Source organism: Flavobacterium sp. LMO8, assembly GCF_009495755.1.
Classification (GTDB): domain Bacteria; phylum Bacteroidota; class Bacteroidia; order Flavobacteriales; family Flavobacteriaceae; genus Flavobacterium.
The window spans coordinates 115,344-173,014 of the sequence record NZ_WIBJ01000006.1; the positions used below are offsets into that span (position 1 = coordinate 115,344).

Annotated in this window: 54 protein-coding genes, 2 tRNA genes and 3 rRNA genes (2 of these 59 cut by a window edge); 37 read left to right on the forward strand and 22 right to left on the reverse strand. The window is 33.9% G+C overall.

Annotated elements, in window-relative coordinates; translation table 11 throughout:
* From GFJ94_RS00915 to GFJ94_RS00965, 11 genes are all read left to right on the forward strand, one after another.
* On the forward strand, positions 1-1,146 hold the 3' portion of the coding sequence (locus tag GFJ94_RS00915; RefSeq protein WP_153199495.1) for an anthranilate synthase component I family protein. Its footprint begins 255 nt before the window's first position; the window shows 1,146 of its 1,401 coding nt (coding positions 256-1,401); its start codon lies off the left edge, out of view; its stop codon occupies positions 1,144-1,146.
* A gap of 180 nt (positions 1,147-1,326) precedes the next feature.
* Entirely contained in the window at positions 1,327-1,890 is a 564-nt protein-coding gene (locus GFJ94_RS00920; protein WP_153199497.1) for an aminodeoxychorismate/anthranilate synthase component II, read from the forward strand.
* 93 nt (positions 1,891-1,983) lie between these two features.
* A complete protein-coding gene (gene trpD / locus GFJ94_RS00925; RefSeq protein ID WP_153199499.1) occupies positions 1,984-2,976 on the forward strand; it encodes an anthranilate phosphoribosyltransferase in 993 nt (330 codons plus the stop codon).
* A gap of 75 nt (positions 2,977-3,051) precedes the next feature.
* On the forward strand, positions 3,052-3,837 hold the full coding sequence (trpC, locus tag GFJ94_RS00930; protein ID WP_153199501.1) for an indole-3-glycerol phosphate synthase TrpC: 786 nt from the start codon (positions 3,052-3,054) through the stop codon (positions 3,835-3,837).
* Complete coding sequence (locus tag GFJ94_RS00935) at positions 3,834-4,475, forward strand: phosphoribosylanthranilate isomerase (RefSeq protein ID WP_153199504.1); 642 nt, start codon at positions 3,834-3,836, stop codon at positions 4,473-4,475. Before trpC ends, GFJ94_RS00935 begins: the two co-directional genes overlap by 4 nt.
* Positions 4,459-5,652, forward strand: coding sequence for a tryptophan synthase subunit beta (gene trpB / locus GFJ94_RS00940; RefSeq protein WP_153199506.1), 1,194 nt, complete (start codon positions 4,459-4,461; stop codon positions 5,650-5,652). Before GFJ94_RS00935 ends, trpB begins: the two co-directional genes overlap by 17 nt.
* A 167-nt stretch (positions 5,653-5,819) precedes the next feature.
* Positions 5,820-6,581: a tryptophan synthase subunit alpha gene (gene trpA / locus GFJ94_RS00945; RefSeq protein ID WP_153199508.1), complete on the forward strand. Its 762-nt coding sequence runs from the start codon at positions 5,820-5,822 to the stop codon at positions 6,579-6,581.
* 83 nt (positions 6,582-6,664) lie between these two features.
* Positions 6,665-7,222, forward strand: coding sequence for an NfeD family protein (locus GFJ94_RS00950; RefSeq protein ID WP_153199510.1), 558 nt, complete (start codon positions 6,665-6,667; stop codon positions 7,220-7,222).
* A 12-nt stretch (positions 7,223-7,234) separates the two neighbouring features.
* Positions 7,235-8,755, forward strand: coding sequence for a flotillin family protein (locus GFJ94_RS00955; RefSeq protein WP_153199512.1), 1,521 nt, complete (start codon positions 7,235-7,237; stop codon positions 8,753-8,755).
* A gap of 85 nt (positions 8,756-8,840) precedes the next feature.
* Positions 8,841-9,746: an ABC transporter ATP-binding protein gene (locus GFJ94_RS00960; protein WP_153199514.1), complete on the forward strand. Its 906-nt coding sequence runs from the start codon at positions 8,841-8,843 to the stop codon at positions 9,744-9,746.
* Complete coding sequence (locus tag GFJ94_RS00965; protein ID WP_153199515.1) at positions 9,747-11,966, forward strand: redoxin family protein; 2,220 nt, start codon at positions 9,747-9,749, stop codon at positions 11,964-11,966.
* Positions 11,967-12,034: 68 nt separating this feature from the next.
* Here GFJ94_RS00965 and yaaA read toward each other — a convergent pair whose 3' ends face one another.
* The 3 genes from yaaA to GFJ94_RS00980 all read right to left on the reverse strand — a co-directional run bounded on the left by yaaA (position 12,035) and on the right by GFJ94_RS00980 (position 14,610).
* Positions 12,035-12,793 (reverse strand): peroxide stress protein YaaA, encoded by a 759-nt coding sequence (yaaA, locus tag GFJ94_RS00970; protein WP_153199517.1) that lies wholly within the window; start codon positions 12,791-12,793, stop codon positions 12,035-12,037.
* 139 nt (positions 12,794-12,932) lie between these two features.
* Positions 12,933-13,970 carry an RluA family pseudouridine synthase gene (locus tag GFJ94_RS00975; protein ID WP_153199518.1) on the reverse strand — a complete coding sequence of 346 codons (1,038 nt, stop codon included), beginning with the start codon at positions 13,968-13,970 and terminating at the stop codon, positions 12,933-12,935.
* On the reverse strand, positions 13,957-14,610 hold the full coding sequence (locus GFJ94_RS00980) for a PASTA domain-containing protein (protein WP_153199520.1): 654 nt from the start codon (positions 14,608-14,610) through the stop codon (positions 13,957-13,959). The genes GFJ94_RS00975 and GFJ94_RS00980 overlap by 14 nt, the downstream gene beginning before the upstream one ends.
* Before the next feature lie 167 nt (positions 14,611-14,777).
* Between GFJ94_RS00980 and GFJ94_RS00985 the strand changes: the two genes are divergently transcribed.
* The 6 genes from GFJ94_RS00985 to GFJ94_RS01010 all read left to right on the forward strand — a co-directional run bounded on the left by GFJ94_RS00985 (position 14,778) and on the right by GFJ94_RS01010 (position 18,973).
* Complete coding sequence (locus GFJ94_RS00985; RefSeq protein ID WP_153199522.1) at positions 14,778-15,752, forward strand: D-alanine--D-alanine ligase; 975 nt, start codon at positions 14,778-14,780, stop codon at positions 15,750-15,752.
* A gap of 4 nt (positions 15,753-15,756) precedes the next feature.
* On the forward strand, positions 15,757-15,981 hold the full coding sequence (locus GFJ94_RS00990) for a DUF433 domain-containing protein (RefSeq protein WP_153199524.1): 225 nt from the start codon (positions 15,757-15,759) through the stop codon (positions 15,979-15,981).
* Positions 15,978-16,319 (forward strand): DUF5615 family PIN-like protein, encoded by a 342-nt coding sequence (locus GFJ94_RS00995; protein ID WP_162523762.1) that lies wholly within the window; start codon positions 15,978-15,980, stop codon positions 16,317-16,319. Before GFJ94_RS00990 ends, GFJ94_RS00995 begins: the two co-directional genes overlap by 4 nt.
* A 2-nt stretch (positions 16,320-16,321) precedes the next feature.
* The gene (gene coaD / locus GFJ94_RS01000; RefSeq protein WP_153199526.1) at positions 16,322-16,777 is read left to right on the forward strand and encodes a pantetheine-phosphate adenylyltransferase; all 456 of its coding nucleotides are present in this window, start codon (positions 16,322-16,324) and stop codon (positions 16,775-16,777) included.
* A gap of 64 nt (positions 16,778-16,841) precedes the next feature.
* Entirely contained in the window at positions 16,842-18,377 is a 1,536-nt protein-coding gene (locus tag GFJ94_RS01005) for a SulP family inorganic anion transporter (protein ID WP_153199528.1), read from the forward strand.
* 170 nt (positions 18,378-18,547) lie between these two features.
* Positions 18,548-18,973 (forward strand): hypothetical protein, encoded by a 426-nt coding sequence (locus GFJ94_RS01010; protein ID WP_153199530.1) that lies wholly within the window; start codon positions 18,548-18,550, stop codon positions 18,971-18,973.
* A 175-nt stretch (positions 18,974-19,148) separates the two neighbouring features.
* Here the strand turns inward: GFJ94_RS01010 and GFJ94_RS01015 are convergent, their stop codons facing one another.
* On the reverse strand, positions 19,149-19,787 hold the full coding sequence (locus GFJ94_RS01015) for a class I SAM-dependent methyltransferase (RefSeq protein ID WP_153199532.1): 639 nt from the start codon (positions 19,785-19,787) through the stop codon (positions 19,149-19,151).
* A 271-nt stretch (positions 19,788-20,058) separates the two neighbouring features.
* A complete protein-coding gene (locus GFJ94_RS01020) occupies positions 20,059-21,456 on the reverse strand; it encodes a DEAD/DEAH box helicase (protein ID WP_153199534.1) in 1,398 nt (465 codons plus the stop codon).
* A 95-nt stretch (positions 21,457-21,551) separates the two neighbouring features.
* Between GFJ94_RS01020 and GFJ94_RS01025 the strand changes: the two genes are divergently transcribed.
* Positions 21,552-23,276 carry a M14 family zinc carboxypeptidase gene (locus GFJ94_RS01025; protein WP_153199594.1) on the forward strand — a complete coding sequence of 575 codons (1,725 nt, stop codon included), beginning with the start codon at positions 21,552-21,554 and terminating at the stop codon, positions 23,274-23,276.
* 10 nt (positions 23,277-23,286) lie between these two features.
* Positions 23,287-23,952 (forward strand): hypothetical protein, encoded by a 666-nt coding sequence (locus tag GFJ94_RS01030; RefSeq protein ID WP_153199536.1) that lies wholly within the window; start codon positions 23,287-23,289, stop codon positions 23,950-23,952.
* A gap of 41 nt (positions 23,953-23,993) precedes the next feature.
* Here GFJ94_RS01030 and GFJ94_RS01035 read toward each other — a convergent pair whose 3' ends face one another.
* Positions 23,994-24,593, reverse strand: a complete 600-nt coding sequence (locus GFJ94_RS01035; RefSeq protein ID WP_153199538.1) for an NUDIX hydrolase — start codon at positions 24,591-24,593, stop codon at positions 23,994-23,996.
* Positions 24,594-24,600: 7 nt separating this feature from the next.
* Between GFJ94_RS01035 and pyrE the strand changes: the two genes are divergently transcribed.
* Both pyrE and GFJ94_RS01045 read left to right on the forward strand, forming a co-directional pair.
* Positions 24,601-25,248 (forward strand): orotate phosphoribosyltransferase, encoded by a 648-nt coding sequence (gene pyrE / locus GFJ94_RS01040; RefSeq protein ID WP_133606230.1) that lies wholly within the window; start codon positions 24,601-24,603, stop codon positions 25,246-25,248.
* A 69-nt stretch (positions 25,249-25,317) separates the two neighbouring features.
* The gene (locus GFJ94_RS01045) at positions 25,318-25,710 is read left to right on the forward strand and encodes an SRPBCC family protein (RefSeq protein ID WP_153199540.1); all 393 of its coding nucleotides are present in this window, start codon (positions 25,318-25,320) and stop codon (positions 25,708-25,710) included.
* A gap of 396 nt (positions 25,711-26,106) precedes the next feature.
* Here the strand turns inward: GFJ94_RS01045 and GFJ94_RS01050 are convergent, their stop codons facing one another.
* Positions 26,107-27,228, reverse strand: coding sequence for a cysteine desulfurase family protein (locus GFJ94_RS01050; protein WP_153199542.1), 1,122 nt, complete (start codon positions 27,226-27,228; stop codon positions 26,107-26,109).
* A gap of 212 nt (positions 27,229-27,440) precedes the next feature.
* On the opposite strand from GFJ94_RS01050, the gene GFJ94_RS01055 reads away from it, so the two are divergent.
* Positions 27,441-27,947 carry a hypothetical protein gene (locus GFJ94_RS01055; protein WP_153199544.1) on the forward strand — a complete coding sequence of 169 codons (507 nt, stop codon included), beginning with the start codon at positions 27,441-27,443 and terminating at the stop codon, positions 27,945-27,947.
* A gap of 96 nt (positions 27,948-28,043) precedes the next feature.
* On the opposite strand, the gene GFJ94_RS01060 is transcribed toward GFJ94_RS01055, so the two are convergent.
* Together GFJ94_RS01060 and GFJ94_RS01065 are read right to left on the reverse strand one after the other, a co-directional pair.
* Positions 28,044-28,604: a Smr/MutS family protein gene (locus GFJ94_RS01060; protein WP_153199546.1), complete on the reverse strand. Its 561-nt coding sequence runs from the start codon at positions 28,602-28,604 to the stop codon at positions 28,044-28,046.
* Entirely contained in the window at positions 28,588-28,785 is a 198-nt protein-coding gene (locus GFJ94_RS01065; RefSeq protein WP_153199548.1) for a hypothetical protein, read from the reverse strand. The genes GFJ94_RS01060 and GFJ94_RS01065 overlap by 17 nt, the downstream gene beginning before the upstream one ends.
* A gap of 110 nt (positions 28,786-28,895) precedes the next feature.
* On the opposite strand from GFJ94_RS01065, the gene GFJ94_RS01070 reads away from it, so the two are divergent.
* The 3 genes from GFJ94_RS01070 to GFJ94_RS01080 all read left to right on the forward strand — a co-directional run bounded on the left by GFJ94_RS01070 (position 28,896) and on the right by GFJ94_RS01080 (position 30,402).
* On the forward strand, positions 28,896-29,186 hold the full coding sequence (locus GFJ94_RS01070; protein WP_153199550.1) for a DUF2752 domain-containing protein: 291 nt from the start codon (positions 28,896-28,898) through the stop codon (positions 29,184-29,186).
* An 11-nt stretch (positions 29,187-29,197) separates the two neighbouring features.
* A complete protein-coding gene (locus GFJ94_RS01075; protein WP_153199552.1) occupies positions 29,198-29,521 on the forward strand; it encodes a CCC motif membrane protein in 324 nt (107 codons plus the stop codon).
* 200 nt (positions 29,522-29,721) lie between these two features.
* Positions 29,722-30,402, forward strand: a complete 681-nt coding sequence (locus GFJ94_RS01080; protein ID WP_153199554.1) for a hypothetical protein — start codon at positions 29,722-29,724, stop codon at positions 30,400-30,402.
* A 133-nt stretch (positions 30,403-30,535) separates the two neighbouring features.
* Here GFJ94_RS01080 and GFJ94_RS01085 read toward each other — a convergent pair whose 3' ends face one another.
* The 4 genes from GFJ94_RS01085 to GFJ94_RS01100 all read right to left on the reverse strand — a co-directional run bounded on the left by GFJ94_RS01085 (position 30,536) and on the right by GFJ94_RS01100 (position 36,192).
* Positions 30,536-32,002, reverse strand: coding sequence for an oligosaccharide flippase family protein (locus tag GFJ94_RS01085; protein WP_153199557.1), 1,467 nt, complete (start codon positions 32,000-32,002; stop codon positions 30,536-30,538).
* Between the two features lie 18 nt (positions 32,003-32,020).
* Entirely contained in the window at positions 32,021-33,316 is a 1,296-nt protein-coding gene (locus tag GFJ94_RS01090) for a glycosyltransferase family 4 protein (RefSeq protein ID WP_153199596.1), read from the reverse strand.
* A gap of 93 nt (positions 33,317-33,409) precedes the next feature.
* Entirely contained in the window at positions 33,410-35,854 is a 2,445-nt protein-coding gene (locus tag GFJ94_RS01095; protein ID WP_153199559.1) for a YfhO family protein, read from the reverse strand.
* 86 nt (positions 35,855-35,940) lie between these two features.
* On the reverse strand, positions 35,941-36,192 hold the full coding sequence (locus GFJ94_RS01100) for a DUF4834 family protein (RefSeq protein ID WP_238989419.1): 252 nt from the start codon (positions 36,190-36,192) through the stop codon (positions 35,941-35,943).
* A 113-nt stretch (positions 36,193-36,305) separates the two neighbouring features.
* Here GFJ94_RS01100 and GFJ94_RS01105 point away from each other — a divergent pair, with 113 nt between their 5' ends.
* Together GFJ94_RS01105 and GFJ94_RS01110 are read left to right on the forward strand one after the other, a co-directional pair.
* Positions 36,306-37,274, forward strand: coding sequence for a transporter (locus GFJ94_RS01105; protein ID WP_153199563.1), 969 nt, complete (start codon positions 36,306-36,308; stop codon positions 37,272-37,274).
* A gap of 1 nt (position 37,275) precedes the next feature.
* Positions 37,276-38,394: a GTP cyclohydrolase gene (locus tag GFJ94_RS01110; protein WP_153199565.1), complete on the forward strand. Its 1,119-nt coding sequence runs from the start codon at positions 37,276-37,278 to the stop codon at positions 38,392-38,394.
* Between the two features lie 87 nt (positions 38,395-38,481).
* Here the strand turns inward: GFJ94_RS01110 and GFJ94_RS01115 are convergent, their stop codons facing one another.
* Together GFJ94_RS01115 and GFJ94_RS01120 are read right to left on the reverse strand one after the other, a co-directional pair.
* Positions 38,482-39,432: a phosphoribosylaminoimidazolesuccinocarboxamide synthase gene (locus GFJ94_RS01115; protein WP_153199567.1), complete on the reverse strand. Its 951-nt coding sequence runs from the start codon at positions 39,430-39,432 to the stop codon at positions 38,482-38,484.
* Positions 39,433-39,644: 212 nt separating this feature from the next.
* Entirely contained in the window at positions 39,645-40,598 is a 954-nt protein-coding gene (locus GFJ94_RS01120) for a PhoH family protein (protein ID WP_153199569.1), read from the reverse strand.
* Positions 40,599-40,704: 106 nt separating this feature from the next.
* Here GFJ94_RS01120 and GFJ94_RS01125 point away from each other — a divergent pair, with 106 nt between their 5' ends.
* The 6 genes from GFJ94_RS01125 to mnmE all read left to right on the forward strand — a co-directional run bounded on the left by GFJ94_RS01125 (position 40,705) and on the right by mnmE (position 47,274).
* Positions 40,705-41,532 carry an S-adenosyl-l-methionine hydroxide adenosyltransferase family protein gene (locus GFJ94_RS01125; RefSeq protein ID WP_153199571.1) on the forward strand — a complete coding sequence of 276 codons (828 nt, stop codon included), beginning with the start codon at positions 40,705-40,707 and terminating at the stop codon, positions 41,530-41,532.
* A 9-nt stretch (positions 41,533-41,541) separates the two neighbouring features.
* Positions 41,542-41,838, forward strand: a complete 297-nt coding sequence (locus GFJ94_RS01130) for a putative quinol monooxygenase (RefSeq protein ID WP_153199573.1) — start codon at positions 41,542-41,544, stop codon at positions 41,836-41,838.
* Positions 41,839-41,907: 69 nt separating this feature from the next.
* The gene (gene gldF / locus GFJ94_RS01135) at positions 41,908-42,633 is read left to right on the forward strand and encodes a gliding motility-associated ABC transporter permease subunit GldF (protein WP_133610940.1); all 726 of its coding nucleotides are present in this window, start codon (positions 41,908-41,910) and stop codon (positions 42,631-42,633) included.
* Positions 42,633-44,315 (forward strand): gliding motility-associated ABC transporter substrate-binding protein GldG, encoded by a 1,683-nt coding sequence (gene gldG, locus GFJ94_RS01140; protein WP_370513775.1) that lies wholly within the window; start codon positions 42,633-42,635, stop codon positions 44,313-44,315. Before gldF ends, gldG begins: the two co-directional genes overlap by 1 nt.
* A gap of 87 nt (positions 44,316-44,402) precedes the next feature.
* Positions 44,403-45,521 carry a DNA polymerase III subunit beta gene (gene dnaN / locus GFJ94_RS01145; protein ID WP_153199576.1) on the forward strand — a complete coding sequence of 373 codons (1,119 nt, stop codon included), beginning with the start codon at positions 44,403-44,405 and terminating at the stop codon, positions 45,519-45,521.
* Between the two features lie 352 nt (positions 45,522-45,873).
* Positions 45,874-47,274 carry a tRNA uridine-5-carboxymethylaminomethyl(34) synthesis GTPase MnmE gene (gene mnmE, locus GFJ94_RS01150; protein WP_153199578.1) on the forward strand — a complete coding sequence of 467 codons (1,401 nt, stop codon included), beginning with the start codon at positions 45,874-45,876 and terminating at the stop codon, positions 47,272-47,274.
* Here the strand turns inward: mnmE and GFJ94_RS01155 are convergent, their stop codons facing one another.
* Together GFJ94_RS01155 and GFJ94_RS01160 are read right to left on the reverse strand one after the other, a co-directional pair.
* On the reverse strand, positions 47,275-47,493 hold the full coding sequence (locus GFJ94_RS01155) for a hypothetical protein (RefSeq protein WP_153199580.1): 219 nt from the start codon (positions 47,491-47,493) through the stop codon (positions 47,275-47,277).
* A gap of 4 nt (positions 47,494-47,497) precedes the next feature.
* Positions 47,498-48,067 (reverse strand): hypothetical protein, encoded by a 570-nt coding sequence (locus tag GFJ94_RS01160; protein WP_203228635.1) that lies wholly within the window; start codon positions 48,065-48,067, stop codon positions 47,498-47,500.
* Positions 48,068-48,226: 159 nt separating this feature from the next.
* On the opposite strand from GFJ94_RS01160, the gene GFJ94_RS01165 reads away from it, so the two are divergent.
* From GFJ94_RS01165 to GFJ94_RS01180, 4 genes are all read left to right on the forward strand, one after another.
* The gene (locus GFJ94_RS01165) at positions 48,227-49,477 is read left to right on the forward strand and encodes an FAD/NAD(P)-binding oxidoreductase (protein ID WP_153199582.1); all 1,251 of its coding nucleotides are present in this window, start codon (positions 48,227-48,229) and stop codon (positions 49,475-49,477) included.
* A gap of 56 nt (positions 49,478-49,533) precedes the next feature.
* Complete coding sequence (locus tag GFJ94_RS01170) at positions 49,534-50,166, forward strand: Crp/Fnr family transcriptional regulator (RefSeq protein WP_153199584.1); 633 nt, start codon at positions 49,534-49,536, stop codon at positions 50,164-50,166.
* Positions 50,167-50,949, forward strand: a complete 783-nt coding sequence (locus tag GFJ94_RS01175) for a sulfite exporter TauE/SafE family protein (RefSeq protein ID WP_153199586.1) — start codon at positions 50,167-50,169, stop codon at positions 50,947-50,949.
* 61 nt (positions 50,950-51,010) lie between these two features.
* Complete coding sequence (locus tag GFJ94_RS01180; RefSeq protein ID WP_153199587.1) at positions 51,011-52,420, forward strand: rhodanese-like domain-containing protein; 1,410 nt, start codon at positions 51,011-51,013, stop codon at positions 52,418-52,420.
* A gap of 429 nt (positions 52,421-52,849) precedes the next feature.
* Here GFJ94_RS01180 and rrf read toward each other — a convergent pair.
* From rrf to GFJ94_RS01205, 5 genes are all read right to left on the reverse strand, one after another.
* Positions 52,850-52,959, reverse strand: a 5S ribosomal RNA gene (rrf, locus tag GFJ94_RS01185).
* Between the two features lie 169 nt (positions 52,960-53,128).
* A 23S ribosomal RNA gene (locus GFJ94_RS01190) occupies positions 53,129-56,007 on the reverse strand.
* A gap of 133 nt (positions 56,008-56,140) precedes the next feature.
* A tRNA-Ala gene (locus GFJ94_RS01195) sits at positions 56,141-56,214 on the reverse strand.
* Positions 56,215-56,302: 88 nt separating this feature from the next.
* Positions 56,303-56,376, reverse strand: a tRNA-Ile gene (locus GFJ94_RS01200).
* 86 nt (positions 56,377-56,462) lie between these two features.
* Positions 56,463-57,671 (reverse strand): 16S ribosomal RNA (locus tag GFJ94_RS01205); it runs 305 nt beyond the window's last position.
* The 16S, 23S and 5S rRNA genes sit together here with 2 tRNA genes alongside, the layout of an rRNA operon.

Here is a 57,671-nt window from a genome sequence, read left to right on the forward strand (position 1 = left end):
AACGTGGCTAAAGAAATCGAAAATTTCTCTAATCAATTTCAAACCGAAAAATCAGATTTTAAATTCATTACGCAAGGATTATTTGGCTATTTAGCTTATGATGCAATTCAATATTTTGAGAAAGTTTCGATTGCTAAGAAATCAACAGAAAATGAAATTCCGGAACTATTTTATGCTGTTTATCAGAATATTATCGCTATTAATCATTTCAAAAACGAAGCCTATTTATTTTGTCATAGTTTTGATGGAAACAATAATATCGCTGAAATTGAACAATTATTACAATCGAAAAACTTTGCATCTTTTTCCTTTCAAAAATCAGGAAACGGAACTTCAAACTTAACTGATGATGAATTCAAAAACTACGTTTCGTTAGCCAAAAAACATTGTTTACGTGGTGATGTTTTCCAATTGGTGTTATCTCGAAGATTTTCACAAGATTTCAAAGGCGATGAATTCAATGTGTATCGTGCTTTACGAAGCATAAATCCTTCACCTTATTTGTTTTATTTTGATTACGGAAATTTTAAAATATTTGGTTCATCGCCAGAAGCACAATTGGTAATCAAAAACAATTTTGCCGAAATTCATCCTATTGCAGGTACATTCAAACGAACAGGAAACGACGAACAAGATGCCGATTTAGCTAAAAAATTAGGTGAAGATACTAAAGAAAACAGCGAACATGTCATGTTAGTCGATTTGGCAAGAAACGATTTAAGCCGAAGTTGTAACGAAGTAAAAGTAGAAAAATACAAAGAAGTACAATTTTTCTCTCATGTGATTCATTTGGTTTCAAAAGTATCAGGAAAATTAAAAGAAAATCATACTTTTATGGAATTAGTTGCGAAGACATTTCCAGCAGGAACTTTAACCGGTGCACCAAAAATTAAAGCCATGCAATTAATAGAAAACATTGAGAAAACCAACCGAAGTTTCTACGGTGGTGCTATTGGAGTTTTAGATTTTGAAGGCAACTTCAATCACGCGATCATGATTCGTTCTTTTTTGAGTAAAAATCATACGTTACATTTTCAAGCTGGAGCAGGAATTGTAGAAAGCTCTTCAGAAGAAAATGAAATGCAAGAAGTATATAACAAATTAGGCGCATTACAAAAAGCATTAGATTTAGCAGAAAACATATAAAAATTTAAAAACAAGAGCAAGAACAAGTTCAAGAACAAAAGCAAAAATCAAGTACAAATTGTCAAGTCGAGCGTAGTCGATACTTTTTAAATTTATCAAATTTCTTAAATCTGTATTCCAAAAAAAAAACTTTGAATTTTGAAATTGAATTTGCCCTTGAAATTGAAAAAAATTAAAGAAATGAAAATAGCAGTTATAGACAATTACGATAGTTTTACATATAATTTAGTCCACTATCTAGAGGATTTGAACGCGAATGTAACCGTTTTCAGAAACGATGAATTTGAATTGAATGAATTAGAAAAGTTCGACAAAATTCTTCTTTCGCCAGGACCAGGAATACCTGATGAAGCGGGTTTGTTGAAAGATGTCATCAAAAAATACGCTTCTTCAAAAAGTATTTTTGGTGTATGTCTTGGTCTGCAAGCTATTGGGGAAGTTTTTGGAGGACAATTAACCAATTTAGAAAAGGTCTATCATGGTGTAGCTACAAAAGTTACTAAAAATGAAGATGATTTTATTTTTAATGATTTGCCAAACGAAATTGAAGTTGGTCGTTACCATTCATGGGTTGTTTCAACTGAAAACCTTCCAGCCGATTTAATCGTAACTTCAACTGATGTAAACGGTCAAATTATGTCAATGAAACATGCTCATTTTGATATTCGAGGCGTGCAATATCATCCAGAAAGTGTCTTAACGCCTTACGGAAAAAAAATCTTAGAAAATTGGCTTAGCCATTAATTAGCAATCACATACACGCTTAAATCCCTTGCTTTACTAACACAAAATCAGTGAAGTACAGCCCAACTTATGTCCAATTTTAAAATAAATGAAATGAAAAATATATTAAATCGATTAATTCAACATGAAATCTTAACCAAAGAAGAAGCTAAAGATGTTTTGGTAAACATTTCTTCTGGAAGTTATAACCCAAGTCAAATTGCAGCTTTCATGACCGTTTACATGATGCGAAGTATTACTATTGAAGAATTAGGAGGTTTTAGAGAAGCTTTGTTAGAATTATGCATTCCAATTGATTTTTCCGCTTACAACACGATTGATTTGTGTGGAACTGGAGGAGATGGAAAAGACACCTTCAATATTTCTACTCTTTCTTCATTCATCGTAGCTGGAGCCGGAATTAAAGTTGCAAAACATGGAAATTACGGAGTTTCTTCGATTTCAGGATCGAGTAATGTGATGGAAAAAATGGGTGTGAAAGTCACCAATGATTCCGATTTCTTAACCAAATCCATCGAAGAAACCAATATTGCCATTTTGCACGCGCCACTCTTCCACCCTGCTATGAAAAATGTAGGTCCAATTCGAAAAGAATTAGGCGTGAAAACGTTTTTTAATATGTTGGGCCCTATGGTAAATCCGTCATTTCCAAAAAACCAAATGGTAGGTGTTTTTAGTTTAGAATTGGCTCGAATGTATGCGTATTTGTACCAAAACACAAATACCAACTACTCCATTTTACACGGATTAAGCGGTTTTGACGAAGTTTCATTGACTGATGAAGTAAAAATTATTTCCAACACTTCCGAACAAATTTTAAAACCATCGGATTTCAAATTAGCCGAATGTAAACTAGAAGCCATAAAAGGCGGAGCAACCATTGATGAATCCGCTAAAATTTTCTACGACGTTATTTCTGGAAAAGGAACTGTGGCTCAAAATAATGTGGTTTGTGCTAATGCTGCCATCGCCATTCAAACCGTTGAAAAATCGAATTATGATGAAGCTTTAGCAAAAGCGCAAGAAAGCTTAGTAAGCGGAAAAGCATTAGAAAAATTGAATAAATTAATCGAAATAAGTAACTAATAGTTGTCAATTCGAGCGCAGTCGAGAACTTATGAACATCTCGACTCCGCTCGAAGTGAAACAAAACTCAAAACCATGAACATTTTAGATAAAATCATAACCGACAAAAAACGTGAAGTTGAACTAAAGAAAAACATCATTCCTGTTTCACAATTGGAAGCTTCGGTTTTATTCAATTCTCGAACGTATTCTATGAGTAAATTATTAAAAAATAGTCTTTCAGGAATTATTGCAGAACACAAACGTCGTTCACCTTCAAAAGCTGTAATTAATAACAATCATTCCGTTGAAGATGTAGTTTTAGGTTATCAAAATGCTGGAGTTTGTGGAATTTCAGTTTTGACGGATGCTAAATATTTTTGTGGTAGTTTGGATGATTTGTTATTAGCAAAAGCTTCGGTAAATATTCCATTATTACGAAAAGAATTCATTGTTGACGAATACCAAATTATAGAAGCCAAAGCCCACGGAGCTGATGTAATCTTGCTAATTGCAGCAGTTTTAACTCGAGAAGAAATCAAGAAATTATCTGAGTTTGCTCAAAGTTTGGGTTTAGAAGTATTGTTGGAGGTTCACAATTTAGAAGAGTTAGAAAAATCGATCATGCCAAGTTTAGATATGATTGGCGTGAACAATCGCAATTTGAAAACCTTTGAAGTGAGTTTAGATTACAGCAAACAATTAGCAGCAAAAATTCCTGACGAATTTGTGAAAGTTTCAGAAAGTGGCATTAGTTCAATTGAAGCAGTCAAAGAATTACAACAATTTGGCTATAAAGGTTTTTTAATGGGTGAACATTTCATGAAAACCGAAAATCCTGGTTTGGAAGCTCAAAGATTCATTCAAAAATTAGTAATATGAAAAACGTAAAACTAAAAATTTGCGGCATGAAAGATTCTGAAAATATAACAGAAATTTCGGTTTTACAACCTGATTATTTAGGGTTTATTTTCTGGGAAAAATCAAGTCGAAATATGAATTTGAAAACAATTCCTGAAATTCCTAAATCTATTAAAAAAGTAGGCGTTTTTGTGGATGCTTCCATACAAGAAATTGCTGCAAAAATTAAGCAATACCAATTAGAAATCATCCAATTACACGGAAATGAGTCCGTTATTTTTTGCAAAAATGTAAAAAAACTTGGTGTAGAAGTCATCAAAGTTTTCTCGGTTGATGCAACTTTCAATTTTTCCAAATTAAAAGAATACGTATTTGTTGTTGATTATTTTCTTTTTGATACCAAAGGAAAACTACCAGGAGGAAACGGCATCACCTTCGATTGGAATATTTTGGAAAACTATCACTTCAACATTCCTTACTTTTTAAGCGGTGGAATTGGAACTACAGAAATTGACGGATTAAAAGAATTTCTAAAATCACCCGCTGCAAAAAAATGCTACGCAATTGATGTTAACAGTCGTTTTGAAAAAAAACCTGGAATTAAAAATAAAATCAAATTAGAAAAATTTAAAAAATTGCTTTATGAAAACGAAATATAATGTTGATGAAAATGGATTTTATGGCCAATTTGGAGGCGCTTTTATTCCTGAAATGTTGTATCCGAATGTGGGAGAATTAAAAGAAAACTACTTAAAAATAATGGCTGAACCTTCCTTTCAAGAAGAGTTTAACGACTTATTACAACAATTTGTAGGTCGCCCAACACCTTTGTATTTTGCCAAACGTTTATCCGAAAAATACAATACCAAAATCTATTTGAAGCGAGAAGATTTGTGTCATACTGGTGCGCACAAAATCAATAACACTGTCGGACAAATTTTAGTTGCCAAACGTTTAGGGAAAACTCGAATCATTGCTGAAACTGGGGCAGGTCAACACGGTGTAGCCACAGCAACGGTTTGTGCTTTAATGGGATTAGAATGTATTGTGTATATGGGCGAAGTCGATATTAAAAGACAAGCGCCAAACGTAGCTCGCATGAAAATGTTGGGTGCAGAAGTTCGTCCAGCAACTTCAGGTTCGAAAACCTTGAAAGATGCTACAAATGAAGCCATTCGCGATTGGATTAACAATCCGATTGATACATTTTATATCATTGGTTCTGTGGTAGGACCACATCCTTATCCCGATATGGTGGCGCGTTTTCAAAGTGTGATTTCTAAGGAAATTAAATCACAACTTTTAACTCAAGAAGGCAAAGAAAATCCAGATTTTGTTATTGCATGCGTTGGTGGCGGAAGTAACGCTGCTGGAGCTTTTTACGAATTTTTAGACGAAGAATCTGTAAAATTAATTGCTGTGGAAGCGGCTGGACATGGAGTTGATTCTGGGGAAAGCGCTGCAACTTCTGTTTTAGGAAAAATTGGAATTATTCACGGCAGTAAAACCTTATTAATGCAAACCGAAGACGGACAAATCACAGAACCCTACTCGATTTCAGCAGGACTGGATTACCCTGGAGTTGGACCACTTCATGCTCATTTACACGATACCAAACGTGCGGAATTCATCGCAATAACAGATTCAGAAGCCATGCAATCTGGATTAGAGTTATCAAAAACAGAAGGAATTATTCCTGCAATTGAAACCGCTCATGCTTTTTCAGTTTTGGATAAAAAACAATTTCAACCAAACGAAATTGTAGTCATCAATTTATCAGGAAGAGGCGATAAAGATTTGAATACTTATATTGATTATTTTAAATTTAGTGAATAGTAATTAGTGACTAGTGATTAGCCTAAAAACTTATATGAGCTTTTAGAAACTTTGTAAAAAAAATTAGTACATCACCTTACATGACTTATATGTTTAATAAAATCATTGCGCACTTTGCGAAAAACTTTGCTCCCGAAGTTTCGGGATTTGCGTTAAAACCAAATAATATGAACAGAATTAACCAAAAATTACAAGAAGATAAAAAACTGCTTTCCATTTATTTTACAGCAGGATTTCCGCAACTAAATGACACTGTTTCCATCATTCAAGAATTGGAAAAAAACGGAGTGGATATGATTGAAATTGGGTTGCCTTTTTCCGATCCGTTAGCCGATGGACCAACTATACAAGAAAGCTCAACTCAAGCAATTGAAGACGGAATGACGACTTCGCTCCTATTTGAGCAATTGAAAGACATTAGAAAATCGGTTCAAATTCCATTAATTATTATGGGATACTTCAATCCGATGATGCAATTTGGAATGGAGAAATTTTGTCAAAAATGTGCGGAAGTTGGAATTGATGGTTTAATTATTCCTGATTTACCTTTATTCGTTTACGAAACCGAGTACAAAGCTATTTTCGAAAAATATCATTTGAAAAATATCTTTTTGATTTCGCCACAAACCTCGGTTGAACGTATCCAACAAATCGATTCGATTTCCGATAGTTTTATTTATATGGTGAGTTCAGCTGCAGTTACGGGAAGTCAATCAGGTTTCGGTTCAGAACAAATGGATTATTTTAAAAGAATTGCTGATTTAAGTTTGAAGAATCCTCAAATTGTTGGTTTTGGTATTAAAGATGAAGAAACATTTCAACAAGCTACGAAATATCAAAAAGGAGCTATTATTGGAAGTGCTTTTATCAACTTTTTAAAGGAAAATCCTATTTCAGACATTTCAAAGTTTATCAATAAAATCAAATAAAATTAGGAAAGTTCATAGTATTTTTTTGTAAATTGTAACTTTTTGTAAAAGTAATCGTATAATTACAAAACTAACTTACAACTATGAACTTTCTTGAACATTACGAGCCATTACTCAAGGCTTTTTGGTACATTGCTTTACCAGTAAGTATCTTTTTTCTATTACAAACCATTTCTACCTTCATTGGATTAAGCGGTTCTGAAACCGATGCTGATACTGATGGTGGCGATGGTGATATGCCTTTTGAATTATTTACCCTTCGCAACTTAATCAACTTTTTGTTGGGATTTAGTTGGACAGGAATCTCGTTGTATCAATCATTCGAGAACAAAACGATTCTGATTGGAATTTCTGTTTTAGTGGGAATACTTTTTGTGGGTGTTTTCTTTTTTATCATCAAGCAAATATTAAAACTTTCGGAAGATAATAGTTTCAAAATTGAAAATACTATCAATAAAACGGCTGAAGTATATTTAACCATTCCTGAAGCAAAATCAGGAAAAGGAAAAATTCAAATCAGTGTAAATGGTTCTTTTCATGAATTAGACGCAATTACCAATTCATCCGAAAAACTTACTTCTGGAAGTACTGTAAAAGTAGTCGCTGTAGAGCACAATTTAGTTATCGTAGAAAAAATCTAATCCTTTATTTATATGAACATTTTACCTATTATTATTGTACTAGCTTTCGTAGTATTTGTTACTATCGTAACTTTAATCTCGCGTTACAAAAGATGTCCATCCGACAAAATTTTAGTTATTTATGGAAAAACTGGTGGCACATCAGCTAAGTGTGTTCACGGTGGTGGTGCTTTTATTTGGCCTGTAATTCAAGATTTTCAGTATTTAGATTTAAAACCTATTTCTATTGAAGCGAATTTAACTAATGCTCTTTCTCGTCAAAATATTCGTGTCGATGTTCCGTGTCGATTTACTATAGCAATTTCTACTGAAACTGATAGTATGAATACAGCTGCTGAGCGTTTGTTAGGTTTACATCCAGAGCAAATTCAGGAATTGGCGAAAGATATTTTATTTGGGCAATTGCGTTTGGTTATTGCAACGATGACGATTGAAGAAATCAACTCGGATAGAGATAAATTCTTAGATAACATTTCTAAAAACGTAGACTCGGAATTAAAGAAAATTGGTTTAAAATTAATCAACGTTAACGTAACCGATATCAAAGATGAATCGGGATATATTGAAGCTTTAGGAAAAGAAGCGGCTGCAAAAGCGATTAACGAAGCTAAAATTTCGGTTGCTGAACAAGAGAAAATTGGAGAAACTGGAAAAGCAATGGCCGATCGTGAAAAAGACGTTCAAATTGCGGAAACACACAGAGATCGTGACGTTAAAATTGCGATTACCAACAAAGATAGAGAAGTAAGTATTGCGGCTGCCTTTAAAGATGAAAGTATCGGAAAAGCAGAGGCACAAAGAGATACGCGTGTTGCTACATCAGAAGCGAATGCGATTGCGATTCAAGGAGAAAATGAGGCAAAAATTGCTATTGCACAATCGGAAGCAGCTCGACGTGAAAAAGAAGCAGAAGCTTTACGTATTGCGTTAGCATCTGAAAAAGTACAACAAGCAAAAGCATTAGAAGAATCATACTTAGCCGAACAAAAAGCGGAAGCGGCACGTGCTGAAAGAGAACGTTCTACTCAAAATGCAAATATTGTAATTCCGGCAGAAATTGCGAAACAAAAAGCCGTTATTGATGCACAAGCAGAAGCAGAAAAAACAAGAGAATTAGCAAAAGGAGAAGCCGATGCAATTTTCGCTAAAATGGAAGCTGAAGCAAAAGGTTTGTATGAAATTTTAACGAAACAAGCAGAAGGTTACCGTGAAGTAGTAAGTGCCGCTGGTGGTGATCCAACAAAAGCATTCCAGTTATTATTAATTGAAAAATTACCTGAATTAGTTAAAACTCAAGTGGAAGCCGTTAAAAACATCAAAATTGACAAAATCACGGTTTGGGATTCTGGAAATAATACGGATGGAAACGGCTCAACTGCGAATTTCGTTTCCGGAATGATGAAAACAGTTCCGCCTTTAAATGACTTATTCAATATGGCTGGTTTGAACTTACCAACGTATCTAAAAGGTGAAGATATGCCTAAAGAAGCTTCAAGTTCAACTGAAATTACGCCAACTGAAGAAGTGAAATAAATTTTTATAACTTACAGTATTAAATCCCAAATTTGTAATGAATTTGGGATTTTTTCTTACATTTACTTTTAAAATTACAGGATTAATGGAATTCATTATAAAAACTACTAATTTAGATTTTCAGTATTCGAAGAATAAAAAAATTCTAAATAACTTATCCATCAATGTTCCAAAAGGAAGCATCTATGGTTTTTTAGGACCAAATGGCGCTGGAAAATCGACCACAATGCGATTATTAACTGGTATCACTCCTGATGATAGTAACTCCATTTTCTTATTTGAAAAATCCATTAAAAGTCAAACCCCTGATGTTTTTGAAAAAGTTGGAGCTCTTGTGGAAAGTCCAGCACTATACTTACATCTTTCGGGTTATGACAACGTAAAATACATTGCACTTTTGCGACAAGTTCCTTTGTCTAGAATTGATGAAGTTTTAGAATTAGTGGATTTAACTGCACATAAAAAACAAAAGGCGAAACAATATTCGCTAGGAATGAAACAACGCTTAGCTATTGCAATGGCACTTTTAAGTAAACCTGAATTGTTATTTTTAGACGAACCAGTGAATGGTTTAGACCCAAATGGAATTGTTGAAATCAGAAAATTACTAGTTAAAATTAATAAAGAAAGAGGTGTTACCATATTTGTTTCGAGTCATTTATTGAGTGAAATTGAAAAAATGTGTACGCATATTGGAATTATCTCAAAAGGTATTTTAAAATATGAAGGTACAATGGAAGATTTATCTAGAAAATTTGAAACTTGTAAAATACAAATCACATTAGATGAAGCTGAAAGTTGGAAAGAAAAATTAAGTTCTAAATATGCAAATGTAGTATTAGAAGAGCAAAACAAAATTACAATGAACTTGAGCCATACCTCAGAAATTCCAGATTTCGCTAAGCAAATTATCCAAGAAGGTGCTCGTATTTACGAAATTAAAATTTTGGAAGGTTTAGAAGAATGGTTTATGAATTTAACTGAAAACTAAATGAAACAATATATTTCAAATTTATTAATTGCGCTCAAAGCAGAACATTTAAAGAAAAAAGGAACAGGAATTTATTACACTTCTATAATTATTGGCGCACTCTCACCTATTTTGTACTTTTTGTTTCAACTCTTTTCAGAAAATAAAGCTGAAGCTGGAATGCCATACAATTATTACACAACATTTATTTATGATGTAATAACACCTTTTACTTTCTTTTTATTTCCCATGATTATTATTATTCATGCGAGTAAAATGGCTCAACTAGATCATAAAAATGGCGGTTGGCAGTTAATGGAAACCCAACCCATTCAAAAATTTTCTATTTACTTTTCTAAATATATTGTACTTCTTCTAAGCAATCTTTTAAGCATTTCGAGCTTGTTTGTAACAAGTCTTTTGTGTTCTTTTATTTTGAAAAACACAATAGAAATTCCAGAAACAGCTAATTTTTCAATTGAATTTTACAATTTATCGAATTTATTTGTAAGAGCTTTCGCTGCTAGTTTATTTGTAACTGCTTTGCAATATTTTCTATCGGTTTTAATTTCAAGTTTCATTTGGTCTTTACTTATTGGGTTTTTCTCATTATTAGCAACCTCTTTTTTGACGAGTTTCAATTTAATTCCAGATTGGTATCCTTATGGAATTTTAAATAAAATTTCTGATTATAAAGAAGGAAGTGACATTGGAAATTATTTATTATATACCGAAGTAATAAGTCTTTTTTTAAGTGTATTTATTTTAACTGCGGGATTTTATTGGTACAAAAACAAGAACTTCATTCGTGCTTTTATAAAACCTTATTCAAAAATTATAACTTCTTTATCTTTTACCCTATTGTTTGTGGCTATTGGATATTTAATACTTAAACCAAAACAATATGAACATTTAGAAACAACCATTTTATGCGGGAAAATTGAAAGTTTGTCAAAATTTAAAAATGGTTACTTAATTCATCCTACTATATCGGATACTATTGCAAGTTTTAAAATTATCAACAATGAATTTAAATTAAAAACGGATAAACCTATAGCACTAGATGGTTATAAAATTATAATTGACAATAGTTTTCCTGTTGGTGTGATTATGGCTTCAAAAGATAGTATTTATGTTTCTATTAAATATTTTAATAATGAAGTAACAACTAAGTTTACAGGTACACGTTTAGCTGAAAATCAATACAAATCTAATAATAGAGATTGGAGTTATGTTGCCTATAATTTAGAACAAAACGAATTAATTGATAAACCGAAAGAGTTTTTTGAAATCTTGTTTAAAGAATGGAATAAAAAATATAATAACGCTAATTCAATCAAAACGAGAGACAACTTTATTCCTAAAAAAGATTTTATTGAACGAGAAACGAAGTTAGTTTGCTTGGAATATCTGAATTACTTAAATACTTATTTAGACAAACGAAAAGCAATGTTTCCAAAAGACAAAACGGAGTTACCTTCCAACATAGTAGCAATAAAAAACAAAGTAAAATTAAATGATGAATCTTTAATAAGTAACGAATCCTATTTAGAGTATTTAAAATACGAACTTTGTAAAAATGATTCTAGAGATATTGATGTCAAATTGAAAGAAATTGAAAATATTTCGAAACTCAAAACCAGTAATTTTAAAAACAGATTGTTATATTCTTATCTTAAAACGAACCTAGAAGAAGCTTCAAGTAGCTCTGAGCGAAAAGAACTTATAAATAACTATTCTAATTTTATAACCGATAAAAAATTAAAAGAAAATTTAATCAATCAATTCAAAATATATGAGCGTTTGGGTAGAGGAAATGAAGCAAGGCCAATTCAAGCGAAAGATTTAAACGGAAATCTTGTTACAATTTCTAAATTTAAAGGAAAATTTGTTGCAATTGATATTTGGGCAACGTGGTGCGGACCTTGCAAATACGAGTCTCCGTATTTTGAAAAAATAGCAATAAAATATAAAAAAGAAAATATTGTGTTTTTAGGCTTAAGTAGTGATCAAGATACTAAAAAATGGTATTTAGATGCTAAAAACAAATCAAAATCGGTAACCCATTTACGATTAGAAAATCCTGTATTATTTTCTAAAGACTTCAATGTAAATAGTATTCCGCGATTTATATTAATTGATCCTGAAGGAAAAATTTATAATTCCAATATGCCTAGACCAAGTGATTCTGCCTTTGAAATTATAATTAGAAAAGCATTAGGATTAAAAGAACTTGAGTAAATAAAATCCCAAATTCATTAAATATATTGAATTTGGGATTTTTAATATTATGTTATTTTAAAACAAAACTACCTCGTAAAAACCAGAGTATTTTCTTTACTTAAATTGGCATCAAAAGCATAACCCTCGTAGTTAAAACCTTTTAAATCTTCTATAGTTTCAGCATTGGTATCGATAATATAGCGCACCATTAAACCTCTTGCTTTTTTAGCGAAGAAACTAATCATTTTTAGTTTACCGTCTTTGTAATCTTTGAATTCAGGAGTAATTACTGGAACTTTTAATGCTTTGGTGTCAACCGCACTAAAATACTCATTACTCGCTAAATTTAGAAATAATTCATCTTTAGAAAGTTCTTTGTTTAATGTATCGGTAATGGTTTTCTTCCAGAATTCGTAAAGGTTTTTCTTGGTTCCGATAGCGATAGAAGTTCCCATTTCTAAGCGATACGGTTGCATCAAATCTAAAGGTTTTAAAAGTCCGTATAAACCCGAAAGAATGCGTAATTTTTCTTGTAAAACAGCTACTTTTTCTGTTGGTAACGAATATACGTCTAATCCGGTATAAACATCACCATCAAAAGCATAAACTGCTGGGCGTGCATTTTCTGAAGAAAAAGGAATACTCCAATCTTGATTACGTTGCCAATTTAATTCGGCTAACTTTTCAGAAATATCCATAAGCTCCATTAATTGCTTAGGCTTTTTCTTTTTTAACGTTTTTTGAATGGTTTCCGATTTTGATAAAAATGCAGGTTCTGTATAGTTAGAAATTGGTAACGGACTTTCGTAGTTTAAAGACTTAGCTGGTGATATAACAATTTTCATATTTTCTTATTTCTGTTTTTCAAAAATACGAAAATATACAAATGTTGGTTGAGATGTTTTATAAGAAATTGTTATAGCACTATAAAAAAACCTCCAAAAAAGATCAATTCTTGGAGGCTTTAATTTTATATTTTTACTTCTATTCTTCAATAAACGTTTGAGCTTTTGAATATACTCTCCATTTATCAATACATTCCTGTAAATCTTGCGGAATTGGAGTGTCAAAACGTAAAAACTCTTTTGTAATGGGATGTTCAAATCCTAATGTTTTTGCATGAAGTGCTTGTCTTGGTAATACTTTAAAACAATTATCTACAAACTGTTTGTATTTGGTAAACGTAGTGCCTTTCAAAATGGAATCACCACCATAACGTTCATCGTTAAAAAGTGTGTGACCTATATGCTTCATATGTACACGAATTTGATGCGTTCTTCCGGTTTCTAACTGACAAGAAACTAAGGTTACATAACCAAATCGCTCCAATACTTTATAATGTGTTACAGCAGGTTTTCCTTTTTCATCACTTTCATGAACCGCCATTCGCATGCGATTGGTATCATGTCGACCAATATTTCCTTCAACAGTTCCTTCGTCTTCTTCGATATTTCCCCAAACTAAAGCAACATATTCTCTTTCCGACGTTTTTTCAGCAAATTGTTTCGACAAATAAGCCATTGCTAATTCTGTCTTTGCAACTACTAATAATCCTGTAGTGTCTTTATCAATTCGATGAACCAATCCTGGTCGTTCTGAACTGTTCATTGGTAAATTCTCAAAATGATAGGCCAATGCATTAACCAAAGTTCCTGAATAATTCCCATGACCTGGATGCACCACCATTCCTGCTGGTTTGTTAATAACCAACAATTGATCATCTTCAAATACAATATCTAACGGAATATTTTCTGGTGTTAATAATTGCTCATAAGTAGGATGTGACAATACTAAACGTACAACATCACCTGCTTTTACTTTGTAATTGGATTTTACCGCAACATCATTCACTAAAATAGAACCATTTTCCGCTGCTTGTTGTATTTTATTTCGAGTCGTATTTTCAATCATGTTCATCAAAAATTTATCCACTCGCAAGGCAGATTGCCCTTTGCTTGCTTCAAAACGATGATGTTCGTATAACTCATCTTCGAGTTCATTTTCAACCTTATATTCCGCCATTATCTTCTTTAAATTCAATTGGTTTTACTTCTTCTGATGGAGGCAAAGTATCTGATGGTTCTTCTGAACTAAATGTATCTTCGTTAAAAATTTCTTTTCCGTCTCCTAAAACAAAATCAAGTACTGAGTTTTTCTTCACCTTATCTCCAGCTCTTAAACGTCTTCCATTTTGGTAAATTTGTAATACTACATCTTTTGCAATATGTGGTTTATAGGTTAGTTTTCCTTCCTTTAAAGTCAATGCCTTAACCGTTGCCGAAATTTGTCGGAATGTTTTGTCTTTAAATTCTGGAATCGTAATATCTGTAAATTCACCCGCATTTAATTTTACATAAACTTTTCTCCCATCTTTTACAGAACTTCCTGCTTTTGGATCTTGTTCCAAAATAGAAAAAGGAGGAAAATCGGAATTAAATTCTACCGTATCCAATAAAAATACTTCTAAATTAAGTTCTTTTAATTTTTCATCTGCAATTTCCAGTTTCATTTTAGATAAATCTGGTACTTTAATTTCCTGACCATGATTGGTTCTAAAATCTAAAAGCTGAACAACTAAAAAAGTAAAAACAACTACAATTGAAATAGCAATTGCTACTTGTGTAAAAAAGGTTCTACTGGTTAAATACTTAACTAAACTCATACAAAATGATATTTTGACAAAGATATAAAATTTGATTTTAGTATCACTTGCTAATTTATATGTTTTAAAAACGTAGATTATTAATAAAAATTTCAATTGTATCCTTTAAAATAGCATCAAAATATCAATAAATAATGTAATTTTGTGTAAGTCAATTATAACATAAGATGAAAAACGTTGCCATTATCATGGGTGGTTACTCTAGCGAGTACAAAATTTCGTTAACTAGCGGAAATGTAGTGTTTAACAACATTAATCGTACTAAATTCAATCCGTATCGTATTCATATTTTTAAAGAAAAATGGGTATATGTAGACGAAAATGATACCGAATTCCCAATTGATAAAAACGATTTTTCTGTTGTTATTAATGGAACTAAAGTTAATTTTGATGTCGTTTTTAATGCCATTCATGGTACGCCGGGCGAAGATGGCTTAATGCAAGCGTATTTTGAATTGCTACATATTCCTCAAACTTCTTGTGATTATTACCAAGCAGCGTTAACTTTCAACAAACGTGATATGTTATCGGTTTTAAAACCATACGGAATCAAAACTGCTGAATCGTATTATTTGAATTTGGGCGATGAAATTAACGTAGAAACTATTCTAGCGAAAGTGGGTTTACCTTGTTTCGTAAAACCAAATAAATCGGGTTCAAGTTTCGGAATTTCGAAAGTAAAAACAGCAGCAGAATTCCTTCCAGCTATTGAAAACGCTTATAAAGAAGACGATGAAATCATCATTGAAAGTTTCTTGGACGGAACAGAAGTTTCTGTAGGAGTAATCAATTACAAAGGAACCGTTACCGTTTTACCAATAACAGAAATTGTATCTGAAAACGACTTTTTTGATTACGAAGCAAAATATTTAGGCAAATCAAAAGAGATTACGCCAGCCAGAATTTCAGATGAATTGAAAGTAAAAATTGAAACGGTTTCAAAAAGAGCTTACGAAGTGCTGAAAATGAAAGGTTTTTCGAGAAGTGAATTTATAATTGTGAATAATGAGCCTTTTATGTTAGAGATGAATACAATTCCGGGTTTAACTACCGAAAGTATTTTACCGCAACAAGCTCGCGAAGCCGGAATCTCGTTACCTGAATTGTTTGAAAACGCTATTGAATTGGCTTTAAAAAAGTAAAAACATGATAAATTATCAAGAACATATCGAAATCAAACCGGAAGTTCGTTTTGGGAAACCAATCATAATAGGAACTCGAATTTCAGTTTATGATGTTTTAAATTGGTTGGCTAACGGAATGACCATCAATGAAATTATTACTGATTTTCCGGAATTAACAGAAGATAAAATTAAGTCTTGTTTGGCTTATGCAGCTGAAAAAGAGCATAAAATAAGAGTGGCATCGTGAGTTTACTATTTGATCAAAATATATCATTTCGAATAGTTCAAAAAATTCAAAATGAATTTCCAAATTCTAAACAAGTTAGAGAATTAGGATTAGAAGGGTTTTCTGATGATAAAATTTGGAAGTTTGCAAAAGAAAGCAACTATACAATTGTCACTTTTGATAGTGATTTTTTTGAAATATCAAATTTAAAAGGTCATCCTCCAAAAATCATTTGGTTAAGAACTGGTAATACAACAACAATAAATATTATTGAAATTCTACAACTAAAAAAAGAAATTATTATAGATTTTATTTCAAATCCATTATATTCTGAAATAAGTTGTCTTGAAATAAACTAACTATGAAAAAAGCAATATTTCCAGGTTCATTTGACCCTATTACGAATGGTCATGCCGATATTATTAAACGTGGTGTTTCATTATTTGATGAAATTATTGTGGCTATTGGCGTAAATGCTGAAAAAAAATATATGTTTTCGTTAGAAGAACGTATGCGCTTTATTGAAGAAACTTTTAAAGATGAACCTAAAGTAAGAGTGGTAACGTATACTGGTTTAACTATTGATTTGTGTAAAAAAGAAAAAGCCGAATTTATTTTAAGAGGTCTTCGCAATCCGGCCGATTTTGAGTTTGAAAAAGCCATTGCTCATGCCAACAGAACCATGTCAAAAATAGAAACTGTCTTTTTATTAACCGCTGCTCGAACTTCGTTTATATCCTCAAGTATTGTGAGAGATGTTATTCGAAATGGTGGCGATGCCTCAAAATTAGTTCCAAGTTCTGTATTGGAAAAATAGTCCTTCTTTTCTTAAAATAGAAAACCTTACCTTTGCACTTTAATTTTTCAAAGCCAAAATTAGCATGCAAAAAGTACTCAATCTCTTCGATTTTAAACAAAAAGTTGATTATAAAACCGAAATTTTAGCCGGATTAACCGTTGCTATGACTATGATTCCTGAATCGTTGTCGTTTGCAATTTTAGCCGGTTTTCCGCCTTTAGTAGGTTTGTATGGTGCTTTTATCATGGGTATTATTACCGCAATTTTTGGTGGTCGTCCGGGTTTAATTTCAGGTGGTGCTGGCGCAACGGTTATTGTATTAATTGCTTTAATGAAATCGCACGGACTAGACTATGTCTTTGGTGCTGTGTCAATTGCCGGAATCATTCAAATTATAGTAGGCTTACTTAAATTAGGAAAATTTATTCGATTGGTTCCCCAACCCGTTATGTTTGGTTTTGTCAACGGATTGGCAGTCATTATTTTCATGTCACAATTCGAGCAATTTAAAACCGTAATTGCAGGTCAAACCGAATGGTTATCGGGCAATCCTTTAATTACCATGACGGCTTTAGTGGCGTTAACAATTGCTATTATTCTTATTTTACCAAAGGTAACCAAAGCTATTCCTGCTTCGTTAGTGGCAATTATTGTGGTTTTTGCCGTTGTATTGCTCTTTAATATTGATACCAAACAAGTGGTGGATATTGCCAAAATTAGTGGCGACTTCCCTCCTTTTCATATTCCTCAAATTCCGTTTACATTAGAAACGCTAAAAATCATTTTACCTTATGGTTTAATTATGGCGGCTGTTGGTTTAACCGAAGGTTTATTAACGCTGAATTTAGTTGATGAAATTACTGCCACTAAAGGCAACAGTAACCGCGAATGTTTAGCACAAGGAACCGCTAATATTGCAAATGGCTTTTTCTTTGGTATGGGCGGTTGTCCTATGATTGCTCAAACCTTAGTCAATTTATCATCGGGTTCTAGAGCGCGATTGTCTGGAATTGTAGCTGCGATAACCATTCTAATTATTATTTTATACGGAGCGCCAATTATCGAATTGGTTCCTATGGCAGCTTTAACGGGTGTTATGATAATGGTGGCGATTGGTACTTTTGAATGGGCGAGTTTTAAAGCGTTTACCAAAATGCCAAAATCAGATATTTTTGTAATGGTCGTGGTTACGTTAATTACCATTTTATTACACAACTTAGCGTTAGCGGTTTTAATTGGTGTGATTATCTCAGCTTTGGTTTTTGCTTGGGAAAACGCCAAACGCATTCGTGCCCGAAAATATGTTGATGATAACGGTGTAAAACATTACGAGATTTTTGGACCACTTTTCTTTGGTTCAACAACGGCTTTTGCCGAAAAATTTGACATACAAAACGACCCAGAAGAAGTAATTATTGACTTTGCAGAAAGCAGAATTGCCGACATGAGTGCCATTGATGCGGTAAATAAAATTACCGAACGTTATGCGGCTATTGGTAAAAAAGTACATTTACGACACTTGAGTGCCGATTGTGTTACGCTTTTAAACAATGCCGAAGCGATTATTGATGTGAACATTATGGAAGACCCAACGTACAAAGTGGTTCCAGGGAAATAATAACAAATATATGTAAATAAGAAAGCTAAAAGTTACCATAATTTTTAGCTTTTTTTATGCCATTTGCAAAAAATAGCACATTTTTTTTCACATATTTACGATTGAAAATTATAAAAATATTTGTACTTTGTACTTATATTTACTAGTTAGTGGCAATGCCTAAAAACCTCATGATGAATAACGAACTTTCAATATTTACACAATATGGGCAATTTTATATTGCAGACAAAGATGCTGAATTAGAGCACGACACTTCTAATCCAAATTTTTGGAACGATGAAGCTTTTAACGATAGACTTGCGATTGACAAAGGAATATTAGGCGTTTCAATTCAAAATGATGAAGCATTAGCAAATATTGAGATTGAAGTTTTAGAATCTAGAATTATGGAAGATGATTTTTCCAATTTTGACCATGTTGTTGAAGGAAGTTTAGAAATAAAATCTGGAAAATTACAAATCCAAGACTGCCCAAATTCAAATGTAGAATTAGAGATTGATGTTGAGCCATCATGGTATAGAATTAGAATAAGCTCTTTAAATTTTGAGAAGGCTTATCAGGAAGTTCCTGAGGATAAATACATTATAAAAATCTAGAAAGAAAATCATTCTGAAAGAAAGGTATTTAAACGATGGCACAGCAGCTAACCACCTTTTGTATCATTTGCTAGGCTTGGTTTGTGTTCAGAATTTTCTCCTAAAATTCCACGAGGAGTTTTGTACTTGTAATCTTTTATTAGAAATTTACGTAACTGCCACAAGCAGCAACAGGTTAAACCCCTTCAAACACAATCAATTTATCATATACCAAAACCTTCTTAAACGGAAGGTTTTTTTGTATCCATTCCAATGTTTTGGGTTGGTAAATAAAAACATGGGTAAAATCATCTTTGTAGTACCAATTTTCAAAAGGTTTTTGGTTTTTAAAAAGTTCGGTTTTGCAATACAATTTACCGTTAGGCAACAACATTTTATGTAATAATTGAAATTCTTGTAACGGCTGTTTAAAATGCTCCATTACTTCGCAACACGAAATGTAGTTGTACTTTTGGGTTAACAATTCGGGGTTATTTTCAAAATACAAATCGTAGTTTTCCATTTGAAAACCTTGGTCGCGAAGCATTTTAGAAACCACTGGTCCGGTTCCAGAACCAAAGTCCAAACCTGTATCATTTGGAGTGAAATCGTGTAAAACAGCGTTCACAATTGGCGAAACAAAGTGTTGGTAACGCACATCGTTGACATCGTTATTGTGCAATTCGTAATGTGCTTTCTCTGCTTCTGAAGTTAAATAGGTAAATGCCGGTCTAAAAATGCCTTCACAAACGGTACATTTATAAAACAAATGCTTGGGTTTTTCGCAGAAAACTGTTGCAGAGGAATTACAAAGTGGGCAGTTTGGAGAAGTCATATTTATAAATTTATAATCACATTTTATTTTTCATAAAAATTTGATAAAAGATTACCAATAGTGGAATCCAAACAAGTAAAGGAATTAATGTTCCCTTTATTTTATATTTCAAATTGTCTTTTGAAAACCAAATATGATACAATCCCGGTACTATAAATAGTAAACTAATAATATAGAACCAAGGATTTATAAGAATAAACAAACCAATAGAAAATAGTATTACGCCCTTTTTTAAAGTTCCATTCATCTCTTTTTTAATTAAAATAAAGCACTATTTTCTATTATTCTCTTTACGTGACGTAAATTTTGGATGGTTTTCTTCCTCTTCTTCTTCTTTCTTAATTACTTTACGCGCAACTTCAATTTTATATTTCTTCCCTTTCATTTTCTCCTCTTTAATGTTTTGCAATAACGATTTTACTTTTGGATATTTCACCGCTACAAACGAAATAAAATCTTTTACTTCAATTAATCCAATATCGTCTTTTTCCAACTTTCCTTTTTGCGAAAAGAAACCTACAATGTCAATTTTATTCAACTTATTTTTCTTTCCTCCGCTGATGTAAAGCGTTTGAAACAAAGGCGCTTTTGGCAATGATTTAGCTGCTGAAACATCTAATCTACGTTTGCCATAATCAAAATAATCGGATTTCTTTTCGGTTTCGTGAATTAGCACATAAGCGGTTCCGGTTGCCAACATACGAGCAGTTCTTCCGTTTCTGTGAGTGAATTCGTCTTCTTTTGCGGGTAAATGGTAATGAATAACGTGTTTCATTTCTGGAATATCCAAACCTCTCGCCCCTAAATCGGTCGTAATCAAATAGGAAACACTTCCGTTTCTAAACTGAATCAAAGCACGTTCACGCTCGTCTTGGTCTAATCCACCATGATAATACGTGGAAATAATGCCTTTTTGAGTTAACATTTCATGAATGCGTTCTACTGCTTCTCTATGATTACAAAAAATAATTGCAGCTTCTGAATTTAAAGAACAAATCAACTGAAATAACGAATCAATTTTATCTTTCGATTTCGAAAATACGATGCGAACATCTAAATTATCATTCTGTTTTTGGTTCGGAATAAAATCAATTACTTTCGGATCAATTACTTTGGTATATTTCGGAATTTCCACGCCTGAAGTCGCAGAAACTAAAATTCGTTTGTTGGCTCTCGTGATTTTTCCAATGATATACGACATTTCTTCATGGAAACCCAATTGCAACGATTTGTCAAACTCGTCTAAAACATACGTCTTAACGTTTTCAGTGGCAAAACTATTGCGTTCTATATGATCGGCAATTCTACCTGGAGTTCCAATTAACAACGCTGGCGGATTGCTTAAATTTTTGAATTCAGTTTCTATCGAGTGACCTCCATAACACGTATTTACTTTGAAATGCGTGCCCATTTTTTTCCAAACTTGTTCAATTTGCAAGCCCAACTCACGCGATGGTACTAAAATTAAACATTGAACGCCTTTTACATCTTCTTCCATCATTTGGAAAATTGGCAATAAAAATGCCAACGTTTTTCCAGAACCTGTTGGAGAAAGTAATAAAATATTGTTTTCTTTTAAGATAGCGCTTTCGGCTGCTACTTGCATTTTGTTTAAACTTTGAATACCAAGATTCAATAGTACATTGTTGGAATATGGATTTTGACTCATGGGGCAAAGATAAAGCCAATTAATTAAAAATTACGAATTATAAAATTCTACCTCAAAAAGATTCTTTATTTTTGAAAATCAAATACAATTCTGCTATGCGTTTTTTAAATATAAGTTTGCTTTTCTTCTCGATTTCCGTGTTTTCACAAAACAATTTCACTACACCATTTGAACGTGGTAATGGCAATCAATCTACCACTTACGAAGAATGTATTGCTTTTTATGAAAAATTAGACGAAAGTTTTGCCAACATCCAAATGATTCAAAAAGGCATAACAGATAGCGGAAAACCCTTGCATTTGGTACTATTTTCAAGCGAAGGAAAATTTGATTTTGACGAATATTTTACTAAAAACAAAGCCGTAATATTAATCAACAACGGAATTCACGCAGGTGAACCTGACGGAATTGATGCAACGATGATGTTAATGCGCGATTTAGCCATGGGGAAAATCAAAACGGCTAAAAACACTTTAATTGCGGCTATTCCGGTGTATAGTGTTGGTGGGATGTTGAATCGAAATTCGCATTCAAGAGCCAATCAAAACGGTCCAGAGGAATATGGTTTTAGAGGAAATGCTCGAAATTATGATTTGAATCGCGATTTCATTAAATCGGACACTAAAAATTCGAGAAGTTTTCAAAAGTTGTTTACCGAGTTAAATCCTGATATTTTCTTAGATAATCACGTTTCTAATGGTGCGGATTACCAATATACGTTTACTTGCATTGCAACCCAACACGAACGTTTGGGAAACAAATTAGGCAATTATTTTATCAACGAATTGTATCCTTCGGTGGTGAAAGACATGAACAAAAAGAAAATCGATGTGGTTCCGTATGTAAATGTACATAGTACTACACCTGACAAAGGTTTTGAGCAATTTACCGATACACCAAGATATGCAACAGGTTATTCGACTTTGTTTCATACTTTAGGATTTGTTCCCGAAACACACATGTTGAAAGTCTACAAAGAACGAGTGAAAGTTACTTACGAATTTATGGTCAGCACGATTAATTTCGCTGATACGAATTGGCAAAAAATCAAGCAAATGCGAAAAGACGCATTGAACGAATATCATGCAGGAATGCAATATCCATTAGATTGGGCAATTGATTCAACGAAAGTATCTTATATTGATTTTAAAGGCTATCAAGGTGGTTACAAACCAAGTGATATTTCAGGAAAAGATCGATTGTTTTACGATAAAAGCAAACCGTTTACCAAGAAAATTCCGTTTTATGGGAATTATAAACCTACGAAATTCGTGAGTATTCCCAAAGCGTATTTTATTCCGCAATCGCAATGGCAAGTGTTGGATATCTTGAAATTGAACAATATCAATGCACATCGTATTCAAAATGACACGATTATTGAAGTAGAATCGTATAAAATTGAAAGTTATCAAACGTCAAAATCGCCTTACGAAGGACATTACGGACATTACAATACGAAAGTGTCCAAATCGACTCAAAAAGTGAAATTTTTCATGGGCGATTATGTATTTTACACGAATCAGCCTGGAGTAAAATATCTAGTTGAAACTTTAGAACCAGAAGCAGTAGACAGTTATTTCAATTGGAACTTCTTTGATCCTATTTTACAACAAAAAGAATACTTTTCGAGTTATGTTTTTGAAGATTTAGCGAAAGAATTCTTAGATAAAAACCCAAAAATCAAAGCCGAATTAGAGCAAAAGAAACAAAACAACAAAGCTTTCGCAGAAAACGGCGCAGCACAATTGGATTGGGTGTACAGACAATCACCTTATTATGAGAAAGCGCATTTGCAGTATCCTGTTTATAGGATTAAATAAAAATAAATCTATGAAAAACATTTTAATACTACTTCTGATAATTTGCACTAATCAAATTCATTCACAAATTGATGTTGAATTATATTTTTTTGATGAATGTAACAATAAGATTGAAAAATTAAATTTTGAATTATTTAATCTTGACAATGAAAAAGAATATGTTTCTTCAAATTTTAAAACTTCCGTTGATACAATTGGTAACTATTTTATTAATTCAAGTTTAATTGATGGTGATTATAGAATTTCAATCAATACTTCTATAAAAATTAATAACTCCGTAAAATTTATTGATACTATTTTAATTCCTAAAATACGTTTTGTAAGTGGTTCTGAACTTCATTCAAAATATTGGAATTATTATAATTGTGATATTTTATGTGATGGAAATATTATCGATTACTACTCTAATGGTAATAAAAGTCTAGAAGGAGTCTTCAAAAATGGAAAACCAATAGAAATCAATTATTATTCGAATGAAAAAGAAATTATCGAATCAAAGGAAACTTATGAATTTGGAAAATTAAATATTATCAAAACAGAATATTTTGATAAAGAAGGTAATCTTTACGAATACCAAAAAATCAAATGGAAAAAAGGTAAAAAAACAATTAAAACATTCAATTCAAAACATAAACTTATTAGAACAGAATATGAAAAATATGGTGTTTTGAAATAAAAAAGAATATTAACTACTAAAGCTTATATTCTTTTCTCAAATCAAACCACCTTCTCCGCTTCAAACAACAACTTAATATTCTCGTACGAGTTCTCTAATAAAAACTTAATATCCTTTGGATTCACCCATTCTACACGTTCAATACCTTCATCGGCTTGGCCTTGTGGTGTGCCTTCAAATTTGGTGCGCATTTCAAACCATTGGGTAATTTTTAGTTTGTAGCGTCCGTTGCGTTTGAAAATATGATAGGTTTTTTGGAGTTTATCTGCAATTACTAATCCGTTAACACCTGTTTCTTCCTCAACTTCGCGCATAGCAGTTTCTTCAATGGTTTCGTTTTTTTCGGTGCCGCCTTTTGGTAAATCCCATTTGCCGTTTCTGAAAATAAAAAGCACATCACCATCTTTGTTATAAACCAAGCCACCACCCGCTTTTTCTACAGGTAATTTCGCACGAAGTGTTTTCATGATTAACTTTTCATCGGGATGATACAGAAACGCTTTCTGAATTTTATGCTGAAAAATTTTAACAATCAACTTCTTGATATCAACACTTTCCAATAAAAAAAGTTTGAAATCAGTTTCTTTTTGCACTTCATTTGTCAAAAAAAGTGGCTTATCGTTCACAAAAACTTTATACATTTGCAATATGATTTTTAATAACAACACAGCGCAACAAACAGCCGAATTGCTTTTACAAATAAACGCAATTAAATTAAATTCTAAAAATCCTTTTACGTGGGCTTCAGGCTGGAAGTCTCCAATTTATTGTGATAACCGTATAATCCTTTCATTTCCAGCGGTTAGAAACTATATTCGTGATGAATTTGCCAAACATATTGAAGAAAAATTTGGTAAACCCGATGTTATTGCAGGCGTTGCAACGGGTGCTATTGGCATTGGAATTCTTGTTGCAGAAGCAATGGGACTGCCTTTTGTATACGTTAGACCAGAGCCGAAAAAACACGGAAGACAAAACCAAGTGGAAGGTTTCTTGCAAAAAGGACAAAATGTGGTAGTCGTAGAAGATTTAATTTCAACAGGTGGAAGTAGCCTATTAGCTGTGGAAGCATTACGCAACGAAGGCGCAAACATCAAAGGAATGGCAGCAATTTTTACATATGGTTTTCCAGTTTCAAAGGAACGTTTTGAAGCGGCTAATTTGGATGTTTTCACACTAAGTAATTACGAAAATCTATTACAAAAAGCAGTGGATAAGCAATATGTTTCAGAAAACGAATTGGAAACGTTAAGTGCTTGGAACGCCAATCCTGCTGAATGGAATGTAGAAGTTTAGTCTGAAAAAAATATCGGTTAGACGGAAAACTTGAAACCTGAAACTTGAAACAATAACAAACAAAAACATATGAACTTAGAAAGTCCAAAAGTAAACGTAGCAAAATCGGCTGAATATTTATTCAACGCTTTGAACGACGTAAAGAATTTCGAGAAATTAATGCCTGAAAATATCGCAAAATTTGAAGTAATCGACGAGAATTGCTTTGAATTCGGCTTAAAAGGTATGCCAGAAATTAAATTGGTTAAAAAAGGAGGAACTCCAAATTCGCAAGTGGTTTTAGGAGCGGCTTCAAGCAAATTACCTTTTACCTTAACTGGAAACTTAAACGCAATTGATGCTGATAACACCGAAGTTCAATTAGATTTTGAAGGCGATTTCAACCCAATGATGGCAATGATGATCAAAGGACCTATCACCAAATTTATTGAGACATTGGCTCAGAATATGGGGAAATTGTAGTTTCCTGAATAACTTATTGAACACGAATTATATGAATTAGCAGAAATGTTAATTAGGTAATTCGTGTTTTTTTATGTTCTAAGTTCTCGATACGATTTTATATTTCAAAAACTAAGGTTTTTTTTTAAAATATAAAATCACTCGAAGTGACGGTAATGGTTATTATTAGTTTATAAGTAACAGAGTTAAAAATAAAAACACTGTAAAAGTGAAATGAAAACAAAATTCCACCAACGTCATTTCGAGTGTTTTGTATTTGGAAAGCCTCAGATTTACAAATACAAAATGTATCGAGAACTTTAGAAGGAAAATTCGTTGTTACAGTTCTCGATACGATTTTAAAAAGCAAAAATTAGCATTTTTCCTTTTAAAAATCACTCGAAGTGACGGTAGTAGTTATGCTGTTTTCAAAGCCTCAACTAGCAAATCAATATCTTCTTTCGTATTAAAATGACTGAATGAGATTCTTAAACTTGGTTTTTTAGCTTCTTCTGGCGATAAAAACTCGGCTAAGACATGCGATGGTTTGATACTTCCGCTTTGGCAAGCACTTCCGCGTGAAACGGCAATTCCTTTCATATCCAATGTGAATAACAACATTGAGGTCTTTTCTTCTGATAAAGACAATTGGACATTCAAAAGGTTATAAAACGTGTTTTCTCCGTTGATTTTCACATCTGAAAATACTTTTTTTAATTCTGAAAAGCAATAGTTTTTTAAATCGGAAATGTAATTGGTATCGTTTTCTAAATTCTCGCAAGCCAATTCTAACGCTTTTGCCATTCCTACGACTTGATGTACAGCTTCGGTTCCGGCACGCATGCCTTTTTCTTGCTCACCACCAAAAATCATGGGTTGCAGCATGGAATTCTTTTTCAAATACGCAAACCCGATTCCTTTTGGACCATGAAATTTATGCGCAGAAGCTACTAAAAAATCAATTCCTAACTCTTGAACATCTAAATTCGTTTTTCCAACAGATTGCACCGTGTCACAATGAAAAAGTGCTTTCGCATACTTGCACAAGTCCGAAACACGTTTTATGTCTAAAACAGTTCCTATTTCGTTATTAACGTGGATTAATGATACTAATGTTGGAACATCTGAATGCAATTTAGCTGCTAAATCTTGATAATCGATATTTCCTGTTGGTAAAATGGTAATGTATTCGACTTGAATTCCGAATTCCTTTGCTAAATGTTCGGCCGTATGTAACGTAGCGTGGTGCTCGATTTTAGTCGTGATAATGCGTTTGATTCCCAAATCTTTAACAGCGCTGGTTAGAATCCAATTCGTAGCTTCGGTAGCGCTTGACGTGAAAATAATTTCGGAAGCTTGTGCATTTAGTAGTTTAGCAATGGATTTTCGCGAAGATTCTAACAAAGTCTTAGCACTTCGACCAAAACTATGCGTTGAAGAAGGATTCCCAAAATCATTTTGAAGTACGTTCATCATCGTAGTAATAACTTCTGGATGAATAGACGTGGTTGCGGCGTTATCTAAATACACTTTTTTCATTTGAGGCTTTTAATTGTTTTTTATTGGACAAATGGAATTCGCACTTGAAAATTGGTAAAAAAAACGAAAATCTGAAAGTGCTCATTTCATATCGCAAAGATACAAATCATTTTATTTTGGAAGTCTTAAATTCAATTCGTGCTGAAATTAACAAACTTTAGCAAATTAATAAATTAAAACCTTTATTTTTGTTGCATAAATTCGATGAATAAATGAAAAAACTTATAGTTTTAGTAGCCTCAGTTTTTATGCTACAAGCCTGTGATGACGGCGATATTACGCTAGAATCTTTCAATTTTGACACAGTAAACATTCAAGAATGCACAGATAATAATTTGATTTTCAAAATCAATGGAGACGAAATGTTATTAATTAATATTCCTGAAGCAAGTTTTGCAAACGTTGAAACGCCTGATGGAAGTCCAAGAATCGTTAATGTAAATTCAACCAATCAAATTATTTATAGAATCTATTCTGGAACTGTGACTTCAAATAATATTTGTGCTACAATTCCGCCTGCAACTCCTGTTGTTCAAGACGAATGGAATGCTACTGGTGGAACAATTGAAATTATTACAGATGGGCTTTACGATGTAGATGGCATTACTATTATTGGATATACACATAATATCAAATTTGTGAATGTAAACTTTTCTGGAAGTTCCAATTCGTTTAGTTTTACGGAATATAATTTTGGAAATCACGAAACTGATTTATAGAAAAAACATATCAAAAAAGAGAAGGGCTATTCAAAATTGAGTAGTCCTTTTTTTATTTCTCGAAGTGAAATTCAAGTAAAATTCTAATCCAAAATATTACTTTACATTTTGCTTGATATAAACTTCAGTTGCTCCCAAACCATATTTTTGATAGTTCGCATCTTGGAATGAAATGGTGTCATAACGACCCAACATAAAATCTAATTCGGCCTTCAAAACACCTTCACCAACACCATGAATAAAGACCACTTTTGGCATTCGATTTTTGATAGCAAAATCGAGTTGTCTTTTTGCGGTTTCCATTTGCAAAGTCAGAATATCATAGTTGCTCATACCTCGTTTTGAAGGCACTAATTTTTCGATGTGCAAATCAACTTCTAAGACAAATTCATCCTTACGAGAACGCTTTTCTTTGACAAAACTACGCTTTTTTGGCTCTTCTTTATCCTTTAAAACCGAACCTAAACTTTGAGTAGAGAAAAAACCACTTAACTCGTTGGAATTGTTTATTTTAATCAATTCGTTGACAAAAAATGTCATCACAAATTTATCAGTTGTCTCCACTGAAATTTCATTGTTTTGAACCTTAATTACTACTCCAGAGATGTCGTCATCTAAAACCGCAACCTTATCTCCTATTTCAAATTTCTGTGCCATTTTCTTCTTCGTTTTCTCCATCATTTTTAGATGGAATTTTCTTCATCAATCTAAATAATCCAAACATAAAAACAGCCATTGCTCCTATCATAATAAATCGATTTGGAGCTGGTTTTGATTGTTCAATCATAGCAAAAATTCCAACTGCAGCAAACATCAAAATGTATAAAAATTGCTTCATATTTTTTCATTTAAAAAAGTTTTCAAAAGTAGTGTTTTTAAAATTAGTATTTGTTTTTGAACTTTTTTTTGTAAACTTGTGAAACAAATTTTCAACTTTCAAAAAGCATTATGGAAGAACATATGTTGCCGTGTATGAACAAACAACTTTTTGGAGTTGAATGTCCGGGTTGTGGCACGCAAAGAGCAATTGCTTTTTTGTTGGAAGGTGAATTTTGGGAGGCGTTTAAAATGTTTCCTGCTATTTATACTTTAGCATTGCTTTTTATTCTTTTAGGCCTGCACCTATTAGACAAAAAAAGAAATTACACTAAATTGGTAATTGCAAGTGCTATTTTAAACGGAGCTGTTATCCTAATAGCTTATTTTATCAAAATTTATTTTAATACAGTAACCAATTAAACTTTATCAATATGGAAAATCAAAAATTACCTAATGCCACCGCAGTACTTATTCTGGGGATTTTTTCAATCTTAACTTGTTGTTGTTATGGAATTATTAGTATTATCCTTGGAGCTATTGGATTAGTTTTAGCTAATAAAGATGCTAAACTATATGCAGAAAATCCAAGTTTATACACCAACTACAACAATCTTAAAATAGGTAAAATATTAAATATAATAGGTTTAATTTTAGGTGTTATTTATCTAATTTATGTAATATTTTTATTCTCTACATTAGGAATGGAAGGCATTGAACAAATGCAACAAGAAATGATGAGAAGATACGGATCATAATAAATACAAGAATTTTTATATCACAAAAAAGAACACTATCAATAAGTTAGCGTTCTTTTTTTATTTAATAACAACTCATTAACAAATCGTTTACAACACTTTTTTTGAGTTTGGCACAGCAATTGAAAATACTTAATCAAGCAACAAGTTTTAGAAACGAGTTTTAAAATGAAGTTGCCCAACTTTTAAATTGTTGTATCATGAAAAAAATTACACTTTTAGTAGTAGCCAGTATCCTTCTGGTAGGGAACATGGCTTTAGCGTCAGAAAATCCTATTTTTTCTGACAACACAAACAGAAGAGGTTATTACATCGATTATAGAGATGCTGAGCCAATTATCTTCAAAGAACGCGGAATTGAGTTTATGTTGTTTCCAAATGGAGAATTTGACTTCAACACAAGACCAGCGGTTAGACCAAGAGTCAACGGAACAAGTGGTGCTCCAAGAGGAATGTACTACGGAACTTCTGAAAGAGGTGTTCGAGTTGAACACGATAACTTTGGTAGAGTAAGACGAGTAGGAAATGTTTACATCAACTACGACGCTTTTGGAAGAGTAAAACGTATTGGAACTATTTATATGAGTTATAACAGTTTTGCTGTAACTAAAGTGGGTAACATGCGAATAGTTTACGATAGAAGAGGACGAATTGTGAATGTATATGGTTTTATCAACCACGCTAACGGCGGATATAACTACAACCCAGGAACTCATTACTCAGGTGGAAATGGCGGCTATGGTTACGGAGATGATTATGGAGACGACTATAATGACGATGACTATTACTACTACAGAAAAGATGGTTCTAAAGCAAAAATGTCTGATGATGACGTAAAGGAAATCAAAAGAGAAACTTTAGAAATTAAAAAAGATAAATAAAAATTGGTTGGTTAGTTTGTTTTTAAATCCTGTGGATTCTGGGAAGATGAAGCAGGATTTTTTGTTTTTAAATTTTAAAAATCTTTATTTGGAACACAGATTGAATAAATCGAAGAAATAAAAAAAATCTTTATTATTTCATCAGAATTCTCTTAAAAACAGAATTCATCACAAAATTAATATCCGAAGAAATTTTTAAATAATAGCTCAATCCTAAATAAAACAAGGTCACTAAAATAGATTTCAGAACAATATTTACAAATGGGTGAAAACTAAAATCCCAATAATAAAACACCCCAAAACTTACTATTGTTAAAGCCAAAGCCACAATAGTTTTTTTTGTAAACGGAAATAACTTCATTTTAAGCACCACAAAAAGTAGTTTTGCTAAACTATATAGCGTAATTGAAATTAAGGTTGCTATTGCTGCTCCATTCAGGCCATAAAGTGGAATGAAAATCATATTTAGTGAAACCGTAAGAAAAACAAGAAACAATCCTAAAAATAAAACCGCTCTATAATACTTCGAATTAAAAATAATGGAATTATTATTTCCTAAAATCAAATCGAAATACTTGGAAATTCCGATTAAAAAAACCACAGCAATTCCTTCGCTATAACCTGCTGGTAAAACGGTGTATAATTGATTGATATTGACTAAAATTCCAACTAATATCAAACCCCCAATAACTTGAAGCGTAATGGAAGACTTTTTGTACAATTCGTTTAATTCATCGTGTTTGTTTTCGCTCATTAATTTAGCCGTAATTGGATATGTAATTTGATGCATCGCACGACTTGGCACCGCAATTACCGTAGCGATAAAAATAGCAACCGAATAAAACGCAATATTATCAATAATAATAAAAAAATTCAGCATTACTTTGTCAATATCTAACAATAAATTAGCGACACTTCCTGATAAAATAATGAAGAAACAATAGGTTAAAACCGCTTTTGCATTGTCTGGAAAAACCAAATTAAATCGTGGTGTTTTGACTTTCATTGCGTATAAAAACATGGCAAAAAGCGATAAAAAATAAATTCCCATTAACGCAAAAACGAATTGTTGGGGCGAAATCACATCAAAATAAACCGCAAATAAGACGATTGAAATTAGAATACGAAGCAAAACTTCTTTCACAAAACTACCGTAAACCGATTGCAAATGCACTTTTACCCAAGCATAAAAAATCTCAAAATAGCCCATACAAAGTCCGATTACAGGAATTTGCCAAACATAATCGTAAACAATTGGGTTTTTCTGCGATAATAATTCCGCAATTTGATGATAACCAAAATAACCAATCAAACTTATCGGAAGAATTATCAGCAAAGGCAACACCAAAACAAAGGTTAGGAATTGCGATTTTTTCTCTTCGGTTTCGTATTCGTTGTAAAATTTCACCAATGTATTGTGGACGCCAAACGCCATCAAAGGCATCATAATATTAGCCGCCGATAAAATAAATCCAACCAAACCATAAAAAGTGTCACCCAAAAATTGCCCGTACATAAACAAGGTATTAATCGCACCAATTCCAAAACCGATGTAGGTAATGATGGTGTTTTTAATCGATTGTTTGATGACAATTCCCATGTTTCTAGTGAAAAGTGATTAGTGATTAGTGATTAGTAGTTTAGCTAATTTCTCCGTTAAGGATTTTCTGCTGTATTGTTGCAAACCAACTGGATATACTTTTAAATTATTTTGTTGGAATTGTTCAAAACAGATTAGAATTTGTGCTTTTAAAGCTTCTAATTCGTCATATTTGAAGAAAGTTCCCGTATTAGTTTCTTTAATAATTTGAGTAAAATCAGCATATTCTGGTCCGATGGCGATAATTGGTCGCTCTGAAACCATATATTCGAATAATTTTCCAGGAATAATACATTTGGTTTCTTCTGAATCAATTTCGATAAGTAATAGTACTTGTGAGCTTCTTTGTTCAATTATAGCTTCATCATGTGACAAATAACCAAAATGATTCACATATTTTTCTAACTTAAATTCTTTTAGAGCCTGAAGCACCTCAGCACTCACCGCTCCTATCAATTTTAATTGAAATTGTTTTTTGAATTCTGGATTTTCTTTGGTTAATTCTTTCAACGCTTTCCACAAAATCCTTGGATTTCTTGCCGATAAAAACGAACCAATGTGTGCCAAAGTAAATTTTTCGTCTAAAGGCTTTTTATTTACTTTTTCCACATCATAACCATTCGTAATCACTTCGATTGGTTTTGAAGTAATGGCTTCAAATTCAGTTTTTGTCGTAGGTGAGGTTACTAAAAGTCGGTCACAAGTATTCATGACTTCTTTTTCCAAATCTTTATGCTTTTTGGCTGCCCAAGAACTTAATTTTAATTGTTTGTGATAACCAATCGTAGTCCAAGGATCACGAAAATCGGCCAGCCAAGTGATGTTTAACTCTTTTTTCAATTGCAATCCAATCAAATGTAAACTGTGCGGTGGACCTGTGGTGATTATTGTATCGATTTGATTTTCTTGAAGATATTTTTTCAAAAACTTAACCGAAGGTATTACCCAAAATACACGTGCATCTGGAATAAAAATATTGCCACGAATCCAAAGCATTGCTTTTTCTACAAACGATTGCTTTTTTTGATTGGGAATAATTCCAGAACTGATTTTTTTTGTCTTATTTTTCGAAAAAACCGACGCCAATCCGTAAGGTTCAAAAATGGATTGTTTGATTATAACTGCTTTATCTGAAACTTCACTTATTAACTTCTCATCAAGCAACGGATAAGTTGGATTCTCTGGAATATAAACGTGAGGTTCGATATTAAAATCGGGTAAATACTTGACAAATTTCAACCAACGTTGCACACCTGGACCTCCTGCTGGTGGCCAGTAATACGATATGATGAGTATTTTTTTAGTTGGTTTCAATGTCAAGTTCAAAAATGATATTCTGTCAAGCTGAACTCGTTTCAGCTTCTAAATTATTTGTGAGATGCTGAAATGAATTCAGCATGACAAGATTTATGCTTTTTTCTTATTCTCAAAATAAACTCCAACTCCAATCAATAAAAGCATTCCGATAGAACTCATTAAAGCAATTGTACTTCCTGTTTCAACAACTTCTGGCTCAAATTTGAATTCGATAGTGTGTTTTCCTGCTGGAATTTGTAGTCCTCTTAAAACGTAGTTTACATTATGTATTCTTGCTTCTTTTCCATCAATTGTAGCCTTCCATCCATCTTTGTAATACATTTCAGAGAAAACCGCAAAACCATTTTTAGAATTATTTGAAATGTATTTCAAATGGTTTGGTTTATATGAAACTAAATTTATTGATGAAATAGAATCTTTTTCATATTCTAATTCTGAAATAGCTCTTCCAGGAGATTTCAGATATTTTTTATCATGAGTTACATTGGAAAACACAGCCACTCTTTTTGTATCCAAAGTATCCAACGCTTTCATTTCATCGTTTGCAGATTTTAACAACTTAATTTCTTCTATAAACCATGCATTTCCATTCGCTGCTGGATTTGCTAAAGCTAATTTTTGTCCGTTTTCATCAGATTGGATGACGTATTTTACGTTTAACATGTTTAGTACACGAACGTTATTTTTAGCAATTTGGTAATCAAATAATTGTTGCATTCTTCTTGGTTTCGCGGCATGATAACCTCCAATTGATTTGTGGAAATACGATGTTCTAGCGTTGCTCATTCCTCCTTCTACTTCAAAAACTCGAAAATGTGTGGTATCGGCTAAAATTCTTTGGTCGGCTTCTGTTGGTTGGAATGGCATATCTACTTCTCTTGCACTTCTAAATTGGTCTGGATTGTTGTTTACATAACGTTTGTCTACCATAAACAAGTCGAAAACCATTAAAATTCCTACTATAATAATCGCTGTAGTTTCTTTCATCAGGTTTTTTACGAAAAGAAATAAAACAGCAAAAGTAAGTGCTACAAACAACATCGAACGCAAAACATCAGAAGTATACAAAGCAGCTCTATCTATTTTTAACGTTCTGATGAAATCATCGCCATACGCTTGTGCATACATCGCATCGTTTGCAGAAGAAAAAGTAAACATTCCTTTAATCAGAAACAATACTATTAAAAGTCCGAAAGTAATGGCTCCTGATTTCCAAAGGGCGTTCCATTTTGCTTTTTCATCTTGTTTGAAAAATTGGTATAAACCAACAATCGCTAAAGCTGGTACACACAATTCTAAAATCACTTGAATAGAAGAAACTGCTCTAAATTTGTCGTACAATGGAACATAATTGATGAAGAAATCGGTTAAAACACTGAAATTTTTACCCCAAGAAAGTAATAATGACAATACAGCTCCTGCTAAAAACAAATATTTGATGTTTCGTTTTTCAACAAAAAATGCCATGACGAATAAGAAAAACACTACTACTCCAATATACGCTGGTGCAGCAACAATAGGCTGATTTCCCCAATACGCTGGTGCGTGTTCTACAAAACCTTGAACTTGATCCGCTGGATAGCCTTGGGCTACAAAATTTTGATACGTTTCCGATTCAATTCCTAAATTTTCATTGTTAGAACCTCCAAAAAGTCCTGGTGCAATCAAGTTTAAACTTTCTGCAACTCCGTAACTGTATTCGGTGATATATTCATACGACATAGCGTTGCTATCCGTCTTTGGAGAACCATCTGGATTGAAGGTCAATTCACTATTATTACGTGTTGAAAACTTAGCATATTCTGAAGTTGCCATCAAGTTGGTTGCATTCGTTCCGATAGCTAAAATTCCTGCAATGCCAAAAACGCCAAATATCTTTCCTAATTCTTTGAATTCTTTATTCTTAACTGCAATTACCACATAATAAACAGCAATAATCGCTAATAAAAGCAATAAATAATACGTCATTTGGAAGTGATTCGCATTAATTTCTAACGCTGCGGCTACCATGGTAAGCAAACCACCTAGAATATATTTTCGTTGGAAGACTAATAAAACTCCACCAACAACCATGGGCATATAAGCAATAGCGTGTGCTTTAGCATTGTGTCCAACACCTAAAATAATAATCAAATATGTAGATAATCCAAAAGCTAATGCTCCGAAAAACGCTTTTAATGGATCTACTTTTAGCACCATCAACAATACATAAAACCCTAAAAAATATAAGAATAAATAATCGGCTGGTCTTGGTAAAAATCGTAACGCATCGTCTACCATTCCAATTACATCATTTGGATATTTTGCACCTAACTGATAGGTTGGCATTCCTCCAAAAGCACTATTGGTCCAAAAAGGTTCTTCTCCTGTTTCTTTTCTGAAATCGTTTTGTTCTTTAGCCATTCCAGTATATTGTACAATATCCGATTGGAAAATTTTATTTCCTTGTAAAACAGGATAAAAATAAATCAGGGAAACCAAAATAAATCCTACTAAAACTATTAAATGAGGATATAATGCTTTGCTATTTTTCATGTGAATGTGTAATAAAATAAGATGCTAAAGTAACTAAAAAAAGGATATTGTTAAAATATCCTTTTGGGTAATGTATGAAATACTAACTACTTGATTTCTTCATAATCAATATATTCGCCAACTTTCTTTTTCTCTTTTGGCATACTTTGTTGCGACTTAGAAGTTCTATCTTGCTGTTGTTCTTGTTGTTGCCTATATTGTTCTTGCATTTTTTGTTGCATTTTATTCACTGCTTTTTGCATTAAAATAGGAGCAAAAATGCGCATCAAAAACTTAAACAAATAATAAAACAGTACGATATAAAAAAGTGTTTTTATAAAGCCCGTAAGTGAAGCCATTTCCATTTTATAAAAATTTAAAATTCAAAATTACAGCTATTGGTTGGTAAAACTTCAAATTTGTTTCTTAAAATTATGATAAAATAACTATTTTTGGACATAAATCATTTTTTATGAAATCTATTCAAACACTTTTTGTTCTATTTTTAGGAATTATGTCTCAAATTTCATTTGCTCAGTTTACAGATGAAATCAACTCTAATCGTCCTGGGAAATCGATGATGGCATTTGCTGTTGGAAAAAAAATTATTCAAACCGAAACTGGTGTGACTTATGTTTCAGAAGACCATAATCTTTTAGGATATGAAGCCAAGGGTTTTATTGGCGAATTAGCAATTCGTTATGGTGTTTGGAAAGAAGAATTAGAAGTCATTGGAGAAATTCAATATCAAAATGACAAACTTACTATTGGTGATTTTGAAGAAAAAAGAAGTGGTTTCAAACAATTAACTTTAGGAGCTAAATATTTAATTTATGATCCGTTTAAAAATTACGAAGAAAAAGTAAATATTTATAGTTGGAAAGCTAATAAAAAATTCAAATGGAGACAATTTATTCCTGCTTTTTCAATGTACGCTGGAGCAAATTTTAATGTTGGAGACAATCCATTTAATTACGCACCGGCTAACATCGAAGAACCAAGCTTTAGTCCAAAAGTAACGGCAATTGCTCAAAATCATTTTGGAGGAAGATGGGTTTTAGTTACCAACTTAACGTATGATAAAATTGGAACCGATTTTGCTTCCATTAATTACATCCTTACTCTAACAAGAGGTTTCAATGCACAATGGTCTGGTTTTATAGAAAATCAAGGTTATATGGGAGATTATTATAGTGACGGCGTTTTTAGAATTGGAGCAGCCTTTTTGTTTGACAAACATATGCAGGTTGATGCTTCTGTTGGAAAAAACCTAAAAAACACTCCTGGATTATTAAATGCTGGAATTGGATTTTCATGGCGTTTTGCTGATCAATATCAAGAAGTTCAAATTGCAAAACCTGGAACCCAAACCAAAACTGATAAAAAAATGAAGAAAAAAGGAGAAAAAGAAGCGAAGAAAAGAAAAGATGCAGTTGAATAAAATGATAACAATTAAAGAAGCCCTTACCAAAAAAGAAATGAAAGATTACGTTATGTTTTCTTTCGAATTATACAAAAACAACCCTTATTGGATTCCGCCAATAATTGCAGAAGAATTAGAAACTTTCGACAAAACTAAAAATCCTGCTCTTCAAACAGCAGAGGCTCACTTTTACTTAGCTTACAAAAACGATAAAATTGTTGGTAAAATTGCAGCTATAATTAATTGGGAAGAAGTTAATCTTTTGGAAAAAAGGAAAGTACGTTTTGGCTGGTTTGATGTTATTGATGATATTGACGTTACCAAAGCTCTTTTAAATAAAGTAGAAGAATTAGGCAGAAAACACAATATGGATCACATAGAAGGTCCAATGGGTTTTTCTAATTTGGATAAAGTTGGTGCATTAAGTGAAGGTTTTGACCAATTGGGAAATATGATTACTTGGTTCAGCTTACCTTATTACATTACTCATTTTGAACAACTTGGATTAGTAAAGGAAAAAGAATATATCGAAAGTAATTTTTCGTTTAGCAATATCAATCCCGAACCATTTCAAAAAGCGAGCATGTTGATTAAAAAACGATATGAGTTGCGCTGTTTGAACTTTACAAAAACAAAAGACATTATGCCTTTTGTGGATAAAATGTTTGATTTGTTTAACGAAACTTATTCAAAACTACAATCTTTTGTTCCAATTAACGATATTCAAAAAGAATATTTCAAAAAGAAATATATTGGTTTTATTAATCCTGAATTTATTAAATTCATAATGGATAAAGAAGATAATATGATTGCTTTTGCTATTGTGATGCCTGGTTTTGCTCAAGCATTGAAAAAAGCTAACGGAAAACTATTCCCTTTAGGATTTTATCATTTATTACAAGCGCGAAAACATTCAAAAGAAGTGGTTTTCTACTTAATTGGCGTTACACCTGAATACCAAAGCAAAGGTGTTACTGCAATTGTTTTTGATGAATATTACAAAGTGTGTCAAGCAAAAGGCATTGAAACTTGCATTAGAACTCCCGAATTAGAAGAAAATCATGCAATTCATAATTTATGGAAAAACTTTAATTCCAAAATTAACAAACGAAGATGCACGTATAGTAAATCGATTTAATCTGCAGTAACTACATTAAAGTATTTTTTAAGCAACAAATAAAAAATCCCGAGTTAGCTCGGGATTCTTTCTATATAAAAGTTTGTATTATCTATTCTGTAAATAATTCAAAACATTCTTCTCAATTCTTTCATTGATGTTGGAAATATCGGCTTTTATGAATTGCTCTCCAATAATGTTTTCGAATAACTCAATGTATCGTTCTGAAACTGTTTCGATGTATTCGTCGGTCATGTTTGGAATTTGTTGTCCTTCTTTTCCTTGGAACCCGTTTTCAATTAACCAACGACGAACAAACTCTTTTGACAATTGCTTTTGTTCTTCGTTGTTGTTTTGTCTTTCTTGATATCCTTCTGCGTAAAAATAACGAGAAGAATCAGGTGTGTGGATTTCGTCGATTAATACGATTTGTCCGTCTTTTGTTTTCCCGAATTCGTATTTTGTATCTACTAAAATTAAACCACGAGACGCTGCAATTTCAGTTCCTCTTTGATATAAAGCTCTGGTGTATTTTTCTAAAACTAGGTAATCTTCTTCCGTTACAATTCCGTTAGCTAAAATAGCTTCGCGCGAAATGTCTTCATCATGCGAACCGTTATCCGCTTTAGTTGTTGGCGTGATAATTGGTGTTGGGAATTTATCGTTTTCTTTTAAACCTTCTGGCATTTCCACACCGCAAAGAATTCTTCTTCCTGCTGCATATTCACGTGCTGCATGTCCTGATAAATAGCCACGAATTACCATTTCTACTTTGAAAGGCTCACATAAATGGCCTACCGCTACGTTTGGATCTGGAGTTGCCACTAACCAATTCGGTACAATATCAGAAGTTAATTCCATGAATTTAGTCGCAATTTGATTTAGGATTTGCCCTTTGTAAGGAATTCCTTTTGGTAAAACCACATCAAATGCAGAAAGACGGTCGGTAGCGACCATTACTAATAAGTCATCATTGATATTGTAAACTTCTCTAACTTTCCCACGGTACACCGATTTTTGTCCTGGAAAATTAAAATTGGTAGTCGTAATTGTATTCATTATGTTGTGTTGTTGTTTGTGTGGTGCAAAAGTAAACTATTTATTTTCTTTCAAAAAAGATTTCATAAAAAAAGAGCGTATCTAAAAATACCGATTTTGTCATTCCGAATTTAGTTCGGAATCTATAAATGATTATTCATAGAAGCTGAAACGAGTTCAGCTTGACAAGACTGGACTTTTAGATACGCTCTTTTTATTTTTTAAGTAATCATCTAATCATTATTCTCAATACTCTTATACGCATCAATAATTTTCTTCACTAATCTGTGACGTACGATATCTTTATCATCTAAATAGATAATTCCAACACCTTCTACATCTTTCAAAATTAGAATGGCTTCTTTCAATCCTGAAATCGTTCTTCTAGGTAAATCTACCTGACCTGGGTCGCCTGTAATCATGAACTTGGCATTTTTTCCCATACGGGTTAAGAACATTTTCATTTGAGAATGCGTAGTATTTTGTGCTTCATCTAGGATTACAAAAGCGTTATCTAACGTTCGTCCACGCATAAACGCTAACGGAGCAATTTGGATAATTCCTTTTAAAATGTAATCTTCTAAGGTTTGTGGTGGTAACATATCGCGCAATGCATCATATAAAGGTTGCATGTATGGATCTAGTTTTTCCTTCATGTCACCTGGAAGAAACCCTAAATTCTCTCCTGCTTCTACCGCAGGACGCGTTAAAATAATTCGCTTGACCTGTTTTTCTTTCAAAGCTTTAACTGCCATAGCTACACCCGTATAGGTTTTTCCTGTTCCGGCTGGACCGATAGCAAATACCATATCGTTTTTGTAAATGGTATCTACTAATTTTTGTTGGTTAGGTGTCATCGCTTTAATTAGCTTACCTCCTATTCCATGCACTAAAATTTTGTCTCTGTCGTGCATGTGTTCGGCATCATGTTGATGACTTGTTTCTAAAACCCTCAAAATAACATTATCATCTATACTGTTGTAACGCGTAAAATGATGCATCAATCTTTTGAAGCGATTTTCAAACTCATCCAAGATTTCAGGCTCACCAAACGCTTTAAGAGTAGTTCCTCGTGCTACGATTTTAAGTTTTGGATAATACTTCTTAATGGTTTCAAGATGAGCATCTTGCGCACCCCAAAATTCTTTTGGAGCAATGTCGACTAATTCAATGATTCTTTCGTTCAAAGGCTTTCTTTTTTTAATTATTTTTGAAACGCTAAAATTATAGTAGCTTTGCAATCAAATTTAGTAAAAACTACTGTTGTATTTCAAATAAGTTATAAACAAAAAAATGTCAATAATTACGTTAATTACCGATTTTGGACACAAAGACTACTTCGTAGGTGCTTTGAAAGGCAAAATTCTGTCGGAACAAAAAGAGGCAGTTATTGTTGATATTTCGCATGAAATTGACTTATTCAACACATTAGAAGCGAGTTACTGTATTAAAGCCGCTTATCACAACTTTCCAAAAGGTACAATTCACATTATTGGTGTAGATAGTGAACGTGTGGGCGATACCCAACATATTGCGATGCAATGGGACGATCATTATTTCATTTGTGCCGATAATGGCATCTTAAATACCTTAATTCAGAAGAAAATCCCACAAAAAATTGTTGCTATTACTATTCATGATAGATTGAATACCGATGTGAGCGATATGGATGTTTTTGTCGCCGTGGCTTGTCATATTTCGAGAGGTGGTTTGTTGAATGTCATTGGGAAGGAAATTCAATCCTTGAAATCAGTTAGTGTATTGACTTCTACTATTTCCGATGATTTAGCCGAAATAAAAGGACAAATCGTGTATATCGATTCATTTGGAAATTGCGTTACTAATATTTCGCACAAACAATTTAACGATACGATTAGAGGTAGAAAGTTTGAAATCATCATTAAAAATAAAAAGATAACCCGTTTGCACAAAAGCTATTCCGATTTTCCAGTTTCCGACAAGAAGCAACTGAAAGATTTAGAAGGGGATTTCTTGGCTTTATTCAACGAAAATGGGTATTTAGAAATTGCTATTTACAAAAGTAATCCTAAAACGGTGGGTTCTGCCGCTACGTTATTAGGATTGCATTTTAGAGATAGTATTTCGGTAAAATTTAAATAAAACAAGATTATGTTCATAAGAATTGTAAAAATGCGTTTTCACGAAGATAAAATTGAAGCTTTTTTAAATAATTTTGAAGAAGTGAAACACCACATACGAAACTTCGAAGGAAACCGTTTCTTAGAATTGTATCAAGACAAAAACGACAAACGTATTTTCTTTACTTATAGTTATTGGGAAAACGAAGAAGCGTTAGAGAATTACAGAAAATCGGCTTTGTTTGATGGCGTTTGGACGTACACCAAAACTCTATTCAGCGACAAACCTGAAGCTTGGAGCGTAGATAGATTAGTTACTTTGAGTTAGGAGATGGAAGTTGGGAGAAAAAACCTGAAACCTGAAACTTGAAACCTGAAACAAAAAATAAAAAAATAAATGAAAGCATTATTATTACGAGAAATAAAATCCTTTTTTGGTTCGCCGATTGGATATTTAGTCATCGGGATTTTTCTTTTACTCAACGGATTATTCCTTTGGGTTTTTGAAGGCGAATTCAATATATTAAACTCGGGTTTTGCCGATATGAGTCCGTTTTTCAAATTAGCACCATGGATTTTAATTTTCTTAATTCCTGCCGTAACCATGCGCAGTTTTTCAGATGAGAAAAAACAAGGTACGATTGAGTTATTGTTTACCAAACCACTTTCTAATTGGGATATAGTAAACGGAAAATTCTTAGGTGCTTTAGTGTTAATCATTTTAGCGATTGTACCAACGATTATTTATGTGTTGACGATTTCGCATTTTGGAAATCCGCAAGGTAACATTGATATGGGAAGTACACTTGGTTCGTATTTTGGATTGTTGTTCTTAATTGCGGCTTATACAGCAATTGGAATTTTTGCTTCTACGCTTTCAGATAATCAAATTGTGGCATTTATAATTGCCGTTTTTTGTTGTTTCTTTTTCTATTTCGGATTTGATGGCATTGCTTCTTTCCTAGGAAATTACAGTTCAATGTTTGCTGCTTTAGGAATGGATTATCACTTCAAAAGTATGAGTCGCGGTGTGTTAGATACTCGTGACATTGTATATTTTGTGAGTGTGACGTTTTTATTTTTATCGGCAACGGTTTATCAACTTAAATCATTGAAATGGTAATGAAAGAAAACAAATCAAAAGCTTTAAAGCAATTAGGAATTGTATTTTTAGCAATCATCGTTATCAATTTAATCAGCAACTTCTTTTTCAAACGTTTCGACTTAACACAAGACAAACGTTATACCTTATCGGAAACGACCTTAAACATTATAAAAGAGGTTGAAAGTCCGTTATACATTGAAGTGTATTTGGAAGGAAATTTTCCACCAGAATTCAAGCGTTTACAAAACGAAACCAAACAACTTTTAGAGGAATTCACAGCTTATAATTCGAATATTATTTTCAACTTCAAAAATCCGATTGAAAAAGAGGAAACGCGAGTAGAAAAAATGAAAGAATTCTACGCGAAAGGTATGCAACCGCTAAGCATCACCGTGGAAGACAAAGGAAAGCAATCGCAGGAAGTAGTTATCCCTTGGGCGCAAGCAACATATGGTGATAGATTCACGAAAGTGGCGTTATTGAAAAACTTAATGGGAGCTTCAACCGAGCAAAAAGTAATTAGTTCGGTGCAACACCTAGAATTTGGTTTTGCAGAAGCTATCAATAAAATTTCGAAAGAAAAACAAAAGAAAATTGCCGTAATCAAAGGTAACGGAGAAGTGTTAGAACCTTTCATGGCCGATTTCTTAAGAACGGTTAAAGAAAGCTATTACATCGGACCTTTTACTTTAGATTCGGTAGCAAAACAACCAATACAAACATTGGAAGCGCTTAAAAAATACGATTTAGCCGTAATTGCGAAACCAACAGAAGCATTTACAGAAGAAGAAAAACAAGTATTGGACCAATTCATCATGAATGGTGGAAAAACCTTGTGGTTAGTAGATGTAGTTTCAGCGGACATGGACAGTTTATACAACGAAACAGGTACTATTTTAGCCGCACAACGCGAGTTGAACTTAACGGATATGTTCTTTAAATACGGAATTAGAATCAATCCGTTATTGGTGAAAGACGAATATGCAACGCCGATCAAACTAGCGACAGGAAATCAAGGAAGCGAAACACAAATGCAAGAATACACTTGGAAATTTGCACCATTTATCTATCCAACTTCAACGAATCCTATCGTGAAAAACATGGAAGGAATTAAGTTTGAATTTGCTTCTCCGATTGAAATTCTAAAAAACGACATCAAAAAAACAGTTCTTTTAAGTTCTTCTGAATATTCAAAAACCGTTGGAACACCTACTCCAGTTTCATTAGAAATGGTTTCCGAAGAAACAACTGAAGAAGAATATTTAGGAAAAGGATTGCTTCCAGTAGCCGTTTTAATGGAAGGAAAGTTCAAATCGACTTACCAAAACAGAGTGTTGCCATTCAAAGATAATTCATTCCAAGCGACTGGAAAAGAGAATAAAATGATTGTGATTTCAGATGGTGATATTATTAAAAATCAATTAGATAAAGGAGTACCACTAGAATTAGGTTTCGACAAGTGGACGAATCAATTATATGGAAACAAAGAGTTCTTAATGAACTGCGTAAATTACCTTTTAGACGACAACGGACTTATTAACATCCGAAGTAAAGATGTCGATTTACCGCTTTTAAATAAAGAAGAAGTATATAAAAATTACACTATAGCACAAATGATAACTGTCGGATTACCAATAGTTATTTTGGCTATCTTTGGGTTTTTATTCACGTTCTTACGCAAAAGAAAATACAGCCGCTAGTTGTTGATAATTTGTTTTTGCGATTGAGTAGAATTAGAATATATTTGTGAAATATAAAATCAAATCACGATTTTAAAATACAAGATGATGAAGTTTATAGTATCGAGTTCGTATTTATTAAAACAATTACAAGTTTTAGGTAGTGTTATCAACAGTAGCAACACCTTACCTATTCTTGATAATTTCCTTTTTGAATTAGACAACAACCAATTAAAAGTTTCAGCTTCTGATTTAGAAACTACCATGACGGCTACGTTAGAAATTGATTCTACAAGTCAAGGAAGTGTTGCTATTCCTGCAAAACTTCTATTAGATATCTTAAAAACATTCCCAGAGCAACCGTTAACATTTACTGTTGAAGACAATTCAACTGTAGAGATTAGCTCAAACTCGGGTAAATATGCCATTGCTTACGCACCAGGAGAAGAATTTCCTAAAGCAGTAGTTTTAGATGATCCTTCAAAAACATTAGTTCCTGCTGAAGTATTAGCAACTGCAGTAAGCAAAACAATTTTCGCTGCTGGAAATGATGATTTACGCCCTGTAATGAGTGGAGTATTCTTCCAATTTTCACCAGAAGGATTAATTTTTGTAGCAACAGATGCTCACAAATTAGTAAAATACGCTCGCACGGATGTAAAAGCATCTCAAGTAGCGGATTTTATTATGCCAAAGAAACCTTTAAACATTTTAAAAGGAATTTTAGGAGCTTCTGATGCAGAAGTAGCTATCGAATATAACGATTCAAATGCAACTTTCTCTTTCGAGAATTATGTATTAACTTGTCGTTTAATCGATGGAAAATATCCAAACTATGAAGCGGTTATTCCAAAAGAAAATCCAAACAAATTATTAATCAACAGAGTTCAGTTTTTAAACTCAGTTCGTCGTGTAGCGATTTTTGCTAATAAAACAACGCACCAAATTCGTTTAAAAATCGCTGGAACTGAGTTGAATATTTCTGCAGAAGATATCGATTACTCTAACAAAGCATACGAGCGTTTGACTTGTGATTACCAAGGAGACGATATGCAAATCGGGTTCAACTCACGTTTCTTAACTGAAATGTTGAATAATTTATCAAGTGATGAAATCCAATTAGAAATGTCGATGCCAAATAGAGCTGGAATCTTAACTCCAGTAGACGGCTTAGACGAAGGCGAAACAGTTACGATGCTAGTAATGCCAGTAATGTTGAGCAACTAATTTACAATATTTGATTACAGTACAAAACTGAAATCTTATAACCAACCCAACCTTAACTAACTTAAAAACCACTTGGCTATGGCTTTAGTGGTTTTTTAATTTTTACTTAAACGCAAGGATTAAATTTAAACGCAAAGAGGCAAAGTTTTTTTCGCAAAGAACGCAAAAGAAAACTCTGTGCTTAACTTTGCGAGACTTTGTGTAACAATTTAAACGCAAGGGACCCAAAAGAAAAACTCTGTGTAACTCTGTGCTAAACTTTGTGAGACTTTGCGTAACTACTAAAAAAACTTCCAACTTCTAACTTCTAACTTCTGACTTTGATTTATCTTTGCAGGATTAAATTTAGAACATGATTCCACAAGAAACCATAGTTGCGTTGGCTACACCGTCTGGAGCGGGTGCGATTGCTATTATTCGATTATCTGGTAAAGATGCTATTGCGATAGCGGCTGACGTATTTCAATCGGTTTCAGGAAAAGATATTACAAAACAAAAAACGCATACGATTCATCTTGGTCATATTGTAGATAATGGAAAAGTATACGATCAAGTATTACTTTCAATTTTCAAAGGACCAAATTCCTACACTGGTGAAAATGTAATTGAAATATCGTGTCATGGTTCTACTTTTATTCAACAACAAATTATTCAATTATTGCTTCGTAAAGGTGCTAAAATGGCTCAGGCAGGCGAATTTACTTTACGTGCTTTTTTAAACGGGAAATTAGACTTATCACAAGCAGAAGCGGTTGCTGATTTGATTGCTTCAGACAATGAAGCGTCGCACCAAATTGCGATGCAACAAATGCGTGGTGGTTTTAGTAACGAGATTGCCAAATTGCGTGAAGAATTACTGAATTTCGCTTCATTAATTGAGCTTGAACTCGACTTTGCAGAAGAAGATGTCGAGTTTGCCGATAGAACACAATTTCATGAGTTATTAGAACGAATTGAATTCGTTTTGAAACGTTTGATTGACTCGTTTGCGGTTGGAAACGTTATTAAAAACGGTATTCCAGTAGCCATTGTAGGTGAACCAAACGTTGGAAAATCAACTTTATTGAATGCTTTATTAAACGAAGAACGTGCCATTGTTTCCGACATTGCAGGAACAACTCGTGATACGATTGAAGATGAATTGGTTATCAATGGAATTGGTTTCCGATTTATTGATACGGCAGGGATTCGTGAAACGAAAGATGTGGTGGAAAGTATCGGGATTCAGAAGACGTTTGAAAAGATAGAGCAATCGCAGGTCGTAATCCTTTTGCTTGATGCAAAAGAATTACAAGTTTCAGGTTTAAAGTTTCAGGTTGAAATTGAAAAAATCAAGAACAAATTTCCTCTTAAACCTCTTTTTATTATCCTAAACAAAGTTGATTTACTTACTACAAATGAAGTTGAAACGATTCGTCAAGAACTTGAAACCTTAAACTTGAAACTGATAACAATTTCTGCCAAACAGAAAATTGGTATTGATGAATTAAAAAACACTTTGCTTTCGTTTGTAAATACTGGTGCACTTAGAAACAACGAAACAATAGTTACGAATACGCGTCATTACGATTCTTTACTAAAAGCATTAGAAGAAGTGCAAAAAGTGAAATGGGGATTGGATTCAAACCTATCGTCAGATTTGATTGCACTGGACATACGCGAAGCTTTATATTATTTTGGTGAAATTACAGGTGAAGTAACGAATGATGAACTTTTAGGGAACATATTTGCGAATTTCTGTATCGGGAAATAATTACTCTCTTGTACTCATTTTAACCTGAAGATGATTCAACAACACTTGATATTTGCTAATTTCTCTCAAAACAATTTCATCGTTAGTAGCATCTATCATCTCATCTAAAATATCGCTTACTTCAATTAATGTAACACTCGCTTGCGAAAAATTCTTGATTGCCATGTAATCAATAATCTGTTGAATATCCTTTTTTATTGTGGTAAATTGGTCTTCCATAATTTTAATATAGCTCTTTTTTAATAGTTTGTAATGAAAGGTTCGTGGTAATTAACTTCTGAATTATATCTTTTCGAAGTGCTTCCAAATCTTCATAACCTAAATATTTTGCCCATGTATCAGATTCCAAAATTTCTTTTATTTGACGGATAACTTTTGCAGTTTCGGAAGCATTTCTTAAAACAGCTTTTCCGTCGTATTTTGGATTGTTTTTATGTTGAAACATTACTTCAATGGTTTCGAAATTTACTTCCACATAAAAAAAGTTCTCGGTCTCGTTATTCGGGTAAAAATCAGTCCACTTGGCAAAACCAACACGATGTTGACTATTATTAATTTTTGAACTTGAACTTGCGCTTGCGCTTGTAGTTGAAATCAATCGCCATCTACAATTCGCAGCTCTTCCCCAGTGATTAGAAATACGATAAACACCTTCATCCGTAAAAAAATACCCACTACCCGATTTACTTTTATAATGCCATTCAACATTGGGAATCGTAACTATTTCTACTTCGATAAACTCACAAAAAGTATGTTTATGGAAATTATTACGATTATATTTTATTTTACTCAAAATAAATATCTTAATTTATAAACTAAAAAATTACAACTCTAATAATTTTTATCAAAATTTATTATAAAATCATTAATAAAATAATCCAAATGTAACAATTGTTACACTTTCTTATTTTTCAATTTTTAATTTTACAAAACTAACCAAATACTCAATACAATGAAAGATAAGTATCAAATTGTAATTGTTGGCGCAGGAACTGGAGGAATAATGACTGCTGCACAACTACTTCGCAAAGATAAAAATTTAGATATTGCAATAATTGATCCATCAGAGGTACATGTTTATCAGCCAGCGTGGACACTTGTTGGTGGTGGTGCATTTAATTTTGAAAAAACAAAAAGATCAACGTCTTCAGTTATTCCAAAAGGGACTATTTGGATCAAAGACAAGGTAGTTTCATTAGAACCAGAAACTAATAGCTTAACAACAGAAAAAAGCGGAAAAATTGCTTACGATTACTTAGTACTATCTCCAGGATTAGTATATGATTTAGACGGAATTGAAGGCTTGAGAGAAAATCTTGGTAAAAACGGTGTTTGCAGTAATTATACCGACCCAAATTACACTTGGGAATTAATTAAAAATTTCAAAGGTGGAAATGCTGTTTTTACGCAACCAATTACTCCTATTAAATGTGGTGGAGCTCCTCAAAAGATAGCCTATTTAGCGGCAGATTATTTTAGAAAAAAGAAAATTACAAATGCAGAGGTTGTATTTGCAACACCTGGTTCAGTAATTTTTGGTGTAAAGGTTTTTGCCGATACTTTAATGCAAGTTATTTACAGATATGGTATTCATTTCAAACCACATTATGCCCCTGTAAAAATTGATGGAGAAAAAAAATTAGTTTACTTTAAAAGTATTGCTCCCGAAGAAAATCAATGTGTTATTAATGAAGGAAATGTATTAAATGAAGAATTTCATGGTGAGACAGAAATTGTAATGCCTTTTGATATTTTGCATTTGGCATCACCACAAATGGCTCCCGATTTTATTAGAAATTCATCATTAGCAAATGCACAAAAATGGTTAGATGTTGATATTTTATCACTCCAGCATTTGAGACATAAAAATGTTTTTAGTTTAGGTGATGTTGCTGCTTTACCTACTGCAAAAACAGGTGCTGCAATCAGAAAACAAGCTCCTGTTGTTGTAGAAAATATACTAACAATGATAAAAGAAAACAAATTAGGTCATTCTATCTATGAAGGGTATTCATCTTGTCCATTAGTAACGGGTTATGGAAAAATGGTTCTTGCTGAATTCAAATATGACAACGTACGCGATTCTGATCCATTTTTATCAAAATTTGTAGATACTACAAAAGAAAAATGGAGCATGTGGATTCTGAAAAAATATGGTCTTCCTTACATGTATTGGAATAAAATGTTAAAAGGAAAAATGTAATTTTCTTAACAAAACCCTTATAAGTTATTCTGTACCTTTACAGAAATTAAAATTTTATGAAAGACATATTAACCCAATCTTACGGATATATTTTTGAAGAAGCTTTAATTGATGAAATTGTTAAAGTTGCTACCTTCAAAGAATTTAAGGCCGATGATTATTTAATCGAAATTGGCGATTATATCAAAACCATGCCTTTGCTTTTAAATGGTGCCATAAAAATATTACGTGAAGATGAAAATGGCGACGAATTATTATTGTATTTTTTAGAACGTGGTGATACTTGTGCAATGACCTTAACGTGTTGTATGGGACAATCAAAAAGTAGAATAAGAGCTATTGCCGAAACAAATGGTTCACTTTTAATGATTCCAGTCGAAAAAATGGAAGATTGGTTAACCAAGTATAAAACGTGGAGAAACTTTGTTTTTGACAGCTATAATGTAAGACTAATGGAAATGCTTGAAGCTATTGACACTTTAGCCTTTATGAATTTAGACGAACGTTTATACAAATATTTAACAGATAAAGCAAAAGTTATAGGTGATACTGAAATACACAACACACATCAAGAAATTGCTTATGAAATGCATACTTCACGTGTCGTAATTTCAAGATTATTAAAAGCTTTAGAAATTCAAGGAAAAATTAAATTACATCGAAATAAAATAGAAATTTTACAATTTTAAATGGAACTATTAGGTTATTTTGGCGCATTATGTATAGGATTGATATTAGGTTTAACTGGTGGTGGAGGTTCCATTTTAACAGTTCCAATATTAGTATATGTAATGCTTATTAATCCATTAACTGCAGCTGCATATTCTCTTTTTATTGTAGGAACAACTTCAGCATTTGGAGCATTTCAAAATAGTCGAAAAAATTTAGTCGATTTTAAAAATGGGTTTTTATTTGCCGTTCCTTCTTTTATTGCTGTTTATATAACTCGAAGATATTTAGTTAATTTAATACCAAAAATAATAACCCTAAATTCATTTGTTACAACAAGGAGTACATTTTTAATGGTATTTTTTGCAATTATTATGATACTTGCCGCTATTTCTATGTTAAAAAAGAAAAAAACAGAAAACATAGAAAGTAAAAAATCATCAATTATAGCATTAATTATTCAAACCTTTATAATTGGAATTGTAATCGGATTAGTTGGAGCTGGTGGAGGTTTTTTAATTATTCCTTCTTTGGTTTTATTTGCAAAACTACCAATGAAAAAAGCAGTTGGAACCTCATTATTTATTATTGCAATGAATTCATTGATAGGATTTATTGGAGATATACAAAATATTACGATAGATTGGATATTTTTGCTAACGTTTACTTCTATATCAATTGTTGGAATTTTTATAGGAATTTATCTGAACAAGTATGTAAATGAAGTACAATTAAAAAAAGGATTTGCTTATTTTGTTTTACTAATGGCAATCTTTATTTTATTTAAAGAATTTAAAATGTAACATTAGTTACAACAATATCAACAGATTAAAGATAATTTTACAAAAAATAAAATTTAAAAACATGAAAATAGAACAAATTTACACAGGATGTATTGCTCATGCAGCATATTACATCGAAAGCAATGGCGAAGCAGCAATTGTGGATCCATTGAGAGAAGTACAACCATATATCGATAAAGCTCAAAAAGAAAATGCAACCATAAAATATATTTTTGAAACACATTTTCATGCCGATTTTGTTTCTGGTCATTTAGATTTGGCTAAGAAAACAGGAGCTTCAATCGTATATGGACCAACAGCAAATCCAAACTTTGATTGTATTGTAGCTAAAGACGGACAAGAATTTAAAGTGGGTGGTGTTACAATTAAAGCAATTCACACACCTGGTCACACTTTAGAAAGTACATGTTATTTAGTAACTGATGAAACGGGTAAAGAACACGGAATTATCACTGGAGATACTTTATTTATTGGTGATGTAGGACGACCTGATTTAGCTCAAAAATTAGTGGAAGATTTAACACAAGAAGTATTAGCAAATCATTTATACGATTCACTACGCAACAAAATTATGCCTTTGAGCGATGATTTAATTGTATATCCAAATCACGGAGCTGGAAGTGCTTGCGGAAAAAACATGAGTAAAGAAACCACCGATACATTAGGCAATCAAAAGAAAGTCAATTACGCCTTAAGAGCAGATATGACTCGTGAAGAATTTATTGCCGAATTGTTAGACGGATTAACTCCTCCTCCTGCTTATTTCCCACAAAATGTACTAATGAACATTCAAGGTTATGATAGTTTAGAATCAGTATTATCAAAGGCAGATACACCGCTTTCTCCAAAGGAATTCGAAACAGTTGCTAATCAAACAGAAGCGTTAGTTTTAGATGTTCGCCATGAAAATGATTTTGTAAAAGAACATATTCCTGGTTCGATTTTCATTGGTTTACACGGTCAATTTGCGCCATGGGTTGGTGCTTTAATTAGAGATACCAAACAACCCATTTTATTAATTACTCCTGATGGAATGGAAACTGAAACCATTACTCGTTTATCGCGCGTAGGTTTTGACAATACTTTAGGATATTTGAATGGTGGACTAAATGCTTGGAAAGCTGCTGGTTTTGAAACCGATTCAATTGAATCAATTTCGCCAGAGGAATTTGCTTCAAAATATGAAAACGCAATTGTTGTTGATGCCAGAAAACCAAGTGAATACAAAGCTGAACATGTAGAAAAAGCAATGAACATTCCATTAGATTATGTAAACGAACAATTAGCCGAAGTACCAAAAGAAGATTCTTTCTTTTTGCATTGTGCCGGTGGTTATCGTTCTGTGATTATGTCTTCGATTTTAAAATCGAGAGGCTATCATAATATGATTAACGTAGAAAAAGGTATGGCTGGAATTAGAAATACAAATGCACCCCTAACAGCCTTTGTTTGTCCGAGTACGTTGAAATAAAACAAGTTAAGATAAAATAATAAATCCGACTTCTTAACAAGAGTCGGTTTTTTTTTTAGACTCTTCATTTTGCTTCGTGCCTCGCAATGACAGGTAGGGCTATCCACACTCACTTTACTTAAAATTTTGTGAAATTTTAAGTAAGAGCTCAAACAAATGCTCCTATCTCTAACGCAGAATTGGTTTTCAGTTTAAAAATATACTTTTTCCAATCTCGTAGGGACGATATACTGGTAACAAAACACACATTAAGAATAAATATACTAATGCTAGCTAGCTTTAGCCGAACTAGCTACATCAAAAAATTCCTTTATAAAGTATATAAACAACAAACCACCTCAATTCATGTGGTTTTTATATTTAGAGTCCCTTAGGGACGGCATATTGGTAACAAAAAAGCCCTATCAAAATTGATAGGGCTTTTCAAAAGAAAGGCGGCGACATACTCTCCCACACAACTGCAGTACCATCTGCGCAATCGGGCTTAACTTCTCTGTTCGGAATGGGAAGAGGTGAGCCCCGACGCAATAACCACCTTAAGTTTTTAGTTGGTAGTTTCTAGTTTACAGTAGGGAGAAAACTCCAAACTCATAACTTTTAACTCCTAACTGCAACTTCGTTGCAAATATCTTAACATACTGAGATAAAATTTATTGTCATCCTGTAAAGGATCAGAAAGTTTCTTCCTCCGCCGTAGCGGAGGAATTTATACATAAGCTAACGGGTTATTAGTACTACTCGACTATGACATTACTGCCTTTACATCTATAGCCTATCGACCTAGTCATCTTCTAGGACCCTTAAAAGAAATCTCATCTTGTGGTGGGTTTCGCGCTTATATGCTTTCAGCGCTTATCCCTTCCCAACGTAGCTACTCTGCAGTGCTCCTGGCGGAACAACAGATACACCAGCGGTTAGTCCAATTCGGTCCTCTCGTACTAGAATCAGATCCACTCAAATTTCTAACGCCCACAGTAGATAGAGACCGAACTGTCTCACGACGTTCTGAACCCAGCTCGCGTGCCACTTTAATGGGCGAACAGCCCAACCCTTGGGACCTTCTCCAGCCCCAGGATGTGACGAGCCGACATCGAGGTGCCAAACCCCCCCGTCGATATGAGCTCTTGGGGGAGATCAGCCTGTTATCCCCGGCGTACCTTTTATCCTTTGAGCGATGGCCCTTCCATGCGGAACCACCGGATCACTATGCTCTACTTTCGTACCTGATCGACCTGTATGTCTCTCAGTCAAGCTCCCTTATGCCATTGCACTCTACGCACGGTTACCAAGCGTGCTGAGGGAACCTTTAGAAGCCTCCGTTACTCTTTTGGAGGCGACCACCCCAGTCAAACTACCCACCAAACAATGTCCCCCGCATTACGGGGTTAGGCCTCAGACAAGCAAAGGGTGGTATTTCAACAATGACTCCACAACGCCTAGCGACGCCACTTCACAGTCTCCCACCTATCCTACACATCACGTGTCCAAGGTCAATATTAAGCTATAGTAAAGGTGCACAGGGTCTTTTCGTCCCACTGCGGGTAAGCGGCATCTTCACCGCTACTACAATTTCACCGAGCTCATGGCTGAGACAGTATCCAGATCGTTACACCATTCGTGCAGGTCGGAACTTACCCGACAAGGAATTTCGCTACCTTAGGACCGTTATAGTTACGGCCGCCGTTTACTTGGGCTTCATTTCAATGCTTCTCCGAAGATAACATCTCCACTTAACCTTCAAGCACCGGGCAGGTGTCAGGCCCTATACTTCATCTTACGATTTTGCAGAGCCCTGTGTTTTTGATAAACAGTCGCCTGGATTTTTTCACTGCGGCCAGCATTGCTGCTGGCGACCCTTCTCCCGAAGTTACGGGTCCATTTTGCCTAATTCCTTAGCCATGAATCTCTCGAGCACCTTAGGATTCTCTCCTCAACTACCTGTGTCGGTTTACGGTACTGGTACTTATAATCTAAGTTTAGAAGATTTTCTTGGCAGCCTTTAGGTACACTATCACTTTGTCCGAAGACTCCGTGTACTATCGCATTTCACCAGTCCCAGCGGATTTGCCTACCGGGCCTATAGCTAAGTGCTTTAACGAACTATTCCGTCAGTTCGCGGTACTTTCACCACTGCGTCTCTCCATCACAATTATAAGTAGTACGGGAATATTAACCCGTTAGCCATCGACTGTCCCTTTCGGGTTCGCCTTAGGACCAGACTAACCCACAGCTGATTAGCATAGCTGTGGAAACCTTAGTTTTTCGGTGTGCGGGTTTCTCGCCCGCATTATCGTTACTTATGCCTACATTTTCTTTTCTAAACAGTCCAGCATGACTCACATCACACCTTCGACCCAGTTTAGAATGCTCCCCTACCACTTGTATTACTACAAATCCATAGCTTCGGTAATATGCTTATGCCCGATTATTATCCATGCTCGTCCGCTCGACTAGTGAGCTGTTACGCACTCTTTAAATGAATGGCTGCTTCCAAGCCAACATCCTAGCTGTCTGGGCAGACAAACCTCGTTATTTCAACTTAGCATATATTTGGGGACCTTAGCTGATGGTCTGGGTTCTTTCCCTCTCGGACATGGACCTTAGCACCCATGCCCTCACTGCTGGTAAACATTATATAGCATTCGGAGTTTGTCAGGAATTGGTAGGCGATGAAGCCCCCGCATCCAATCAGTAGCTCTACCTCTATATAACTTATACCCAGCGCTGCACCTAAATGCATTTCGGGGAGTACGAGCTATTTCCGAGTTTGATTGGCCTTTCACCCCTACCCACAGGTCATCCGAAGACTTTTCAACGTCAACCGGTTCGGTCCTCCACTATGTGTTACCACAGCTTCAACCTGCCCATGGGTAGATCACACGGTTTCGCGTCTACCATTACTGACTAAAGCGCCCTATTCAGACTCGCTTTCGCTACGGATCCATACCATAAGTACTTATCCTTGCCAGCAACGGTAACTCGTAGGCTCATTATGCAAAAGGCACGCCGTCACCCCACGAAAGGGCTCCGACCGCTTGTAAGCGTATGGTTTCAGGATCTATTTCACTCCGTTATTCACGGTTCTTTTCACCTTTCCCTCACGGTACTGGTTCACTATCGGTCTCTCAGGAGTATTTAGCCTTAGCGGATGGTCCCGCCAAATTCACACAGGGTTTCACGTGCCCCGCGCTACTCAGGATACCACTATCTATATCTTCTCTTACCCATACAGGACTATCACCCTCTTTGGTTTACCTTTCCAGGTAATTCCGGTTCAATCCGCATAGAATGTCGTGGTCCTACAACCCCAAAATTGCCGTAACAACTCTGGTTTGGGCTAATCCGCGTTCGCTCGCCACTACTTACGGAATCACTTTTGTTTTCTTCTCCTCCGCCTACTTAGATGTTTCAGTTCAGCGGGTTTGCCCCCTATCGGGTAATGCATCTTCAATGCATTGGGTTGCCCCATTCGGATATCTACGGATCAATTCGTGTGTGCCAATCCCCGTAGCTTTTCGCAGCTTATCACGTCCTTCTTCGCCTCTGAGAGCCTAGGCATCCCCCATACGCCCTTATTTTGCTTATGTGCCGCCTATTTTTATAAATAAAAATAGGACTTTCTTTATAAATACGTAATAAATCACGCATCTACTGTACTTTCTACTTTTTAAATATTTTTATCTCAATATGTCAATGAACTTTTTTCGCCGAGGCGAACTGTGGAGAATATCGGAGTCGAACCGATGACCTCCTGCGTGCAAGGCAGGCGCTCTAGCCAGCTGAGCTAATCCCCCGTTTTTTAGTGTTCAGTTAACAGTTATCAGTTAACAGTACTTCAAACGGTTACTCAACCTCTAAAATTTCCTTATAAGTAAAACATTGTAGTCCCGCCCAGACTCGAACTGGGGACCCCTACATTATCAGTGTAGTACTCTAACCAGCTGAGCTACGAGACTCTGTTTTTACTTATTTGTATTATTTGAATTAACAGCGAGAGTAATATTTATCGTATCGTAAAGATAGCTTCTCGTTTCTTCTCTAGAAAGGAGGTGTTCCAGCCGCACCTTCCGGTACGGCTACCTTGTTACGACTTAGCCCTAGTTACTAGTTTTACCCTAGGCAGCTCCTTGCGGTCACCGACTTCAGGCACCCCCAGCTTCCATGGCTTGACGGGCGGTGTGTACAAGGCCCGGGAACGTATTCACCGGATCATGGCTGATATCCGATTACTAGCGATTCCAGCTTCACGGAGTCGAGTTGCAGACTCCGATCCGAACTGAGATAGGTTTTGTAGATTCGCTCCTGCTCGCGCAGTGGCTGCTCTCTGTACCTACCATTGTAGCACGTGTGTGGCCCAGGACGTAAGGGCCGTGATGATTTGACGTCATCCCCACCTTCCTCACAGTTTACACTGGCAGTCTCGTTAGAGTTCCCGACATGACTCGCTGGCAACTAACGACAGGGGTTGCGCTCGTTATAGGACTTAACCTGACACCTCACGGCACGAGCTGACGACAACCATGCAGCACCTTGTAAATTGTCCGAAGAAAAAACTGTTTCCAGTCCTGTCAATCTACATTTAAGCCCTGGTAAGGTTCCTCGCGTATCATCGAATTAAACCACATGCTCCACCGCTTGTGCGGGCCCCCGTCAATTCCTTTGAGTTTCACACTTGCGTGCGTACTCCCCAGGTGGGATACTTATCACTTTCGCTTAGCCACTCAGATAAATCCGAACAGCTAGTATCCATCGTTTACGGCGTGGACTACCAGGGTATCTAATCCTGTTCGCTCCCCACGCTTTCGTCCATCAGCGTCAATCGTTTGTTAGTAACCTGCCTTCGCAATTGGTATTCCATGTAATATCTAAGCATTTCACCGCTACACTACATATTCTAGTTACTTCACAAAAATTCAAGCCTTACAGTATCAATGGCAGTTTCCTAGTTGAGCTAGGAGATTTCACCACTGACTTATAAGGCCGCCTACGGACCCTTTAAACCCAATGATTCCGGATAACGCTTGGACCCTCCGTATTACCGCGGCTGCTGGCACGGAGTTAGCCGGTCCTTATTCTTACAGTACCGTCAAGACGCTACACGTAGCGTTGTTTCTTCCTGTATAAAAGCAGTTTACACACCATAGATGCTTCTTCCTGCACGCGGCATGGCTGGTTCAGGCTTGCGCCCATTGACCAATATTCCTCACTGCTGCCTCCCGTAGGAGTCTGGTCCGTGTCTCAGTACCAGTGT

Excerpts from the sequence above, each read along its gene's own strand:
- GFJ94_RS00920 (WP_153199497.1), top strand. The coding sequence starts at position 1,327 with ATGAAAATAGCAGTTATAGACAATTACGATAGTTTTACATATAATTTA.
- trpD (WP_153199499.1), top strand. The coding sequence starts at position 1,984 with ATGAAAAATATATTAAATCGATTAATTCAACATGAAATCTTAACCAAA.
- trpC (WP_153199501.1), top strand. The coding sequence starts at position 3,052 with ATGAACATTTTAGATAAAATCATAACCGACAAAAAACGTGAAGTTGAA.
- GFJ94_RS00935 (WP_153199504.1), top strand. The coding sequence starts at position 3,834 with ATGAAAAACGTAAAACTAAAAATTTGCGGCATGAAAGATTCTGAAAAT.
- trpB (WP_153199506.1), top strand. The coding sequence starts at position 4,459 with ATGAAAACGAAATATAATGTTGATGAAAATGGATTTTATGGCCAATTT.
- trpA (WP_153199508.1), top strand. The coding sequence starts at position 5,820 with ATGAACAGAATTAACCAAAAATTACAAGAAGATAAAAAACTGCTTTCC.
- GFJ94_RS00950 (WP_153199510.1), top strand. The coding sequence starts at position 6,665 with ATGAACTTTCTTGAACATTACGAGCCATTACTCAAGGCTTTTTGGTAC.
- GFJ94_RS00955 (WP_153199512.1), top strand. The coding sequence starts at position 7,235 with ATGAACATTTTACCTATTATTATTGTACTAGCTTTCGTAGTATTTGTT.
- GFJ94_RS00960 (WP_153199514.1), top strand. The coding sequence starts at position 8,841 with ATGGAATTCATTATAAAAACTACTAATTTAGATTTTCAGTATTCGAAG.
- GFJ94_RS00965 (WP_153199515.1), top strand. The coding sequence starts at position 9,747 with ATGAAACAATATATTTCAAATTTATTAATTGCGCTCAAAGCAGAACAT.
- yaaA (WP_153199517.1), bottom strand. The coding sequence starts at position 12,793 with ATGAAAATTGTTATATCACCAGCTAAGTCTTTAAACTACGAAAGTCCG.
- GFJ94_RS00975 (WP_153199518.1), bottom strand. The coding sequence starts at position 13,970 with ATGGCGGAATATAAGGTTGAAAATGAACTCGAAGATGAGTTATACGAA.
- GFJ94_RS00980 (WP_153199520.1), bottom strand. The coding sequence starts at position 14,610 with ATGAGTTTAGTTAAGTATTTAACCAGTAGAACCTTTTTTACACAAGTA.
- GFJ94_RS00985 (WP_153199522.1), top strand. The coding sequence starts at position 14,778 with ATGAAAAACGTTGCCATTATCATGGGTGGTTACTCTAGCGAGTACAAA.
- GFJ94_RS00990 (WP_153199524.1), top strand. The coding sequence starts at position 15,757 with ATGATAAATTATCAAGAACATATCGAAATCAAACCGGAAGTTCGTTTT.
- coaD (WP_153199526.1), top strand. The coding sequence starts at position 16,322 with ATGAAAAAAGCAATATTTCCAGGTTCATTTGACCCTATTACGAATGGT.
- GFJ94_RS01005 (WP_153199528.1), top strand. The coding sequence starts at position 16,842 with ATGCAAAAAGTACTCAATCTCTTCGATTTTAAACAAAAAGTTGATTAT.
- GFJ94_RS01010 (WP_153199530.1), top strand. The coding sequence starts at position 18,548 with ATGATGAATAACGAACTTTCAATATTTACACAATATGGGCAATTTTAT.
- GFJ94_RS01015 (WP_153199532.1), bottom strand. The coding sequence starts at position 19,787 with ATGACTTCTCCAAACTGCCCACTTTGTAATTCCTCTGCAACAGTTTTC.
- GFJ94_RS01020 (WP_153199534.1), bottom strand. The coding sequence starts at position 21,456 with ATGAGTCAAAATCCATATTCCAACAATGTACTATTGAATCTTGGTATT.
- GFJ94_RS01025 (WP_153199594.1), top strand. The coding sequence starts at position 21,552 with ATGCGTTTTTTAAATATAAGTTTGCTTTTCTTCTCGATTTCCGTGTTT.
- GFJ94_RS01030 (WP_153199536.1), top strand. The coding sequence starts at position 23,287 with ATGAAAAACATTTTAATACTACTTCTGATAATTTGCACTAATCAAATT.
- GFJ94_RS01035 (WP_153199538.1), bottom strand. The coding sequence starts at position 24,593 with ATGTATAAAGTTTTTGTGAACGATAAGCCACTTTTTTTGACAAATGAA.
- pyrE (WP_133606230.1), top strand. The coding sequence starts at position 24,601 with ATGATTTTTAATAACAACACAGCGCAACAAACAGCCGAATTGCTTTTA.
- GFJ94_RS01045 (WP_153199540.1), top strand. The coding sequence starts at position 25,318 with ATGAACTTAGAAAGTCCAAAAGTAAACGTAGCAAAATCGGCTGAATAT.
- GFJ94_RS01050 (WP_153199542.1), bottom strand. The coding sequence starts at position 27,228 with ATGAAAAAAGTGTATTTAGATAACGCCGCAACCACGTCTATTCATCCA.
- GFJ94_RS01055 (WP_153199544.1), top strand. The coding sequence starts at position 27,441 with ATGAAAAAACTTATAGTTTTAGTAGCCTCAGTTTTTATGCTACAAGCC.
- GFJ94_RS01060 (WP_153199546.1), bottom strand. The coding sequence starts at position 28,604 with ATGGCACAGAAATTTGAAATAGGAGATAAGGTTGCGGTTTTAGATGAC.
- GFJ94_RS01065 (WP_153199548.1), bottom strand. The coding sequence starts at position 28,785 with ATGAAGCAATTTTTATACATTTTGATGTTTGCTGCAGTTGGAATTTTT.
- GFJ94_RS01070 (WP_153199550.1), top strand. The coding sequence starts at position 28,896 with ATGGAAGAACATATGTTGCCGTGTATGAACAAACAACTTTTTGGAGTT.
- GFJ94_RS01075 (WP_153199552.1), top strand. The coding sequence starts at position 29,198 with ATGGAAAATCAAAAATTACCTAATGCCACCGCAGTACTTATTCTGGGG.
- GFJ94_RS01080 (WP_153199554.1), top strand. The coding sequence starts at position 29,722 with ATGAAAAAAATTACACTTTTAGTAGTAGCCAGTATCCTTCTGGTAGGG.
- GFJ94_RS01085 (WP_153199557.1), bottom strand. The coding sequence starts at position 32,002 with ATGGGAATTGTCATCAAACAATCGATTAAAAACACCATCATTACCTAC.
- GFJ94_RS01095 (WP_153199559.1), bottom strand. The coding sequence starts at position 35,854 with ATGAAAAATAGCAAAGCATTATATCCTCATTTAATAGTTTTAGTAGGA.
- GFJ94_RS01100 (WP_238989419.1), bottom strand. The coding sequence starts at position 36,192 with ATGGCTTCACTTACGGGCTTTATAAAAACACTTTTTTATATCGTACTG.
- GFJ94_RS01105 (WP_153199563.1), top strand. The coding sequence starts at position 36,306 with ATGAAATCTATTCAAACACTTTTTGTTCTATTTTTAGGAATTATGTCT.
- GFJ94_RS01110 (WP_153199565.1), top strand. The coding sequence starts at position 37,276 with ATGATAACAATTAAAGAAGCCCTTACCAAAAAAGAAATGAAAGATTAC.
- GFJ94_RS01115 (WP_153199567.1), bottom strand. The coding sequence starts at position 39,432 with ATGAATACAATTACGACTACCAATTTTAATTTTCCAGGACAAAAATCG.
- GFJ94_RS01125 (WP_153199571.1), top strand. The coding sequence starts at position 40,705 with ATGTCAATAATTACGTTAATTACCGATTTTGGACACAAAGACTACTTC.
- GFJ94_RS01130 (WP_153199573.1), top strand. The coding sequence starts at position 41,542 with ATGTTCATAAGAATTGTAAAAATGCGTTTTCACGAAGATAAAATTGAA.
- gldF (WP_133610940.1), top strand. The coding sequence starts at position 41,908 with ATGAAAGCATTATTATTACGAGAAATAAAATCCTTTTTTGGTTCGCCG.
- gldG (WP_370513775.1), top strand. The coding sequence starts at position 42,633 with ATGAAAGAAAACAAATCAAAAGCTTTAAAGCAATTAGGAATTGTATTT.
- dnaN (WP_153199576.1), top strand. The coding sequence starts at position 44,403 with ATGAAGTTTATAGTATCGAGTTCGTATTTATTAAAACAATTACAAGTT.
- mnmE (WP_153199578.1), top strand. The coding sequence starts at position 45,874 with ATGATTCCACAAGAAACCATAGTTGCGTTGGCTACACCGTCTGGAGCG.
- GFJ94_RS01155 (WP_153199580.1), bottom strand. The coding sequence starts at position 47,493 with ATGGAAGACCAATTTACCACAATAAAAAAGGATATTCAACAGATTATT.
- GFJ94_RS01165 (WP_153199582.1), top strand. The coding sequence starts at position 48,227 with ATGAAAGATAAGTATCAAATTGTAATTGTTGGCGCAGGAACTGGAGGA.
- GFJ94_RS01170 (WP_153199584.1), top strand. The coding sequence starts at position 49,534 with ATGAAAGACATATTAACCCAATCTTACGGATATATTTTTGAAGAAGCT.
- GFJ94_RS01175 (WP_153199586.1), top strand. The coding sequence starts at position 50,167 with ATGGAACTATTAGGTTATTTTGGCGCATTATGTATAGGATTGATATTA.
- GFJ94_RS01180 (WP_153199587.1), top strand. The coding sequence starts at position 51,011 with ATGAAAATAGAACAAATTTACACAGGATGTATTGCTCATGCAGCATAT.